This is a genomic window from Hydrogenobaculum sp. Y04AAS1 (genome assembly GCF_000020785.1).
Lineage (GTDB): Bacteria > Aquificota > Aquificia > Aquificales > Aquificaceae > Hydrogenobaculum.
Genome location: NC_011126.1, coordinates 1,308,803 through 1,366,473, shown reverse-complemented (window position 1 = coordinate 1,366,473; position 57,671 = coordinate 1,308,803). Strand labels below are relative to the sequence as shown.

47 protein-coding genes, 3 tRNA genes and 1 pseudogene (2 of these 51 running past the window's edge) are annotated in these 57,671 nt (G+C 35.0%); 21 read left to right on the top strand and 30 right to left on the bottom strand.

Translation table 11 applies throughout. The features are described 5' to 3' along the window. The 17 genes from HY04AAS1_RS07295 to HY04AAS1_RS07215 form a co-directional block, all read right to left on the bottom strand. Positions 1–481: the 5' end (the start) of a TonB-dependent receptor plug domain-containing protein gene (locus HY04AAS1_RS07295; RefSeq protein ID WP_012514485.1), read on the bottom strand. 1,448 nt of this gene lie to the left of the window's left edge; only the first 481 of its 1,929 coding nucleotides appear in the window; its start codon is at positions 479–481; its stop codon lies beyond the left edge, outside the window. Beyond that, positions 453–1,556 carry a GGDEF domain-containing protein gene (locus HY04AAS1_RS07290; protein WP_041308094.1) on the bottom strand — a complete coding sequence of 368 codons (1,104 nt, stop codon included), beginning with the start codon at positions 1,554–1,556 and terminating at the stop codon, positions 453–455. Before HY04AAS1_RS07290 ends, HY04AAS1_RS07295 begins: the two co-directional genes overlap by 29 nt. A gap of 158 nt (positions 1,557–1,714) precedes the next feature. Beyond that, entirely contained in the window at positions 1,715–2,788 is a 1,074-nt protein-coding gene (locus HY04AAS1_RS07285; RefSeq protein WP_012514483.1) for an NADH:flavin oxidoreductase/NADH oxidase, read from the bottom strand. A gap of 93 nt (positions 2,789–2,881) precedes the next feature. After that, positions 2,882–2,953 (bottom strand) — tRNA-Ile (locus HY04AAS1_RS07280). Between the two features lie 14 nt (positions 2,954–2,967). Then, a tRNA-Asp gene (locus tag HY04AAS1_RS07275) sits at positions 2,968–3,045 on the bottom strand. Between the two features lie 18 nt (positions 3,046–3,063). Then, complete coding sequence (locus HY04AAS1_RS07270) at positions 3,064–5,529, bottom strand: CBS domain-containing protein (protein ID WP_012514482.1); 2,466 nt, start codon at positions 5,527–5,529, stop codon at positions 3,064–3,066. After that, on the bottom strand, positions 5,510–7,240 hold the full coding sequence (polX, locus tag HY04AAS1_RS07265) for a DNA polymerase/3'-5' exonuclease PolX (protein ID WP_012514481.1): 1,731 nt from the start codon (positions 7,238–7,240) through the stop codon (positions 5,510–5,512). The genes HY04AAS1_RS07270 and polX overlap by 20 nt, the downstream gene beginning before the upstream one ends. Positions 7,241–7,264: 24 nt before the next feature. Next, a complete protein-coding gene (locus HY04AAS1_RS07260; RefSeq protein WP_012514480.1) occupies positions 7,265–7,828 on the bottom strand; it encodes a DUF4337 domain-containing protein in 564 nt (187 codons plus the stop codon). Beyond that, positions 7,828–8,436 (bottom strand): pentapeptide repeat-containing protein, encoded by a 609-nt coding sequence (locus tag HY04AAS1_RS07255; protein ID WP_012514479.1) that lies wholly within the window; start codon positions 8,434–8,436, stop codon positions 7,828–7,830. The genes HY04AAS1_RS07260 and HY04AAS1_RS07255 overlap by 1 nt, the downstream gene beginning before the upstream one ends. Next, a complete protein-coding gene (locus tag HY04AAS1_RS07250) occupies positions 8,433–9,332 on the bottom strand; it encodes a 2-oxoacid:ferredoxin oxidoreductase subunit beta (protein WP_012514478.1) in 900 nt (299 codons plus the stop codon). Before HY04AAS1_RS07250 ends, HY04AAS1_RS07255 begins: the two co-directional genes overlap by 4 nt. Before the next feature lie 10 nt (positions 9,333–9,342). Beyond that, the gene (locus tag HY04AAS1_RS07245) at positions 9,343–11,166 is read right to left on the bottom strand and encodes a 2-oxoacid:acceptor oxidoreductase subunit alpha (protein WP_012514477.1); all 1,824 of its coding nucleotides are present in this window, start codon (positions 11,164–11,166) and stop codon (positions 9,343–9,345) included. A 133-nt stretch (positions 11,167–11,299) separates the two neighbouring features. Further along, entirely contained in the window at positions 11,300–13,216 is a 1,917-nt protein-coding gene (locus HY04AAS1_RS07240) for a pyruvate/oxaloacetate carboxyltransferase (RefSeq protein WP_012514476.1), read from the bottom strand. Positions 13,217–13,228: 12 nt separating this feature from the next. Then, positions 13,229–14,647, bottom strand: coding sequence for an acetyl-CoA carboxylase biotin carboxylase subunit (accC, locus tag HY04AAS1_RS07235; protein ID WP_012514475.1), 1,419 nt, complete (start codon positions 14,645–14,647; stop codon positions 13,229–13,231). 4 nt (positions 14,648–14,651) lie between these two features. Further along, positions 14,652–15,068: an OsmC family protein gene (locus HY04AAS1_RS07230; RefSeq protein ID WP_012514474.1), complete on the bottom strand. Its 417-nt coding sequence runs from the start codon at positions 15,066–15,068 to the stop codon at positions 14,652–14,654. 15 nt (positions 15,069–15,083) lie between these two features. Next, on the bottom strand, positions 15,084–16,349 hold the full coding sequence (locus HY04AAS1_RS07225; protein ID WP_012514473.1) for an NADP-dependent isocitrate dehydrogenase: 1,266 nt from the start codon (positions 16,347–16,349) through the stop codon (positions 15,084–15,086). A 62-nt stretch (positions 16,350–16,411) separates the two neighbouring features. Next, on the bottom strand, positions 16,412–17,104 hold the full coding sequence (locus HY04AAS1_RS07220) for a biliverdin-producing heme oxygenase (RefSeq protein WP_012514472.1): 693 nt from the start codon (positions 17,102–17,104) through the stop codon (positions 16,412–16,414). Between the two features lie 3 nt (positions 17,105–17,107). After that, entirely contained in the window at positions 17,108–17,383 is a 276-nt protein-coding gene (locus HY04AAS1_RS07215; protein ID WP_012514471.1) for a hypothetical protein, read from the bottom strand. A gap of 217 nt (positions 17,384–17,600) precedes the next feature. Between HY04AAS1_RS07215 and HY04AAS1_RS07210 the strand changes: the two genes are divergently transcribed. Next, a tRNA-Thr gene (locus tag HY04AAS1_RS07210) sits at positions 17,601–17,673 on the top strand. Positions 17,674–17,777: 104 nt separating this feature from the next. Here HY04AAS1_RS07210 and feoB read toward each other — a convergent pair. Next, positions 17,778–19,871, bottom strand: a complete 2,094-nt coding sequence (gene feoB / locus HY04AAS1_RS07205; RefSeq protein WP_012514470.1) for a ferrous iron transport protein B — start codon at positions 19,869–19,871, stop codon at positions 17,778–17,780. Between the two features lie 23 nt (positions 19,872–19,894). After that, entirely contained in the window at positions 19,895–20,122 is a 228-nt protein-coding gene (locus HY04AAS1_RS07200; RefSeq protein ID WP_012514469.1) for a FeoA family protein, read from the bottom strand. 95 nt (positions 20,123–20,217) lie between these two features. On the opposite strand from HY04AAS1_RS07200, the gene HY04AAS1_RS07195 reads away from it, so the two are divergent. From HY04AAS1_RS07195 to HY04AAS1_RS07175, 4 genes are all read left to right on the top strand, one after another. Next, positions 20,218–20,490: a hypothetical protein gene (locus tag HY04AAS1_RS07195; protein ID WP_012514468.1), complete on the top strand. Its 273-nt coding sequence runs from the start codon at positions 20,218–20,220 to the stop codon at positions 20,488–20,490. A 34-nt stretch (positions 20,491–20,524) separates the two neighbouring features. Next, on the top strand, positions 20,525–21,487 hold the full coding sequence (locus HY04AAS1_RS07190; RefSeq protein ID WP_012514467.1) for a hydrogenase small subunit: 963 nt from the start codon (positions 20,525–20,527) through the stop codon (positions 21,485–21,487). 25 nt (positions 21,488–21,512) lie between these two features. After that, positions 21,513–24,668, top strand: a complete 3,156-nt coding sequence (locus tag HY04AAS1_RS07185; RefSeq protein ID WP_012514466.1) for a helicase-related protein — start codon at positions 21,513–21,515, stop codon at positions 24,666–24,668. A 230-nt stretch (positions 24,669–24,898) separates the two neighbouring features. Next, on the top strand, positions 24,899–28,432 hold the full coding sequence (locus HY04AAS1_RS07175; protein ID WP_012514464.1) for a TaqI-like C-terminal specificity domain-containing protein: 3,534 nt from the start codon (positions 24,899–24,901) through the stop codon (positions 28,430–28,432). A gap of 4 nt (positions 28,433–28,436) precedes the next feature. Here HY04AAS1_RS07175 and HY04AAS1_RS07170 read toward each other — a convergent pair. Beyond that, positions 28,437–28,922: pseudogene (locus HY04AAS1_RS07170) on the bottom strand (hypothetical protein); the annotation flags it as partial. A gap of 77 nt (positions 28,923–28,999) precedes the next feature. Here HY04AAS1_RS07170 and HY04AAS1_RS07165 point away from each other — a divergent pair. Genes HY04AAS1_RS07165 through HY04AAS1_RS07145 form a run of 5 tightly spaced genes read left to right on the top strand, consistent with a single transcriptional unit; the run spans position 29,000 to position 33,218 of the window. Then, on the top strand, positions 29,000–29,863 hold the full coding sequence (locus HY04AAS1_RS07165; RefSeq protein ID WP_012514462.1) for an ROK family protein: 864 nt from the start codon (positions 29,000–29,002) through the stop codon (positions 29,861–29,863). Continuing rightward, complete coding sequence (locus tag HY04AAS1_RS07160; RefSeq protein WP_012514461.1) at positions 29,860–30,765, top strand: glycosyltransferase family 9 protein; 906 nt, start codon at positions 29,860–29,862, stop codon at positions 30,763–30,765. Before HY04AAS1_RS07165 ends, HY04AAS1_RS07160 begins: the two co-directional genes overlap by 4 nt. Beyond that, positions 30,762–31,040, top strand: a complete 279-nt coding sequence (locus tag HY04AAS1_RS07155) for a SemiSWEET family transporter (RefSeq protein ID WP_012514460.1) — start codon at positions 30,762–30,764, stop codon at positions 31,038–31,040. The genes HY04AAS1_RS07160 and HY04AAS1_RS07155 overlap by 4 nt, the downstream gene beginning before the upstream one ends. A 50-nt stretch (positions 31,041–31,090) precedes the next feature. Then, a complete protein-coding gene (locus tag HY04AAS1_RS07150; RefSeq protein ID WP_012514459.1) occupies positions 31,091–32,029 on the top strand; it encodes a TIGR01212 family radical SAM protein in 939 nt (312 codons plus the stop codon). Between the two features lie 34 nt (positions 32,030–32,063). Further along, positions 32,064–33,218: a cation diffusion facilitator family transporter gene (locus HY04AAS1_RS07145; RefSeq protein WP_012514458.1), complete on the top strand. Its 1,155-nt coding sequence runs from the start codon at positions 32,064–32,066 to the stop codon at positions 33,216–33,218. 39 nt (positions 33,219–33,257) lie between these two features. Here HY04AAS1_RS07145 and ybeY read toward each other — a convergent pair whose 3' ends face one another. From ybeY to HY04AAS1_RS07130, 3 genes are read right to left on the bottom strand one after another with little or no spacing between them, the layout of a single operon-like run. Beyond that, positions 33,258–33,692, bottom strand: coding sequence for an rRNA maturation RNase YbeY (ybeY, locus tag HY04AAS1_RS07140; protein WP_012514457.1), 435 nt, complete (start codon positions 33,690–33,692; stop codon positions 33,258–33,260). Next, the gene (locus tag HY04AAS1_RS07135) at positions 33,655–34,653 is read right to left on the bottom strand and encodes a PhoH family protein (RefSeq protein ID WP_012514456.1); all 999 of its coding nucleotides are present in this window, start codon (positions 34,651–34,653) and stop codon (positions 33,655–33,657) included. The genes ybeY and HY04AAS1_RS07135 overlap by 38 nt, the downstream gene beginning before the upstream one ends. Next, the gene (locus tag HY04AAS1_RS07130) at positions 34,638–35,492 is read right to left on the bottom strand and encodes a 4-(cytidine 5'-diphospho)-2-C-methyl-D-erythritol kinase (RefSeq protein WP_012514455.1); all 855 of its coding nucleotides are present in this window, start codon (positions 35,490–35,492) and stop codon (positions 34,638–34,640) included. Before HY04AAS1_RS07130 ends, HY04AAS1_RS07135 begins: the two co-directional genes overlap by 16 nt. A 53-nt stretch (positions 35,493–35,545) precedes the next feature. Between HY04AAS1_RS07130 and HY04AAS1_RS07125 the strand changes: the two genes are divergently transcribed. The 5 genes from HY04AAS1_RS07125 to HY04AAS1_RS07105 all read left to right on the top strand — a co-directional run bounded on the left by HY04AAS1_RS07125 (position 35,546) and on the right by HY04AAS1_RS07105 (position 41,835). Continuing rightward, positions 35,546–36,829: a homoserine dehydrogenase gene (locus tag HY04AAS1_RS07125; protein WP_012514454.1), complete on the top strand. Its 1,284-nt coding sequence runs from the start codon at positions 35,546–35,548 to the stop codon at positions 36,827–36,829. Positions 36,830–36,905: 76 nt separating this feature from the next. Beyond that, positions 36,906–38,150, top strand: coding sequence for a cell division protein FtsA (gene ftsA, locus HY04AAS1_RS07120; RefSeq protein WP_012514453.1), 1,245 nt, complete (start codon positions 36,906–36,908; stop codon positions 38,148–38,150). Then, positions 38,147–38,689: a TlpA disulfide reductase family protein gene (locus HY04AAS1_RS07115; protein WP_012514452.1), complete on the top strand. Its 543-nt coding sequence runs from the start codon at positions 38,147–38,149 to the stop codon at positions 38,687–38,689. Before ftsA ends, HY04AAS1_RS07115 begins: the two co-directional genes overlap by 4 nt. Next, positions 38,676–40,169, top strand: coding sequence for a GGDEF domain-containing protein (locus HY04AAS1_RS07110; RefSeq protein WP_012514451.1), 1,494 nt, complete (start codon positions 38,676–38,678; stop codon positions 40,167–40,169). Before HY04AAS1_RS07115 ends, HY04AAS1_RS07110 begins: the two co-directional genes overlap by 14 nt. Beyond that, positions 40,150–41,835, top strand: a complete 1,686-nt coding sequence (locus HY04AAS1_RS07105; RefSeq protein WP_012514450.1) for an NAD+ synthase — start codon at positions 40,150–40,152, stop codon at positions 41,833–41,835. The genes HY04AAS1_RS07110 and HY04AAS1_RS07105 overlap by 20 nt, the downstream gene beginning before the upstream one ends. Here HY04AAS1_RS07105 and HY04AAS1_RS07100 read toward each other — a convergent pair. Then, positions 41,832–42,173, bottom strand: coding sequence for a hypothetical protein (locus HY04AAS1_RS07100; RefSeq protein ID WP_012514449.1), 342 nt, complete (start codon positions 42,171–42,173; stop codon positions 41,832–41,834). The genes HY04AAS1_RS07105 and HY04AAS1_RS07100 overlap by 4 nt on opposite strands. A gap of 109 nt (positions 42,174–42,282) precedes the next feature. On the opposite strand from HY04AAS1_RS07100, the gene mqnC reads away from it, so the two are divergent. Continuing rightward, complete coding sequence (mqnC, locus tag HY04AAS1_RS07095) at positions 42,283–43,341, top strand: cyclic dehypoxanthinyl futalosine synthase (RefSeq protein ID WP_012514448.1); 1,059 nt, start codon at positions 42,283–42,285, stop codon at positions 43,339–43,341. Positions 43,342–43,351: 10 nt separating this feature from the next. Next, positions 43,352–43,819 carry a thioredoxin-dependent thiol peroxidase gene (gene bcp, locus HY04AAS1_RS07090; RefSeq protein WP_012514447.1) on the top strand — a complete coding sequence of 156 codons (468 nt, stop codon included), beginning with the start codon at positions 43,352–43,354 and terminating at the stop codon, positions 43,817–43,819. On the opposite strand, the gene HY04AAS1_RS07085 is transcribed toward bcp, so the two are convergent. Beyond that, positions 43,816–47,184 (bottom strand): EAL domain-containing protein, encoded by a 3,369-nt coding sequence (locus tag HY04AAS1_RS07085; protein WP_012514446.1) that lies wholly within the window; start codon positions 47,182–47,184, stop codon positions 43,816–43,818. The two genes, bcp and HY04AAS1_RS07085, sit on opposite strands and share 4 nt — an antisense overlap. 265 nt (positions 47,185–47,449) lie before the next feature. Between HY04AAS1_RS07085 and dnaK the strand changes: the two genes are divergently transcribed. Next, complete coding sequence (gene dnaK, locus HY04AAS1_RS07080) at positions 47,450–49,327, top strand: molecular chaperone DnaK (protein WP_012514444.1); 1,878 nt, start codon at positions 47,450–47,452, stop codon at positions 49,325–49,327. A gap of 39 nt (positions 49,328–49,366) precedes the next feature. Here dnaK and HY04AAS1_RS08305 read toward each other — a convergent pair whose 3' ends face one another. The 5 genes from HY04AAS1_RS08305 to HY04AAS1_RS07055 all read right to left on the bottom strand — a co-directional run bounded on the left by HY04AAS1_RS08305 (position 49,367) and on the right by HY04AAS1_RS07055 (position 55,183). Continuing rightward, on the bottom strand, positions 49,367–50,071 hold the full coding sequence (locus HY04AAS1_RS08305) for an anaerobic ribonucleoside-triphosphate reductase activating protein (protein WP_012514443.1): 705 nt from the start codon (positions 50,069–50,071) through the stop codon (positions 49,367–49,369). A gap of 84 nt (positions 50,072–50,155) precedes the next feature. After that, positions 50,156–52,288 carry a ribonucleoside triphosphate reductase gene (locus HY04AAS1_RS07070; RefSeq protein WP_012514442.1) on the bottom strand — a complete coding sequence of 711 codons (2,133 nt, stop codon included), beginning with the start codon at positions 52,286–52,288 and terminating at the stop codon, positions 50,156–50,158. Between the two features lie 110 nt (positions 52,289–52,398). Then, positions 52,399–53,718: a nickel-dependent hydrogenase large subunit gene (locus HY04AAS1_RS07065; protein ID WP_012514441.1), complete on the bottom strand. Its 1,320-nt coding sequence runs from the start codon at positions 53,716–53,718 to the stop codon at positions 52,399–52,401. Beyond that, positions 53,715–54,599 carry a Ni/Fe hydrogenase gene (locus tag HY04AAS1_RS07060; protein WP_012514440.1) on the bottom strand — a complete coding sequence of 295 codons (885 nt, stop codon included), beginning with the start codon at positions 54,597–54,599 and terminating at the stop codon, positions 53,715–53,717. The genes HY04AAS1_RS07065 and HY04AAS1_RS07060 overlap by 4 nt, the downstream gene beginning before the upstream one ends. Next, complete coding sequence (locus HY04AAS1_RS07055; protein WP_012514439.1) at positions 54,596–55,183, bottom strand: TetR/AcrR family transcriptional regulator; 588 nt, start codon at positions 55,181–55,183, stop codon at positions 54,596–54,598. Before HY04AAS1_RS07055 ends, HY04AAS1_RS07060 begins: the two co-directional genes overlap by 4 nt. Before the next feature lie 14 nt (positions 55,184–55,197). Here HY04AAS1_RS07055 and nikR point away from each other — a divergent pair, with 14 nt between their 5' ends. From nikR to HY04AAS1_RS07040, 3 genes are all read left to right on the top strand, one after another. After that, positions 55,198–55,617 (top strand): nickel-responsive transcriptional regulator NikR, encoded by a 420-nt coding sequence (gene nikR / locus HY04AAS1_RS07050; protein ID WP_012514438.1) that lies wholly within the window; start codon positions 55,198–55,200, stop codon positions 55,615–55,617. A 66-nt stretch (positions 55,618–55,683) separates the two neighbouring features. Then, positions 55,684–56,706, top strand: a complete 1,023-nt coding sequence (locus tag HY04AAS1_RS07045; RefSeq protein WP_012514437.1) for a HoxN/HupN/NixA family nickel/cobalt transporter — start codon at positions 55,684–55,686, stop codon at positions 56,704–56,706. Between the two features lie 44 nt (positions 56,707–56,750). Then, positions 56,751–57,671 carry the 5' portion of a carbohydrate porin gene (locus tag HY04AAS1_RS07040; RefSeq protein WP_012514436.1) on the top strand. It continues 495 nt past the right edge of the window, so only the first 921 of its 1,416 coding nucleotides appear in the window; its start codon is at positions 56,751–56,753; its stop codon lies beyond the right edge, outside the window.

Here is a 57,671-nt window from a genome sequence, read left to right as displayed (position 1 = left end):
ATGGTTTTTTAGTGTATATCTTAATAATAACAAGTTTCGGCACATTGCCAAGAATGACAGAAGCTGGGCCAATGTATATTTCTATATGATCAACGTCGTTTAAAGGATAATCTGCATACAGATCGAAATCTCCGTTAAAACCAGAGTTTACAAGATGATCATTTATATAAATAGCAAATTGGTTGTAATAATCGTAAGAAAACCCACCTAGCGTTAGAGAGTAGTTCCCGCTTTCATTTGGCCCATAGTTAAATATTGGAATTGATTTCAGCACATCTTCAAGGGTATATGCTTGCATGCGCCGTAAATCTTGCCTTGTTATGATAATCCAGTGTCCTAAACTCTCTTTTCTTGTCTGATAAGATAAATCAGATTTGTTGTTGTACATAGACAAAAGCTTACTTATGTTTTGACTAAAACCTAAAGAGACGATAAATTCAACACAAAACAAACTAAAAAGTAATAGCTTTTTTATCGTCATAAATCTCTATTCTATCCCTGCCGCTTCTTTTTGCCTTATAAAGAGCTTCATCGGCTTTTTTAATACCTTCATCCAAGTTTTTAGCTTTTAAACATATCCCTATAGATACGCTAAGTTTTATATTGTAATTGTTGATATTAATATCAATAGATTTTATTTTTATCCTCAATCGCTCTAAAGTCTTTAAACAAGCCTCATGGTGTTTGCATTTTAAAAGTATCAAAAACTCTTCGCCGCCCCATCTTAAAACAATATCATCTTCTCTTATGGAGCTTTTTATAGCTTGAGCTACCTCTTTTAGAACTATGTCCCCAGCATCGTGTCCATACGTATCGTTTATTCTCTTAAAAAAGTCAATATCTAACATAGCAACTACGTAATCTTCTTGACGGTTTTTTATATTTTTAAGTAGTTTTCTATTTGGTAAACCTGTAAGTTCATCTATATAAGATTCTATTTTGTAAGCTCTTGTTTTGAAAAGCAAAAATATTATAGTCAGCAAAAACAACAACGACATTATATCGATAAGTATTATGCCTATTTTTATCCTCGCTAAGGTATCTTTTAGACTATTTAACGTGCTTAGTTTATAATCTATTATTATCAATGCTTTATAGGGTTTATCGTGTATCAAGACGTTTAGTGGGTAGTAAAGAGAAAAACCCACGTTTTCTATAGTATCATGGTATTTTACATAAGGTATATCAGTTTTTATAGCTTTTAATATAACATATTTTTCATCTGTAGTTGGCATAAAAACCCGTGGGTAGCTAATACCATGTTTTGGTAAGTCCTCTACGCTGTATAAAATACCGTTTTTATAGGCAAGCACAAAAACTCTCTGTATATCTTTTGAAAGCAATAGCGGAAGATAGTTGTCAAGCTCCTTGTAAGATTTGTTGTTTACTTTTAAAGCTATATTGGAAACTGTAGCTTGGGTTTGGTTATAAACGATATTTATTATAGACTTAGAAAGTTTAACTTCAATTTCATGAAGCTGATAAGATATAAAAAGAAAAACCAAAGTTATAACAAATATATAAAAACGTTCTAACCCCTCTCTTTTTAATGGCATAGATAATATTTTAACATATATTAACATAATAATATATATAGATCAAGATAGGATAGGAATACAGAGTAGTAAAAACACTTTTCAGACAAGCAAGTTTGCCACGGTTTACAAGTATGCCACGGTTTATGTGTTCAAGATGTATATTTTAGAAAATTATATCAAACATCCAAATAATATCCTCTTTGATACTGATTTGGAATATCTATCTTGATGTTTCTTGACATAGCCCACTTTATAGGAAGGTATGGCTCTTGCAAGAAAAGACGACCTATAGCCACAAGATCTGCTCTTTTGTTTTTTATAATCTCGTTTGCCATATCAAAGGATGTGATACCACCCACTGCCATCGTTTTTATGCCCACTTCTTTTTTGATGGTTTCTGAAAACACTATCTGATGGGCTCTGTAATAATCGTTTGGCGGTGCTCCAAAAGCTATCCCACCAGAAGAGCAGTCTATCACATCAACGCCTTTGGTTTTTAGGATTTTAGAAAGTGCGATAGAATCTTCCAAATCCCATCCACCATCCACATGATCCACTGCCGATATCCTGACAAAAAGTGGCATCTCACCGGGTACGATGCTTCTTATAGCTTCTGTTATCTCTATTAAAAGCCTGATACGGTTTTCAAAAGTCCCACCGTATTCATCTGATCGTTTATTTGTAACAGGTGATAAAAACTCGTTTAAAAGATATCCGTGGGCCGCATGAATTTCTATCACATCAAAACCAGCTTTTAAAGCTCTTTGGGTAGCTTTCACAAATTTTTCTACGATATTTTTTATATCTTCTTTGGTCATCTCTTTGGGAGTTTTCCAATTAGGACCAAAGGCTACCTGGCTTGGCGCTATTAAATCAAGCTCATCATAACCAAACCTCTGAAGATTATCCCAGGGTCTTCCTCCAAAAGCTTTTCTACCAGCGTGAGCTAGCTGTATACCTACTTTTGCTCCAAAGCCATGACATATATCTACTATACGCTTTAAACCTTCTATATGCTCATCTTTGTATATACCAAGGTCTTGTTTTGATATAACACCCTCAGGAGATACGGCACAAGCTTCTGTAAAAATAAGACCAGTGCCCCCAGCTGCTCTTGAACCATAATGAGCTATATGAAAATCGTTTACAAAGCCATCTTCTGAAGAGTACATGCACATAGGGGACATAACAATACAATTTCTTAAAACCAAAGACCTAAGCTCTAATGGAGTAAATAGATTTTCTTTCATATTTTTAAGTTTACCATCTTAAAAGTCAAATGAAAAGGACGAAAGCTACAAAAATAAGATGAAATTGTCAGTTAGATAATATGAGAAAAAGCATGGGCCTGGAAGGACTCGAACCTCCAACCGGACGGTTATGAGCCGTCTGCTCTGCCTTTGAGCTACAGGCCCTACGTTAATTAAGATGGCGGAGCAGACGGGATTCGAACCCGCGACCTCCGACGTGACAGGCCGGCGTTCTGGGCCGGCTGAACTACTGCTCCAGCCATCTAAATATTATATCATAGACTATAAATTTTGTCCATCTCAATTAATTTTGATTCTTCAATAACTTTAGAACGATCCGCTGGTGGTATAGAACTTATATCTATATTTGGTTTTAGGTTTTTAAGATGAGAAAGATATTTTACTATACGGTTCATAACATCTACGTTTCCTTCGGTGGCAAAAAGAGCTAATTCCTCCAGACTAAAGGGTTTTAAAATAATGTACAATTCCGATGGTTTTTTGGCCTTTAAAATCTCTGATATAATGTGTTTGATGTTGATCTCAACAAATTTGTAAACAAAAGCCGGGGCGCTTATACCTTTTAAAATCTCTTCTAAAGAAGGAGCGTTTTTTACTAAAAGCCAAAAAAATATCCAAGAGGCCTCTTTAAAAGGGGTTTTGTACTCTAATAAATACCAATCAGAAAACATTTTGAGGTTTTTAGATTTTTCTTCTATATAAATATAATCTGGTTTGTATTCAAACAAAGATTCTATGATGCCGTATTTTTTGTAAGTTTCAAAAATGTTTTCAAACTCTTTTTCTTGAAGGGCTATTTTTAGCTCATTGAATATTCTACCTTTTGGAGCATATTTTAGCATACCTTTTTGTAAAGTCTCTTCTAAAAGTCTTTTGGTGTCTTTTGAAAGTTTGAAGTTTAGTTTGGCCTCAAATCTTATAGCTCTTAATATTCTAACTGGATCTTCTATAAAACTAAGTGGGTGTAAAACTCTTATAATCTTATTTTTTATGTCGTTTAAAGCTCCAAAATAATCTATCACAGTACCAAAATCCTCTTCATCAAGAGAAAGAAGAAGCGTATTTATAGTAAAATCTCTTCTAAACAAATCCTCTTTTAAAGAGGCTTTTGACACCACTGGATAAGCGCCGGCCATTTCGTAATACTCTCTTCTAGTGCTTGAGATTTCTATCTTAAAACCTTTGTATTTAAAATGAACGCTGTTAAAACCAAGAAATCTATGGGTTTTTATACCATGAGATTTTAAGCTTTGCTCTAATAGATCTATATCCCCTTCAAAAACAAAATCAATATCGTAAGAAGGCCTATTTAAAATGATATCCCTTACCACACCCCCCACTAAATAAAGCTTTTCGCCTTTTGGTATAACGCTTTTGATATCCATAATAATATCCATCATATATGATGGGGTGTTTATACGCTTAGTGGAAATCTTTTGCTCCTCATCTCCGGTAATATGTCTTATAAGATCTGATTTTGTTATTATACCCACTAACTTTCCTTCTTTGTCCAATACCCCTATCATAGGTACCAAAGGATTTTCTAAAAACACTTTCTCGGCCTCCCAAATAAAATCATCCTCTTTTAAAAGCGGTATACTTACTAAAAGCTCTTGTACTTTGCTTTTTTTTGAAATATCCAAAGCCTTTGCCGATACCTTTTTGGTAATAGCACCCATTACATGTTCATTCTCATCTAAAACCGGGGCTTTTGAGATTTTGAAGTTTGAAAGCGTATAAAAAGCCTCTTCCACACTCATATCTTTTTTTAGGGTAAGTGGGTGTTTTGTCATGATATCTTTTAAGGTTATCTTTGGGTTTTCTTCTTTTAAAAGCTCCAAAATGATACTTTTTAATTTTTTAGAAGATACAAAGTTTAGTTTTAAACCAGAGGCAAGCGTATGACCACCCCCTCCTAATTTTGATAAAATGCTTTCTACATCTATAGTTTTTGAGCGTGCTACCACATAGGTATTTATAGAAGAGGACATAATGATAAAATAAGCATCGAGATCTTCAAGCTCCTTTAGATCTTTTAAATTATCAATTATACTTTCTTGAGTAGTGTCAAGCACTATAAAACCTATCTTTTTGCCATTTATATTTAAAATCTCCAAACTCTTTAGATATTCTTCTACATGAATCAAATCTTTTAGGCTTATGTAAGATTTTACATATTTGTTTACAAATTCTATATCAGCACCCTTTTTTATAAGATAAGAAGCCGCTTCAAAATCCCTTGGGCTTATATCTTTTATGGAAAAATAGTTTGTATCGTCGTATATACCGCATAATAATATTGAAGCATCTTCTTTTGATATGGGGATTTGTTTTTTGATGATATACTCTATTATAAGCGTAGTACAAGCCCCAAGAGTTTCATCTATGTAAGCTTCCACAAGTGGTTCTTTTTCTATGTGTCTTATGTGATGATCAAACAGCGTTATTTTTTTAATCTTTTCTTTTTTTAAAAGCCCAAAAACAAAATCTATAGATGAATAATCCACTGTAAAAATATGTATATTTTCTAGCCCCTCTAAAGATTTTAAAATATTAAATCTATCTTTTATATCTTCAAAGAGTTTTTTGGCTTTTGGACTAAAAGATGTGTAAAAAAGTTTTGCGTCTTTTTCTAAAAGCGATAAACCATACAAAGAACTCAAAGCATCTAAATCGGCGTTTGGCGGGGCAAGAAGTATCTTAGCGCTTTTTTCGGACAAAAGCTCTCACCTCTTCTAAGGGCTTTGTGTTTAAAACGCGTTCTTTCAAAGCCCAACCTCTTCTTGCAAGCCCAACCCCTACTTTCATAAACCGAAGATAAGAAGAAGAATGAGAATCTGTAACAATACTTATTATTACCCCTCTTTCTACTGCAAGCCTTATGTTGTCTGGTGATAAATCTGCTCTTGGAATGTTTAGCTCTAACGCCGTGTTGGTATCAAGGGCTGCTTTTATAACCTCTTCCATATTTAGTATGTATCCATCTCTATAGCCGTAATTTTTACCAGTGGGATGGCCTATCTGATTTACGTATTTATTGTGACAAGCTTTTAAAACGCGCTTTGTGTTATCAGTGCTCGGTGACATGTGAGAGTGTATAGAAGCTATTACATAGTCAAACTCCTCTAAAAAGCTATCTGGCAAATCCAAAGACCCATCTTCTAATATATCCACCTCACAGCCCCTTAGTAAAGTCATATCTTTGTATTCTTTTTGGACTTGCTCTATCTCTTTCCATTGATTTCTAAAGCCCTCTTCATCTAAACCGCCTGCTACTCTTAGAGATTTGGTATGATCTGATATTACGATATACCTATACCCAAGCTCGTAGCATGCTTGTACCATCTGCCTTAAAGAGGCTTTACCATCTGAGTATGTGGTATGCATATGAAAATCCCCTTTTATATCATCATAACCCACTAACTCTGGTACTATGCCTTGCATGGCAAGTTCAATCTCACCTTTATCTTCTCTTATCTCAGGCGGGGGCATCACCATATCCAAAATCTTATAAATATCTTCTTCTTTTTCACCACCAAGCCTTTTACCAGAAGATATTTCAAAAATACCGTATTCGCTTATTTTGTAACCTTTTTCTTTTGCGATATCCCTTATCTTTATATTGTGTTCTTTAGAGCCTGTAAAGTACTGAAGGCCTGAACCCCATTCTTCTTCTTTTAAAACCCTTAAATCCACTTGTTTTGAGTTTTTAAGAAGAATAGATGTCTTTGTTTCACCGCTTCCAATGACTTGTTCCATATCTTTATAAGCTTTAAAATACTCATGAACCTTTGGAAAATCTTCTTTTTTGGTAGACACTAGTATATCTATATCCCCTATGGTTTCTTTCATGCGCCTTAAAGAACCAGCCACCGATATGTTTATTATCTCTTTACAGCCTTTCATGTAGCTAAGTATGTCTTGAGCCAAAGAATAGGCTTCTGTTATAAACATCCTCTCTTTTGATTGTTCAAAAAGAGCTATACCTCTTTTTATGTTTTCTATCTTTTTAGGACCAAAGCCTTTTATGGTTTTTATACGTGGGTCGTCTAAAGCTTTTAAAAGTTCTTCCTTGTTTTTTATGCCAAAAACATCATAAAGGGTCTTAAGAGTCTTGGGCCCAATACCTGGAGCATCCATTATATCAAGAAGTTCTTTTGGGACTTTTTGCAAAAACTCATAATGTTTTTTTATACGGCCAGTTTTTAGATACTCTTCTATCTTTTCTAAAGAAGATTCCCCTATACCGTGTATTTGGTTTGTGGTAAGATACTCTTTTAGCTCATCTACGCTTTTTATATCTTTATCTATTTCAAAAAGAATGTCTGCTACCTTTTGATAAGCCAACACTCTAAATTTGTTCTCCCCCAGAAACTCCGCCGCCAGAGCCATCTCTTTAAAGAGTTTTGCTATATCTTTAGTGGATGCCATAAAATGTATTATACAACGTTTTTACTAAAAAGCTATGTTGTATACAAAAAGCGCAAAACCTATAAAAGCGGATATCAAAGAAATGTAGAAAAACTCTTTTCTTCTGGTAAGGGCTGAAACTGAAGCCACCGCAATACCTATTTGTAAAAGAAGTTGTACTATCATAAACATATGATGCTTTTCATAATAATGTTCACTTTGAATGGTCTTTTGCTCAACTTGTTTTTCTAAATCTTTAGCTTTTTTCATTATTTCTATTTTTTGATTTTTGTATTTTTTTATATATTCCTCAAACTTTGGATTTTCTCTTATATAGTTTGCTATGGTATACATATGATATCTCATGTCTTTAGCTTGATAGTAGTTCCAAAGGTCTGTGGCTTTGTTCTGCAAAAGTACCGCATCGTTTTTTGCCACTATGGTCTTTGTAACGTATATTTCAGATTGCATACTAACAAGACCGCTTAACACGGCCATTATTGTAGTGGCTAAAGATACCCACAAGAGCCATTTCTCTTTGACTTTTTCCTCTTTTATAGTCTCTTCTATCAGTTCTTTGGCATGCTCTTCAATGGGACTTTCTTCCATCAATCCACTCCTTCTGAGTTGTATTCGTCTAGTGGATGATTTTCTGATGATACACCACCCCAAGGTTTTTTGCCGTAAAATTTTGCCTCTACATCTTTTATATTCTCTAGTGTTGAGCTTTTAAAATTAACACTCCTTAAATCTGTGTTTATAAAATCTATATCTTCTAATGAGCTTTCTTGAAAGTGAGAACCCTTTAATATAGCATCTTTAAAATTCACATTTTTTAAATGTGTACGTACAAAAGCACCATCAAGTATTTGAGCATTTTCCATGCTGGAGTTCATTATATCACAATTTATAAACTTTACCAGACCCATAAAGGTATATCTAAAAGAGCAGTTTTCAAAACAGCATTTTGTAAAAGTGGTCCTTTGAAAATTTGCCCTCTCAAAGTTGCAGTTTATAAACTTACAGTTTACAAAATCAGCTTCTGGTATAAAGCACTCGGTAAAGTCTACATCTTTGAAAGTTACAGCCTTAAAACTAGCGCAGGTAAAGGTAGAAAAACAAAGGCTTAAGCCCTCAAGGCTTAAGCCCTCTAATACCTCATTTGAAAAGTCGCACTCCGTCAAATCTTTTGCTTTTATCCTATCTAAAAATTTCATACAGGCAGCACTTTACACTGATCTATGAAAATCTGAGGGTTTATATCCTTTGAAGCTTTGTATCTTGCTTTTATCTCATTTTCTCTATCGTGATAAGTGGGTTCTTCTTTTTTGTAGAAAATACCTATTGGCACTTTAGCAGATTCGTTGTAATAGTGCTCTAAGTCCCTTGTGGCAAGCTCTAAAGCCTTTTGGAGATTTTGGATATCATTGTGGCCTTGTTCGTTTATATCTATAGTCTTGTCCTTGTAGTATTTGAAAGTGTCTACCTTGTTGTATGTAGGACATGGAGATATGATGTTTACAAAACTAAAACCTCTATGGGATATAGCCTTTTTGATAACATCGCTCATGTGCTTGAGGTTACCAGCGTAAGTTTGAGCCACAAAGGTAGCGCCAAAAGTAAGCATGTAGGATATAGGATTTATTGGCTTATCTATAGAACCATAAGGCGTTAAAGAGCCGTAAAGTCCTTCTCTTGAAGTGGGTGATATTTGATTTTTAGTAAGACCATACACTTGGTTGTCCATACAAAGTACCGTGATATCTATGTTTCTTCTAGCCGCATGTGGGTTATGGCCAGAACCTATAGAAAATAAATCCCCGTCTCCAGCTTCCACTAAGACAGTAAGATTTGGGTTTGCAAGCTTTACACCTATAGCGGTGGGTATAGCTCTACCATGAAGTACATGCATACTGTAGTTTTTCAAAAACAAAGGTGCTCTAGAGGAGCATCCTATACCAGATACAGATACTACGTTTTCTGGTCTTATTTTAAGCTCTGAAAGAGCTTTTGTAATGGCGCTTATAACACCAAAATCCCCACATCCTGGACACCATGTGGGTTCTATATCGCTTCTATAATCCGCTGGTTGAAGCTCCAACTCTTGTTCCATAAAACCTCCTTTAAATTAAACCGTAAGCTTTTTTACCGTAAATATGCTCAGGAGTAAACCTTCCTTCTGTTATCTCCTGATTTTCCATCAAAAAGTCCACTATATCTTCTATTTCTTTTGGTATAAAAGGCTCTCCTCTATAAATGTTGTATGATATGGGTCTTATATGGGTTCTATCTTTGATGACAGTGGCAAGTTGCCCATAGTAGTTGGTTTCTGGTATCAATATGCGTTTTGAGCTTTTAGCAAAAGCATCAAAAACCTCTTCTTTTACTGGCCATAAAAGCCTTGGATACATGGCATTTATCTTTAGACCTCTGCTTCTTAACCTATGTACTGCTTCTTTTGTGATGGATGCTGTAAGACCCCAAGTGATGATACCTATATCGGCATCTTTGTAAGGAGCATCTATTTCTATAAACCTATCGTAGTCCTCTTCCAAGAGTTTCTCAAGTTTTTTGAAACGTTTATTCATCTGATAGGTTCTTATGTCTGGTCTGTTTCTTGGATCCGAATTTTCTTGTCTTTCAAGACCTGTTATAGCGTGTATGGCGTTTGGGTCTCCTGGTATACCCATAGGTGTGATACCATCTTCGGTAAAAAGAGCATACCTTAAAAATCTTCCATGTCTTATAAACTTTTGCTCTTTGTCTTCTTCTGAGTTATAGAAAAGTCTATTTACTATGTTCAATTTGGATAAGTCTGGGGTTGGGAAAGCCTCAGCCCTTAAGCTCATAGCCGCATCTGTAAGCATGATAACTGGCATTTGATATTTTTCTGCCAAGTTAAAAGCCTCAACAGACATATAAAAGCTATCTTCCACGGATATTGGAGCTAGAACAGCCCTTGGTATCTCACCGTGAGAACCATACACAGCGTGGTATAGATCCCCTTGTTCATGCTTTGTGGGCATACCTGTAGCCGGACCTACCCTTTGTACATCTACTATTACCACAGGAGTCTCTGTCATACCAGCATAACCTATAAGTTCTGACATGAGTGAAAGACCAGGACCAGAAGTGGCTGTCATGGCTTTTACACCAGCGAAAGAAGCACCTATAGCCATAGCCAAAGACGCTATTTCATCCTCCGCTTGATAAAGCCAGCCATCTTTTCTTATTAGATCTTCCACTATATAGTTTCCAACGGACGTAGCGGGTGTTATAGGGTAAGCTGCGTAAAACTGACATCCAGCAGCCACGCAACCCTTAGCTACAGATTGATTACCCTCCATTATCACCACATCTTTTAAGCCTACAGCAGGTGGGAACTCAAAGCCATCTTTTTTAACAAGGTTTTCTTTTATATAGTTTATACCAGCCTCTAAAGCTTGATAGTTCATAGAAACTATCTTCTCACCCTTTCTTGAAAATTTTGCTTTTATAGAGTCTTTTAAAGATTCAACAGGCAAATTAAACAAGCCAGTGAGAGCCCCAAGAGCTACTATGTTTTTTGTAATATAAGCCTTGATCTGATTTTTTGCTATATCAGAAAGAGGCACCGGGTACATAATCACACCTTCGTGCTCTTCTGGTTCAAAATCCGAAGAATCATAAACAAGCACGGTTCCAGGTTTCAGATGCTTTTTGTTGTAAGCATAGGCCTCTGCATTAAAACAACAAACGATATCAAATCCATCGCCTGTACTATAGAGTTTCTCATCTGATATTCTCACAGTGGAATTTGCATAACCGCCTTTAATTTCAGCGGGAAAGCTCTTGAAATTCACCACATGATAACCGGATCTCACCGCAGCTTCCGTTAAAAAATCCCCAGCAGAGATCACACCTTCTCCGCCTTCTCCACCGATCTTGATAACAAGACTAAAAGCCATAAATACCTCCTAAATTAGTTAGCACTTAAAAACAATCAATACATACTTGATAAACTAAATATATAATTACGATTCATTTTAAAAATATTAGTAATCATAAAACGCGCCATATGCTATGGCGCGCCGAACAATATTAAGCTGGTTCTATCCTTACAATAACTTCATCAGGAGTAATATTCTCACCAGGTTGAGCATATATTCCCTTTACTATACCGCTTATAGGAGCATGTATTTCGTTTTCCATCTTCATAGCTTCTACTATAGCCACCGTTTGTCCTTTTTCTACCTTATCACCTTCTTTTACCAAAATCTTTGAAACTTTACCTGGCATAGGTGGTACTGCATCGCCTTCTTTTTCTGGTCTTGGTCTTGCACTACCAGACGCTTGGGCAGCTCCACCTTGTTTAGCCTGACCAGAAACAAGAGCTTCTGCTATAGGATAAAGCTGTATCTCTTCAAGCTTTCCGTTCACTCTTATGTAATATTTTTTAGGTTTTCCAGGCTCTTGACTTGGAGCCACACCCTCTACTTTTACTTTAAATTTATCACCGTGATATGTAATATCAAACTCCACTGGAGCTGCATTTTCAACGGTGCCTGGTTTCGTTTCCACTATATCTGCAGTATCTATAGCTATATCTGGGGTAAGTTCTCCGTTTTCTCTGGCTTTTAAGAACTCCATAGCCTGCATTGGGAAAAGCACGTAAAGAAGTATATCTTCTTCAGACTTTGCCAAAGGCCCAGACTCTTGCACAGCCTTATCCCAGTCATTTGGGTCCGCCAAATCACCAGCCCTTATATCAAATTTTGGTTCTTTTCCAGGACCTAATATCTTTTCTACGAGTTCTTTTGATATTGGACCTGGTGGTCTTCCGTACTTGCCTTCTACATAATCTCTCACTTCTTTTGTGATGGTTTTGTATCTTTCACCGGTGATGACGTTTAAAACTGCTTGCACACCTACTATTTGAGAAGATGGAGTAAGAAGTGGTGGATAACCAAGATCTGCTTCTACGTGAGGTACTTCTTCCAAAGCCTCTTCCATCTTATCTGCAGCGTTTGCTTCTATTAGCTGGGCCACCATATTTGATATCATGCCACCAGGTATTTTATGTATAAGCACTTTTGCATTTACACCTGCGTACTCGGTTTCGTATTTTCTATACTTTCTCTTTATTTGTCTTGTGAGTTCTGCAAGTTCATCCAATATCTTTAGATCTATACCAGTATCATAAGGTGTGTCTTGTAAAGCTGCCACCACACTTTCGGTAGCTGGGTGAGAAGAACCAAAAGCCAAAGGTGATAAAACAGTATCAAGCATATCAACACCAGCCAACACTGCCATTATATGGTTCATGATAGCTGTACCACTCATATCGTGGTTATGAAGAAGTACTTTTATCTTATCACCGACTTTTTTCTTTATACCTCTTATAATGTTGTAGGTATCCAAAGGCATCAATATACCTGTAGCATCTTTGAAAGATATCCAATCTGGAGCTAAATCTATTAGCTCATCAGCGTAAGCCATCCATTTTTCAAGCGTATGTACTGGGCTTTTGGTGTAGCTAATTTCAGCATGCACCTCGCCACCAAACTCTTTTATAGCCTTGCAAGCCACTTCGATGTTTCTGTTGTCGTTTAATGAGTCAAACACCCTAAACACAGTTATGCCGTTTTTTATGGCTTTTTCTACAAACTTTTTGACAACTTTATCGGATTTTGGTTTATAGCCTACTATGTTTTGACCTCTAAAAAGCATCTGAAGTTTTGTATTGGGCATCACCTCTTTTATGCGTCTTAACCTTTCCCACGGATCTTCTTTCAGATATCTAAGACAAACGTCGTAAGTGGCGCCTCCCCATACTTCTACAGCGTAAAAACCAGCTTTATCCATCTTTTCACAAAGAGGAAGCAAATCATCGGTCCTTACCCTTGTGGCAAGTTTACACTGCTGACCGTCTCTTGGAGTAAGGTCTGTAATGAGCATTTTCTTTGGTGGTGCCACTTCAAGATTTTGTTCTTGCAACATTTGTTCAATAAGTTTCATAGTTTAACCTCCTTATAACCCGTGATATGAAGCTATGACTGCGCTTATAAAAGCTACAAAATCTTCTTTGTCCTTTGGCTCTTCGTAATCAAACACCTCTTGGTGCTCTTCCAAATACTTGGTAGTAAAGTATCCGTTTCTAAAATCTTTTTCTCCTACAATTTTCTTAATAAGAGGTATTGTAGTTTTAACACCTTTTATCTCATAAGTATCCAAAGCTGCTTTTGTCCTTGAGAGTGCCTCTTCCCAAGTTCTACCCCAGCATATAAGCTTTGCTATCAAAGAGTCGTAATAAGGGGTTACTTCGTAACCTACAGAAGCTGCACTTTCTATCCTTATACCAAATCCCCCAGGCACATAATAACGCTCTATGGTACCTATGCTTGGAGCAAAATTTTTCTTTGGATCTTCTGCATTTATACGACATTCTATGGCGTATCCGTTAAACTTGACATCCTCTTGTTTTATCTCAAGCTTATGGCCTACCGCTATCTTTATTTGCTCTTTTACTATATCAACACCGGTAACTCTTTCTGTTACAGGGTGTTCTACCTGAATACGGGTGTTCATCTCTATAAAGTATATATTGCCTTCTAAGTCAGATACAAATTCCATGGTCCCAGCGCTGTAATACCCTATTTCTTTTGCAGCTTTTGCCACTATTTCACCGTAGTGCTTTCTCTTTGCTTCGTTTAATACCAAAGAAGGAGCTATTTCTATAAGCTTTTGATTTCTTCTTTGGACAGAACAATCCCTTTCCCCAAGGTGTATCACGTTTCCATATTTATCACCTAACACCTGAAACTCTATGTGTTTTGGATTTTGAATGTATTTTTCTAAAAGCAAATCACCTCTTCCAAAGGCTTTTTGGGCCTCAGAGTAAGCGGCTTCGTAGTTTCTTTTAAGCTCTTCTTCGTCTTTACATATTCTAATACCTCTACCACCGCCCCCAGCAGATGCTTTTAAAAGCACCGGATACCCTATTTCTTTTGCTATTTCAACAGCCTCTTCTACAGATTTTAGTATTCCATCGCTTCCTGGCACCGTGGGGACACCTGCTTTTTTCATCACTTCTTTGGACCTTGCCTTATCGCCCATGAGGGCTATTACTTCAGCAGAAGGCCCTATAAAAGTTATACCGTTTTTTTCGCAAAGCTCTGCAAACCCTTCATTTTCTGCCAAAAACCCGTATCCTGGATGTATGGCATCTGCCCCCACAGACTTTGCTAAGTCCACTATCAATTGGGCATTTAGGTATGTGTCAAGAGGATTTGCACCTATCATGTAAGCTTCATCTGCCATCTTCACATGCCTAGCAGTGGGCTCTACATCGGAGTATATGGCTACTGTGGGTATATCAAGCTCCTTTGCAGCCCTTATAATTCTACAAGCTATTTCACCTCTGTTTGCCACCAATATCTTTTTAAACATAGGTTTACCCCTTCTCTATTTTGAATGTATAAGATATAGGTGCTACTTGGTTTATCATATAAGCTATGCTGCAGGTTTTGTTAAGAGCCGTCTCTATAGCCTCTTTTACATCTTGCTCTGAGAGGTCTTTACCTTTTATTGTAAAATCCAAATAAATCTTAGTAAAGACTTTTGGATATGTGTCTTTTCTTTCGCTGTCTGTGTTTACAACAATATCTTCCACGTGTTTCCCAGCTTTATGAAGGGCCTCATATACATGAATACCCATACAACCAGCTATAGAAAGAAACAAAAGTTCAGGCGGTCTTACACCCCTTCCTTTACCACCTACATAACCAGCGGCATCTATGGGGACTTCTATACCAGATTCCCCTTTACCCACAAAATGAAAATCTTCCTTTTGCCTTACGGTAAGTTTCATCTATCACCTCTCAAATCAAAGTTTATCAATCTCATCAATAATAGCATCACCAAACTGAGATGCAGTTAAAGATATAGCTTCTACGCCCATCTTTTTAAAACCTGAAGCTATGTCTGGTGTGCCTTTTCTTTGGTTTATTACGCTTTTAATAGCCTTATAAATAAGACCAGCAGCTTCATAAAAGCCCAAATACTCAAGCATCATAGCACCAGAAAGCGTTATAGAAAGTGGGTTTGCCATGCCTTTACCAGCTATATCGTAAGCAGTTCCGTGGGTGCTTTCAAAAAGCGCATATCCATCGCCTATATTTCCGCTTGGCACATAACCAGGACCACCCACCAAAGCAGAAGCCAAATCAGATATATAATCTCCGTTTAGGTTTTGCGTGATGATTACATCGTAATAATCTGGGTTTAATACAAGCTGCATGAGCATCTGGTCTGTGATAACTTTGTAGAGTTTGGCTTGACCTTCTTTTGGCTCTCCTTCTGTGATTATTTTACCTTCAAACTCTGGTTCTTTTGCCACTTCAAAAGCCCAGTTCATAAACATACCTTCGGTGGCTTTCATAATGTTTCCTTTGCCTGCCACCGCTATATGCTTTTTGCCGTTTTGAAGAGCGTATCTAAAAGCTTTTCTTACGTGTCTTTTGGTTTTGAACTCTGACATTGGCTTTACCGTAATACCCGCATCTTCTGGTATAGCATCTTCTGATACACTCATTTCTTTTACAAAAAACTCCCTTACTTTTTTAAAAGCATCTGTTTTTGGCATATACTCTATAGCCATGTATACATCGTCGGAGTTTTCTCTAAACACTGCCACATTTACCCTTTGAGGGTTTGGTATGGGAGAGGGTTGACCCATCCAGTAAACGGGTCTTATGGCAGAATAAAAATCCATAGATTGACGCAAGATTGCATTCAAAGATTTTCCACCTTTTCCCACCGGCGTACCAAGAGGACCTTTTATACTTACGATACTTTGTTTTAAAAGCTCCAAAGTCTCCTTTGGCATCCTTTCAAGGCCTTTTTGCTCTGCCATATCTCCAGCCAACACCTCTACCCAGTATATCACTTTAGAGCCGTTATAGGCTTTTGACATAGCTTTGTTGATTACTTTTATCATCTGAGGTGTTATTTCAGGGCCTATACCGTCCCCTTGGATAAAAGGTATGATGGGGTTATTTGGTACTTCCAACGTTTTATCAGCTTTTAATTTGATAAAAGAACCCTCTTTGGGTATACTAATCTTAGAATCGTACCAGCATACGTTTTCCATCAAACGCTCCTTAAAAAGTTGTCATAAAATATTAAATAATCTTATAAAAAAAGTCAAGTATTTTATACGAATTTTATCTTTTCGTAAGCCCTTACAAGATAAGGCTTCTCTATTTCATCCGGGTAAGGAACTGGTCTATTCACCTCTCTAAAGAAGTTTACGTTGTACAAGAATGCTATGTTAGCCTCTCCTATGATAGCTTTTATCTGCTCATCTGTCAAGTCTAACGTGTCCAAAGAAGCTCTGTAATTTCTTTTAAACTCTATGATATCTTTTATTTTATCAAACTCATAAAACCTTGTGCCCTCACTGTTTTGCAAGTTTAAAGCGTTTCTTATCATATCTTTTATCATCTGCCCACCAGAAAGATCCCCCATATACCTAACATAAGCATGGGCTATAAGAAGCATGGGTTCATGCTTTGCTACATACCTTATCCTTGATATGTATAAGAGTATAGCTACCGTTGGGTACATTTGCTCAATATAGTTCTCTCCAAAGTAAAACTTCAAATCTTCTACAATGTGCTCTCTTCTGAAAAGCTCCGGATAATATATTTTTGACACGTAAGGGTTGTCTTTGTTTTGTTCTATGGCATCTTCTAGTGTGTTGTATATATAGTAAAGACCTGCGGTTATCTTTTTCATATCCTCAAACGTGGTTCGTGATTCTTGCATGTCTTGGGCTACGGTAGAGCTATCCGCCATACTATGTATATCCCAAATTCCTTCTCTTAAAAGCTTAGAAAATCCCATATATCACACCTCGTCTTTATAAATTTCTACCAAAAGCTGGTCTTTTAACTCTTGTACTACTATGATATGTGTATTGTAAATCAAAGGTTCCTTGCTTATGGCATCGAGCTTTTTGTTGGCATAATAAACAATAGCCCCTTCTGGGACGGCACCTTTAAACTCTTTCATAGGGTATGTTTTTACTATACCCGGTTTGCCTTTAAAACCATAAGCAAGCCCCATTATAAAGCTTGCAACCTTAGACATTTTATCTTTTGGACCCATTGGAGGTATCATCATAAAATCTCCTACAATTGAATATTTTAATTATATAACATTTTTTAAAGTTTGCCACCTCTCGTAAAAGCCTGAAAATTTATATGAAATCTACAAAGCAATTACAAGTCTACCACGGTCTACAAGTCTACCACGGTTTACACAGTATTGTTATTTATGAACATATTTTACAAGATATTGACAAGATTGTTTTTATTTGATATAATTTAGCTTTAATTTAGCTAGCGTAGCTCAGTCGGCAGAGCACGTGATTTGTAATCACGAGGTCGTGGGTTCGACCCCCACCGCTAGCTTTTTGATTTTTTAGTGGCATTTATCGCATTTTTTAGCCTTTGATTTTCGGCTTTTGATAAGATAAAAAATACCAAAAGTTAAAAGAAGTATTACAAAAGCCCAATCAAAAAACATGTAGCACCATACTTACCCTATATATTACTAAGGCTACCGCCCAGCCTAACACAAAGCTGTATAGCAAAAAAAGCATACCAAATTTTGTTCCAAACTCTGATTTTAAAATAGACACCGTAGCTATACAAGAGGTATACAAAAGAACAAACACCATAAAAGATAAAGCTCCGTAAGGGCTTAAGCTATCTCTTATAGCTTTTATGGTAGAAGAATCGGTACTTTCTTTTGTAAAAACATTTGAAAACCCAGGAGAAACAAAAGAAAGCACCGTATTTTTTAAAGCCTGTTCAAGGGATATCATTTGTTCTTTGAAAGACTTTTCTATATTAAAATTTGAATAATCTTCTTTGGTGGAAGCTGAGTATATAGCACCCATAGAACTTATTATGATCTCTCTTGCCAAAAAAGCTGGTACCAGCGATGTGGTGGCTCTCCAGTCTTCTATACCTATTGGTTTAAACACATATACCAAAGCACCACCTATTTTTCCAGCCACAGTATCTTTTACATTTGTGTTTGGGGGTATATGTAGAAAAGCCCAAACCACTACCGTGGAGGCAAATATAAAAGTACCTGCTCTTTTTAAAAATCGTTTTAATTCTACAAAGGCTATGTTTAAGACTATCTTTAAAGGCGGTTTTCTATAAGGAGGAAGCTCCAGTATCATAGGTAAGCTTTCTGTTTTTGGTAAAACCTTGTTCATAACTATAGCCGTTAGTATGCTAAAAAATATACCAAGTAAATATAAAAATAAGATTATAGGAGCAGGGTTTTTGAAAAATATTGCTCCAAAAAAAGCAAACACCACAAACCTCGCTGGGCAACTGGTAAATGGTATCATAGCAGCCACTATGAGCTTTGAGCGCTTATCTTCTAATACCTTAAGGGCCATAATGGCTGGGACATTGCAACCAAAGCCAAGCATAAAAGGAAGTATGCCTCTTCCATCTATCCCAAACTTAGATACAAACCTATCAAAAATAATGGGTACTCTTGGAAGATATCCAGACAACTCCAACACAGAAAGTCCAACAAACAAAGCCCCCACAAGGGGTGCAAAGCTTATCACAAAACCAACACCATCTAGTACTGCACCAGCTACAAAACTTTTTACTATGTATGGGGCTTTTGGAAAAAGTTTATAAACCAAAGGATGTAAAAACGAGCTTTCAAAATCTCCTATCCAGTTTGATATAGGATAGCTCACATCAAAAGATAGTTTAAACATTAGATACATCACCACTACAAATATCAAAAGCCCAAGAAAAGGATGGAGGGCAAACTTATCAAGGATTTCCGTTAGTTCTATCTCATCTTTGAAGCTTCTTTTTACAACGCTTGAACTTATAAAGTGAGCAACGCCGTACATATCTTTTTTAAGTATATCGTAGATATTTTCTTTCAAATCGTTTTCAAGTTTTAATATGATTTCATTGCAACAATCACATGGGATTATACGCTCGAGCATCTTCATGGCAAAAAATCTAGGCGGTATATTTTTATTAGGTGGTACGGCACAGAAAGATAAGATATCGTTTATGGCTTTTTCTGTGATATCTGAGTATCTTAGGTCTTTTGGTATTTTCTTTTGTTCATAAGTAGATATTATACTCTCTAAAAGTCTGTCTTTTAAATCCTCCTTAGTACCTATGGCACTTATCACATCAACGCCTATTAGTTCTGAGAGCTTTTTTATATTTATATCTACCCCAAGTTTTAAAGCTTCATCCCACATATTTAGAACTATCACCATAGGTATTTTTAGCTCTATCAACTCAGCGGTCAATATTAAAGAACGTTCCAAGTTTGTAGCTTCTATGATATTTACTATTATATCTGGAGGGGAATTTATCAAAAAATCTGTGGTGACAGCTACATCTTCTGATATATAATCAAGCGAATAAGCACCGGGTAGGTCTATTGCATGCACTTCGTAGTCTTTGTATGTAAGAAAAGCTTCTGTCTTCCTTACGGTGACGCCCGGCCAATTGCCAACTTTTAATGAGGTTTTTGCTATGTTGTTTATTATGGTGGATTTTCCAACGTTTGGATTGCCAACAAAAGCCATCTCTATTTTTTTCATTCTACTTCACCTCTATTTTTTTTTCATTCTACTTCAACCTTTTCTGCAAGATAGTTGCATATGGATATTCTTGAATTGTAGACTTTTAAAATTGTGTTTCTGTCATCTTTTCTAAGTATTTTTACAGTAATCCCAGGCACTATCCCCATGCTTATGAGCTTTCTTTTCCAGCCTGGATTTTCACTCTTTCCGCTTATCACATAGCCTTTTATATAAGCTTCCTTGTCTTGAGGCACTTCTATAAGTTTCATAGATTTTAATATGAAATCTCAATTTTAATTAGGCAATGATAAGTATCATACCACTAAAAGCCAAAAACAATATCCTTAATATAAGGAGGTGTAAAATGAATGTATTAAATGCGGCCTTAAACGTTGGAGTTTTACAAAATGCACAGACCAACCAACCAAAAGCCCAGCAAGCGGGTATGGTAGATGGTGTACTACCCTTTGGCCTTTTTATGGGTGAGCCAGTATCGCCTGCTGAAAAATCCAAACAAGAAAACCAGCAAGCTACCACTGGAATAAACTCTTTTGAATCAGCCCTTTACAATTTCATGAACAACATGATAACCCAAAGCGTTCAAAATACCCAAAACAGCAGTTTAAACAGCTTTTAATATAGCTTTAAAAATTTAGTGTTTTAAGCTTTTTATGGAAACGTACTATGATTTTTTAGCGGGAAGAGGGGTTAGGTATAGAGAATTCATAAGTTTTTCTACAAAAATATGCGGGCTTCTTGGTATAAACCCAAATGAAATAAACGACATAATAAACGCTCTAAAACAAAAGCCAAGGATACCGGTTTTGTGGTTTCATGGACTTGAATGCACGTGCTGTTCTGAGTCTTTGATGAGAAGCTCATCGCCGGTGTTTAGCGATATGGTGTCGTTGATATCTTTAGAATACGATGATTTGATATCTGCTTCTTGTGGTGAAAATCTATTAAACTATAAAAAGAAAATAATAGAACAATACAAAGGAAACTACATACTTGCCATAGAAGGAAGCATTACAGAGTTTGAAGACGGGGCTTGCTGCATGGTGGGAGGAAGATCCTTCAACGAAGAGCTTTTGGAAGCTGCCGAAGGTGCAAAAGCTATTATAGCTTGGGGCTCGTGTGCTTCTTTTGGCTGTGTACAAGTGGCTTATCCAAACCCTACAAAATCATCTTCAGTAGATACTATCATCAAAAATAAACCCATCGTGAAAGTGCCAGGATGTCCTCCTATACCAGAGGTAATGGCAAGTGTGATCGTTTATATGCTTTTAAAAGACGAACTACCTCCTCTTGATAGCAAGTTAAGACCAAAGATGTTTTATGGTATGACAATCCACGACACTTGCTATAGGAAGAACTTTTACAACGCCAACAAGTTTGCCGAACGCTTTGACGATGAAGGCTCAAAAGCCGGTCATTGCCTTTATAAACTTGGATGCAAAGGTCCAAGCACCTACAACGCCTGCAGTTCCATCGGCTGGTACAACGGCCTATCTTTCCCCATAAAATCAGGTCATGGTTGCATCGGTTGCTCCCAAGAAGGCTTTTGGGACAAAACCATGTACAAAGAAGAAGCCCCTATAACACCTCAGAATTTCGATATATTTAGCTTTTAAGATATAATAATCGTAGGGTTTATAAATGAGCTATACTGATATTACTTTTATTACAAATCAAGAAGGGCAGACTTTAAAAGATAGGTTTAACGAACTTATCAAAGATGTAAAATTTTTTGACGTTTTAGTTGGCTATTTTTTTGCAAGTGGTTTTTATGCTATTTATAAATCTTTAGAGAGTACAGATAAAATAAGAATTCTAATAGGGATTTCTACTGATAAATTTACTTATGATTCTATTCAGAAGGGCTCTATTGCTTTGTCTGAGAAAGAAATAAAAGAATCAATAGAAGAAGGCATAATTAAAGATCTTGAGGATTCAGAAGATAATAAAGAAACAGAGGAAGGTATCAGAAAATTTATAGAATGGATAAGTACAAAAAAGCTGGAGATAAGGGCTCATAAAGAAGGGGGCTTGCATGCTAAACTTTACATAATGACATTTAAAGAGGGGGATAGAGATGTTGGAAGAGTGATAACAGGCTCAAGCAATTTTACCCAAAAAGGATTGGTGGAAAATCTGGAGTTTAACGTAGAGCTTAAAAATAGAAGCGATTACGAGTATGCAAAGCAAAGGTTTGAAGAGCTTTGGAGAAATTCTGTTGATGTAAGCGAGAAGTTTGTGAATACCATTAATAAGTTCATAAATGATGCTATAAAACCTTATGAACTTTATCTTAAATTTTTGTATGAATATTTCAAAGACGAACTAAGCAATGTTGATGATTTATACAGCAACAAATTTCCAGATAATTTTAAAGAACTTGAATACCAAAAACAAGCTGTTTTAAACGCTAAGAAAATTGTAGAAGAGTATGGTGGTGTTTTTATATCTGATGTTGTGGGTCTTGGAAAGACTTATATGACTGCCATGTTAGTTTCTCAACTTGGTGGTAGAACTATGGTGATAGCTCCTCCGGCTTTACTAAGCAGCAGTAATCCTGGTTCTTGGGAGAATGTTTTAAGAGATTTTCATATACCATTTAAAGCTGTATCTGTGGGTAAGCTTGATGAAGCTATAGAAGAAATTGAACGCAGAAAATACGATAATATTATCATAGATGAATCTCATAGATTTAGAAACGAATCAAACACCACTTATGAAAAATTGGCAGAGATATGTAGAGGCAAAAGGGTTATACTGGTTTCTGCAACTCCTTATAACAATTCTCCAAAGGATATTTTGTCTCAGATAAAGTTATTTCAAAGCCCAAAAAAAAGCAATATACCTGGTATTAAAAATTTAGAAAGTTTTTTTAAAAAGCTTGAAACCAGGTTACAAAACGCTAAAAAGAGCAAGAATCAAGAAAAATTTATAAAAGAATCAAGAGACGTAGCCAAAGAAATAAGGAATAAGGTTTTGAGGTATATAATGATAAGAAGAACTAGGAAAGATATTGAAACATATTTTAAGGAGGATCTTAAGAAAAATGGCTTGAAATTCCCTCAGGTAGATGCCCCTATTCCAATATTGTATCAATTAAACGACGAAGAAGACAAAGCTTTTATGGAAACGATTAATCTCATAACTAAAAACTTAACTTATACAAGGTATACACCGCTTTTGTATCTGAAATCAAAAATTGATGCTTTAGAACAGCAATCCCAGGAAAACATGGCTTCTTTCATGAAAGTTCTTCTCGTAAAGCGTTTAGAGAGTAGTTTCTATGCTTTTAGAAAGACGTTGGATAGATTTATAAAATCTTACGATGGGATGTTAAATACCATAAAAAATAAGAAAAAAGTATATATTAGCAAGAAGTATTCAAATAAAATTTTAGAGCTTTTAGAAAATGATAATGACGAAGAAATAGAAAGACTAATAAACGAAGGTAAAGCACAAGAATACGACATAAAAGATTTTAAAGAAGATTTTATAAATAATTTAAACAGAGATAAGGAAATTTTGGAAAGAATAAGAGATTTATGGCAGGATATTAAAAGAGATCCCAAGTTAGATGTTTTGATAAAAGAGTTAAAAGAAAACCAAATTTTGAAAGATCAAAAAATCATAATTTTTACTGAGTCCAGAGAAACCGCAGAATACATAACACAAAAATTAGATGAAGTGTTTGGCAATCAAGCTATCTTATTTCACGGTAGTTCTCCTGAAGAGATAAAGGATAAGATTGTTGAGAACTTTGATGATAGCTCAAAGATAAAGAAAGATGATTATAGAATCCTTGTATCTACGGATGTGTTATCCGAAGGGGTTAATCTTCATAGGTCAAATATCATTATAAATTACGACATACCGTGGAATCCAACTAAAATAATTCAGAGAGTGGGAAGGGTAAATAGATTGGATACCAAGTTTGACAAGATCTATGTCTTCAACTTTTTTCCAACCACTCAAGTAGAAGATCAAATACAATTACAACAAATAGCTAGATCAAAGGTAGAAGCTTTTCTAAATCTGCTCGGTGGAGATGCTGCAATCTTAACAGAAGGAGAGCCGATAGGTTCTCATGAGTTGTTTGATAAACTTATATCAAAAGATATTTTGAATGAAGAAGAGTTTGAAGAAAGTGAATTAAAATACTATAAAATTATAGAAAAAATAAAGAAAAACAACCCAGATTTATTTGAAAAGATAAAGCAAATTCCCAAAAAAGCTCGTTCTGGTAAGATTTATGAAGTAGATACAGATATGCTTTTGACATTTTTTAGAAAAGGTAAATTGATGAAGTTTTATATATCCGACAAAAACGAAACCCGGGAGCTTGATTTCTTGTCCGCTGCAAAATTATTTGAGTGTGATGAAAGCCAACCGAGGATAAATATTCCTTTAGAAAAATTCTACAATCTTCTTGATAAAAACAAAGAAGCTTTTATTTATGATACGTTAGAGGAGGAAATAGATAATCAAAGATCAGGTAGAGATAACTCTCAAAAGTTGTTTAAACATATTAAAGCTATATTTAGAGATAAAAGAAATCTAACAGAGGACCAAGAAGAGTTTTTGGATGCTGTCATCGAAAGATTAAAAGAGGGTGCTTTACCAAAAAAGACAGTTCAGAGGGTTTTAAAGTATATAGAAAATGTTGAAGATCCAACGAAAGCCCTATCCATATTAAAAAATGAAATTCCAAAAAACTTTATTGATAAAAAATACTCGGATATAATAGATAATAGGACTCATAAAAGAGAGGTTATATTATCTTTATACTTAGAGCGATGAAATCGCATTTTATTTATGACGTGGCATACTTGTGGATCGTGGCATACTTGTGGATCGTGGTAGACTTGTGGATCGTGGTAGACTTGTCGGGAGTTGACGAGGTAATAGGCACTGGTAGTGTAATAAATGCAATGCATACTAGAACGGCAATGACGGGTTTCAGCATTAGTAAAAAGGCAAACCGATTAAGAACTTAGAAAGATGCTTAAACCATGTTATAGGAGTTTAAGATGGACGAGGAAAGAGCAAAAAATCTTGTAAAAGATGTGTTTGAAAGCAAATTTGATGAAAGGAAATTTGAGGGATTTATAGCTAATTTGCTAAAGAAGTACGATAGAAGCAAGTTTCTAAAGAAAAGAAGCGGATCACAAGTAGTAAGAGAAAAATATTTAGATTTCATAGGTTCTTGGGAAAGATTGGGAAGGTATATAGATTCAGAAAAAAATGTGATAGATATTCTTATAGTTTATCTCAAAAAAGGACAATCTTTATATAGATCAAGAGTAGCCCAAAGAAACTTTGTAGCTGATTATTTAAGTGGGAAAGTTGGAACGGATTCATTAAAAGACGCTGCGCTTGTTGCATTCGTATCTCCTAGACCGTGGCAGACTTGTATGGAGGAAGATTGGAGATTCTCTCTTGTTAAATTAGAGTATAAAAAAGAAGGAGGAAAATTAATAGATGAGCTATCACCAGCTAAAAGATGGTCTTTTTTAGTTGGTAAAAACGAAAAAAGTCATACAGCTCAATCAAGATTCTTAGGGCTTTTAAAATCAGATGAAGAACCTACTTTAAAAGAAATTCAAAAAGCTTTTGATATAGAAACCATCACAGATGAATTTTTTGAAAAATACAGAGATTTATTTATAAAAACCAAGATTGAACTTGACAATATTGTCAAAAAAGACGAAAAGCTTAGGAAAGAATTTAAAAATAAGAATATTAGCACTGTTGATTTTGCTAAAAAGCTTCTTGGTCAGATAGTGTTTTTATACTTTTTGCAGAAAAAAGGATGGTTTGGCGTAGAGAAAGGCAAAGATTTTGGAACAGGTCCAAAAGATTTTATTAGAAAGCTTTTTAATGGTGAGTATATAAGCTATAAAAATTTTTATAACGATGTTCTTGAGCCGTTATTTTATAAAGCTTTAAGAGATGGTAGAAGTTCTGACGACCATTACTACGATAAGCTTAAATGTAAAATTCCATTTTTAAATGGTGGGCTCTTTGATCCACCAAATGATTTTGACTGGGTTAAGGTAGATATCCCACTGCCAAATGATCTTTTTTCAAACAATCATAAAACAGATGAAGGTGATATAGGGGATGGGATACTTGATGTGTTTGACAGATACAACTTTACTGTAAACGAAGAAGAACCGCTTGAAAAAGAAGTTGCACTTGATCCAGAGCTACTTGGTAAGATTTATGAGAAACTAAATGCAATTAGAGAGGATAATTTTGATGAGTATTTAAAAGCTTTAAAGTCTTCCAGAAGAAGCAAAGAGTCTAAATTTAATAAAGAATATGGAGTTTATTATACGCCTAGAGAGATCGTTCATTATATGTGTCAAGAAAGCCTCCTTTATTATCTTGAATCTCAATTAGAGGAGCAAGTATACCACGGTTCTAAAATTGGAAGAGAAGATTTAGAAAAGTTTATCAAGTATGCTGATTTGCTTGTTGAAAATGAAAAAGTAGCTCAAGAAAAAGTTGAAAATAATGTTAAAGCTTCAAAATACAAATACGAAATTCCTGAAAGTATAGTAAAAAACGCTAAAGAAATAGATAAACTACTCAATGATCTAAAAATCTGCGATCCTGCGGTTGGTTCTGGAGCTTTCCTTGTTGGCATGTTACATGAGATTGTAAAGCTGAGACAGCTTCTTTCTGTATATACAAAAAACAACCTTAGTAATTATGATTTAAAAAGACATACAATAGAGAATTCTCTATACGGCGTTGATATTGATCCGGGGGCTGTTGAGGTTTGTAAGTTAAGATTTTGGTTATCTTTGATAGTCGACGAAGATTCCTTCAATGATATAAAACCGCTTCCAAACTTAGATTATAAAATAGTTAGGGGAAATTCCTTGATTGGATTTCCTAACAATTGGAGAAGTGATATAGCAGATAAAATAGAAAAATTAGAGGATAAGCTGTTTTCAGAAACGCATCCAGAAAGAAAAAAGGAAATAAAAAAAGAACTTGATGCCTTGATTTTAAAAAGACTTGAAAATTCTAAGGAAATTTTTGGATACAAAGTTGATTTTGACTTTAAACTCTTTTTCCCACAAGTATACCACAACCAAAAAGTGTTCAAAGAAAAATCTGGTTTTGATATCGTGATTGGAAACCCGCCATATGTAAGACATGAAAAAATAAGAGCCATTAAACCGATCCTTGAAAGACAAAACTACGAAGTTTTCACATCAACGGCAGATTTGTATGTATATTTTTATGAAAAAGGCTATCAGCTTTTAAAAGATCAAGGGATCTTGGCATATATAACAAGCAACAAATGGATGAGGGCAAAGTACGGAGAGAAGTTAAGAAAGTTTTTAAAAGAAAAAACAGCTATTTTAGAGATAATTGATTTTAGTGGTTATAGCGTCTTTGAGCAAACGGTGGATACTAATATTTTGATCTTTAGAAAAGAAAATGATCGTGGCAGACTTGTGCCAAGGAAAGAGCATATTTTTAGATTTTTAGAGGTTAAAGGTGGTATTGAAGATATTGAAGAGTATTTGAGAAGAAAAGGCAAACCCAAGTTGATTGGGCAAGCTACTGAGAAAAAAGTTGAGCATTTAGATAGTTGGCCTCAGGTAGATACATGGCAAGAACTTAGAACATGGCAAACTATGTATCAAAGTAAGCTTTCTGATAACGCTTGGACGCTTGGAGATGAAAGTGTTTTGAGCTTAAAAGATAAGATTGAAAAAGCAGGAAAACCTTTAAAAGATTGGGATGTAAAGATTTATTATGGAATAAAAACAGGATTTAATGAGGCTTTTATTATCGATAGTGAGAAGAGAGATGAGATTTTAAGAAATTGTAAAACCGAAGAAGAGAGAAAAAGAACAGAGGAAATTATAAAGCCAGTTTTAAGAGGTAGAGATATTGATAAATATATGTATAAGTGGGCTGGATTGTGGATAATTGGAACTTTTCCAGCAAAAAATCTTAATATTGACAATTATCCAGCTTTGAAAGAGTATTTAGGAAGCTTTGGAGATAGGTTATTACAAGACGGGAAACCAGGTCATCGTAAAAGGACATCAAATAAATGGTTTGAGACACAAGATAATATAGCATATTATCCAGAATTTGAAAAAGAAAAGATAGTGTGGCAAGAGATGAGCCTTGAACCTTCTTTTGCTTATGATGATAAAAAGTTTTATACAAATCAAACAGCTTATATAATGACTGGCAAAAATTTAAAATTCATCTTAGGACTACTGAATTCTAAAATTTCAAAATGGTATATGCAAAGCTTAGCTTATTCACTATCCGAGGGAGCCCAAAGATGGATAAAACAGTATGTTGAACTTATCCCCCTTCCCCCAATCACAAAAGAAAATAAGCCCCTCGTAGACCAAGTAATCCAAAAAGTAGACCAAATCCTCACGCTTACCCAATCTAAAGATTACGATACAAATCAAGAAAAGCAAGAGCATGTAAAAAGGCTTCAGCATGAGATAGATAAGCTAGTTTACAAGCTTTACGGATTAACGGAAGAGGAGATAAAAATAATAGAGGGAAGTTGATCTCTTACAAAATCTCTTCAATCTTGCCGGCCAGTATAACCTTCTTAAACATCTCATCTAAAGCTTTTATATCATCTGTGGTTTCTATCTTCTCTTCAAGCTCTTTTGGTAGTACTCCAAACTTGATAAGGATGGCGCTCTTGACATCATCTTTTTTGGTTTTAAGAGATCCTTCTTGCAATCCTTCTTGCTTACCTTTTTCTAATCCTTCTTGCAATCCTTCTTGCTTACCTTTTTCTAATCCTTTTTGCAATCCTTCCATCATCCACTTTTCTGTTAGTGTCATAACCTTCTTATCACCTCCTGTTAATTCTTTTAAAATACTCTCAACCTCTTCAGGGTTATTCTTCACAGATACAATATAATCAAGCGTTAAAAATATGCAATGAGATTTTTCTATATGCTCATGGCTTTTTATATAATCGGCTATAAGCTCAAGTACTTTTATAAAGCCTTTTATGCTATCAAATATATGCTTCATTGTAAGCATGGTAAGGCTGGGAAGTTACACCTTTTAGCTTTAAGAGTTTTCCATGTATTTGGTATAATATCTGTAGGGACTATAACATGATACTCTCTTTAGATGTAGGGGCTACTCATATAAAATCTGGGATAGTAGAAGATGGTAGTATAAAAAATAGGCTTGATTTTGAAACACCAAAAGATTTTGAAGAGTTTTTGAGGCTTTTAGAAAAAATAATATCTCATTATAAGGATATAGATACACTTTCTATAGCAATAGCTGGTCAAGTGGATATGAAAAAAGGTATTTTAAAACACGCACCAAACTTAGGCTGGAAAGATATAAATTTTGTAGAGCTTGTGCAAAATAGATTAAAAAAAAGGACTATCCTAATAAACGACGTTAGGGCTATCACGTACGGAGAATACATATACGGCGGGTTAAAAGATGTAGAAAACGGAGCTTGTGTTTTTGTAGGTACAGGTATAGGTGGTGGGCTTATCATAGATAAAGAGCTTAGGTTTGGCTGTGATTCAAACTTAGGTGAGATAGGGCATATGAAACTAAAACCAAATGGGCTAAAATGCACCTGCGGTAAAAGGGGCTGTTTTGAAGCTTACGCTGGGGGGCTTTCTTTGGAGAGATATTTAAAAAAATTAGGTTATAATAAAAGCTTAAAAGATTTGGTTAGTGAAAAAGACTCAAAAGTTGCAAAAAAGGTTTTTGATAGGTTTGTTTTGTATATGTCTTATGGGCTTGCTAGTTTGATAAATATGTTAAATCCATGTAAGATAGTGCTTGGGGGTGGTGTTATGATGGGTTTTAGCTTTTTGTTTGAAGAGATAAAAAATAAAGCTATTTCACTATCTATAGACCCAAGCGTTGAGCATATAGATATCACACTTTCAGAGCTTGGAAACGATGCTGGGATACTGGGAGCTCACGCTTTTGCTATGAAGCATATATGAGGGTTTTGGTTTTATCCCTTCATAGGGGTTATGGGGATCTTCTTTACAACGCTTTGCTATTTAAAGCTATAAAAACCCACCAAAAAGATGCAATCGTAGAGGTTTTTACCACAAAACAAGGTTTAGAGCTTTTTGAAAAAAACCCTTACATAGATTTTATGGATGATAAATTTGGCTCTTTTGAAGGCTCTTACGATTTTTTAGTAGATACTTCCTTTAAAGGTATTTCTTATATTTATAGTTTTCTCTTAAAAGCCAAATACAAAGTAGCTTTGTATAAAAAAGAAAAAGAAAAGTTTCTATCTTTTATATACAACAAACTCACTCCTTTTAGTCCAAAAGATAATGAGATAAAAAATACCCTTCAGATACTAAGCCCTGTTTTTGGTAAAGAGGTTGATGTAGAGCCTTATTTTTGGATTTTCAAAGAAAACCCTCTAAAGGGTAAAACCTATGTAGTAATATCTCCTACAGCACCTGTACCCACAAAAGTCCCAAGTATAGATATATTTAACGAAGTGGCAAAGTTTATACATGCTAAAGGCTACGATGTGGTGTTTGCTTATCCAAAATCTGAAGCGTTTTATATCACAAAAAAGCTTGATTTTGCCACATACATATCTACAGATATACATACTTACGCAAGCATTTTAAAAGATGCAAAAGCGCTTGTTTCTTGTGAGACATTTAGCTATCATCTTGCTACGTTTTTGAATGTGCCTTCTTTGGTGCTTTTGGGAGCATACCCCATATGGAAAGTAAGCCCTTTACAGCATTATGTAAGTCTTAATCTTGAATGTCAATACTGCGGGTCTAAAACCTGCAAAAGAGGCGAAGACGATGTGCCTTGTTTAAATATAGATTATAAAGATGTAATAAAAGAGTTTCAAAAGCTTTTATGAAAGAAAATTTTGTAGAGCTAATAGGTCTTGTGGCGGGGGTGCTTACTACATCTGGTTATATTCCCCAAATTTATTCTGTGATAAAACAAAATAGTGCCGAAGGGTTATCTGGTCTTTTCTTAATTATAATGACGATTGGTATAAGCTTGTGGCTTTTGTACGGGATTATACAAAACTCGCTGGCTCTTATTTTTGCAAACGCTTTTAGTTTGTTTTGTCTTCTTGTATTGGGCTTTTATAAAATTAAAGATTATTATCGTAAAAACCAGCAATAATGTGTTTTTTATTAGTGAAAAAATAGAAAAAATATATATATTTTTATCCTATGTTAGCGACATCATCAAGGATTTACACGTTAAAAGATTATCTTAAGCAAAAGTATGGAAGAAGGGTGCAAAAGATAACGGTAGCCCTTCCCTTTACATGTCCAAACATAGACGGCACAAAAGCCACTGGTGGATGTACCTATTGTCTTACTGGCACAAGGCCAGCCCACATATCACCTTTGATGGATTTAAGAGAGCAAATATCTTCAGGCATAGCCCAAGCCAAAAGAAGATACGGTGATAACATATATTTTTACATATACTACCAGTCTTATTCAAACACATACGGAGATTCAGATTTTCTAAAATCTGTATACGATGTGGCGCTGGAGTTTGAAAACGTTGTGGGTATAGATATTGGCACAAGACCAGATTGCGTACCAGAAGACGTATTGGAGCTTATACAAACCTATACAGACAAATTGGATGTATGGATAGAATATGGCCTTCAAAGCTCTCACTTTAGTACGTTAAGGTGGATAAATAGAGCCCATGGAGCATCTGATTTTGTAGATGCTGTTTTAAGAACAAGGAAATACAAAGGTATAAACATATGCGCTCACCTTATAGTGGGTTTCCCCCAAGAAGACTTGGAAGACAACTTAGAAACCGCAAAGCTAATAGTCGCTTTAAACGTAAATGGTGTCAAAATACATCCACTTCACATCATCAAAAATACAAAAATGGCAAAAGACTATCTGGAGAACCCTTTCAAGCTTTTAACATTAGAAGAGTATGCATATAGAGCCGCCAGGATAATAGAGATACTTCCACAGACGATGGTCATACACAGACTAACCGGCGAGGTAGAACCAGACAGATTGATAGCCCCAGATTATTGTACTTTCTCAAGAAAGTTAGAGGTAAGGGAAAAAATAGAGCAAGAGCTTGAAAAGATGGACTCTTACCAAGGAAAAGTGTGTCCATTTAATAGATAAGATAAGCTTTTAAAAATTTAGTAAAATTAAATAGATGAAAAAGTATCACTGGAGTATAATATCAATCTTTTTGATGCTACTACTGGCTATTATAAAGCTGGGAGTGGGTTTTTTGTCTAAAAGCGTAGCACTTAAAGCAGAAGGTATACACTCTTTATCGGATAGCTTAGCTTCTTTCATAGGCTTTATTTCTATATACATGTCTGAAAAAAAGCATGAGAAGTTTCCCTATGGACTTTACAAACTGGAAAATATAGGTGCAATGTTTATATCGTTTTTTCTATTTTTCGCCGCCTATGATATGTTTATGGATGTGCTCTTTGGTCACTATAAAATAGATAGACAATATATATCATGGGGCTTAGGTGTAGGTATCATATCAATGGTTATAACCTTTGGCTTTTCAGTATTAGAAAGAATAGCCGCCAAGAAGCACAACTCCCCAGCTTTAATGGCAGATAGCGAGCATATGTTGGTGGATGGGTTTGGATCTTTTGTTATAACGTTAAACTTTTTATCGCTGGAGTTTAATATAAACTTGGATAAGGTATTTGCAAGCGTTATAATACTTATTATAATCTATACAGGTTTTCATATATTGAAAGAGCAAATCTTTGTAATATTGGATGCTTCGGTGGATTCAAAAATGATAGAACATATAAAAGACATAATACTGCAAGATCCAAGGGTAAAATCCGTCAAAAGGCTTTTGGTGAGAAAATCTGGTGATAAGATATTTATAGATGCTGCTATTTCAATCAAATCTCACAACTTCAACCAATCCCACACCGTTGTCGATAGCATAGAAGAGGCAATATCAAGGGCTTTTCCCCAAACGGAGATGGTTTTTATTCACTACGAGCCGGAGGATGGTCCGGAAAGTTCAAGGATAGCCGTTTTAACAAAAGATAACGCCGTTTCAGATTTTCAAAATGTAGATATGATACATATTTACGATAATTTTGTATTAACCTTTGTATTAAAAGCTAAAGACGATAAAGAAAAAAAAGAAGACATAACCGCCACAGATATAGCTCAAGTAAAATCAGACTTTGTTATAGCCACAAACCATCCAAAAAGCAACCGCGCCAAATGGATATTTCACAAATACGGGGTTTTCATATGGGAAACAGAAAACAAAGACATTCAAAAAGCCCTTGATGAGATAAAAGCTTTTTCAAAAGATTAATTATTCCGATTAATTATTCCTTAGTTCAGAAAATGCGATTTAATTAAACATAGCTAAAGCACTCTCTTGTTTTTCAAAGAATATTTTTTCATCTTCTAAAGAAGTTTCATGATCGTGTCCCATCAAATGTACAATACCATGCACAAGAAGCCTTGTTAGCTCTTGATCCAAAGAAACACCGTACTCTATAGCTTGTTTTAAAGCGGTATCGTAAGATATTACTATTTCACCAAGGTAATAAACATTTCCGACATTTTCATTTATATTAAAAGACAAAACATCTGTGGGCTTATCTTTTTGCCTATAAGCAGAGTTTAAATGCTTTATCTCTTCATCATTTGTAATATAAATGTCCAGCATTGAGTTTTTAAAACCAAAAAACTTTAGCGTATAGCTTGCTCTTTTTTTCAAAAGATATTTTAACTCTTTTGGTATTTCAAGCTTCTTGTAGGTCTTTAGATTGATTTTGTTCATAAACTTCATAGGCTTTGACAATTTTTTGGACTATAGGGTGTCTTACCACATCTTTCTCATCAAAAAACACAAAATCTATACCCTTTATATTCTTAAGCACATGAATTGCTTCTTTTAGCCCCGATTGTTCCTTCTTTGGCAAATCCACCTGCGTCATATCTCCGGTTATCACAACTTTTGACCCAAAGCCAATCCTTGTAAGAAACATCTTCATCTGCTCTTTTGTGGAGTTCTGGGCTTCATCAAGTATTATAAAAGCATCATTTAGGGTTCTACCCCTCATAAAAGCAAGAGGTGCAATCTCTATGACATTCTTTTCCAACAAATAAGCAGATTTCTCGTAATCTATCATATCAAAAAGGGCATCGTAAAGAGGTCTAAGATAAGGGTCTACCTTTTCAGCTATTGACCCTGGCAAAAACCCAAGCTTTTCTCCGGCTTCTACGGCTGGTCTTGTAAGAATTATTTTGTTTATCTTTTGGGCTTTTAGATAGGATACAGCCATCGCCATGGCAAGATAAGTTTTACCAGTACCAGCAGGACCTATCCCAAATACAATATCGTTTTGTTTTATGGAGTTTACATACAAATATTGATTTCTCGTCTTTGGAGTTATGGCCTTTTTGCGATGTGTAATCAGTATTGTCTCATATTCTTCTTTGGATTCTTTTTCATCTTCGTCTTCTTCTTTATGAGTGTAAGATATAGCCATATTTAGAACATCTTTAGAAGATAGAGGGGATTTGGCATACTCTTTTGTTATATAGTTTAGAAACTCTATAAAGTTTTCAACCTTCGAAGGTTCACCTTTTATATGTAGTTCTTGGCCTCTTGCCACTATCTTTATTTCAAAAAGCTCCACAAACTTTTTAAGGTTTTCATCTGCCCTTCCTACTATGGCATAAAATCTTTCGTCTATATCCCCTATATCAAATATTTCTTCTATTATATGGTTTTGCATTCGTATACGTACCAACCCCTCGACTCTAAAGCCATTTTAATCTTATCGCTTAGCTTACCAAACACATAAACGCTTGAACCGCTCCCAGACATATACGGCTTGTATCCGACGCTTTCCAAAAATCTTATGAGTTCTCCTATTTCTTTGTATATTTCAATAGCGGTTTCTTGTAAGTGATTTTCGATAATATTTTCTATATCGTTTTCTTCTAAAAGCCTTAAAATATCTTCCAACAACAAAACTTCTTCAGTTTGTTTTGTAAAAGCACCGTAAACTTTAGAAGTAGAAGCTTCTATATTCGGATATACTACTGTTATTTCTCTGGAAATAGGCTCTAAAACTTTTACTTGGTCACCGGTGCCGTAGACCAAAGCGCATCCACCTTTTAAGAAAAATGGCGCATCCTTGCTAAAAGAAGATAGAAAATCTGTAAGCTCCTGTTCTTTCATAGGGTTTTCAAGCTCTTCGTTTAAATAGCTTATCACAGCTGCCAAATCGGAACTAGCACCACCTAAACCAGCACCCACAGGTATATTTTTTTCAATTACTATTTTATAATCAAAATTTTTACCAGTTAGTCTTGAAAATGCTAAAACTCCTTCATAGACTATGTTGTCTTTTAGATTTTTAGAAAAAGGGCCAACACTAAGCACTTCTAGAGTGTAATGGAGCTCTATGTATATTCTATCGTACAAATCTATCGTGTGGATTATGCTAAATATATCGTGATAGCCATCTGGCCTCTTGCCTTTTATCCAAAGTCCAAAATTTACCTTTGCTGGCGCTAAAATAACCTTTACACCATCTTCTAAAACAAGCAGATTATTTTTTTTATTCATCCTTATAAATATTATAATCTAAAATTAAAAATTTTACATGATATAATGTATGTATGTATAGAGTAGGTATAGCAGGTTATGGTACCGTTGGTACCGGTGTTGCAGAACTTCTTATCACCCATAAAAATCTCATCAAAGAAAAAACAGGCTTGGAACTTGAGTTAAGCGCTATTTTAGATAAAGATTGGCAAAGGGAAAGACCTTTCAATATAGATGATTCTTTAAAAGTAAGCTCGTTGAAAGAGCTTTTGGATAGGTCAGACATAGTCGTAGAATTAATAGGTGGGGTTGGCTTTGCAAAAGAGCTTATAGAAAAAGCCATAGAGAATAAAAAACACGTTGTAAGCGCCAACAAACATCTTATAGCTATACATGGAAAAGAAATCTTTGAAAAAGCCAAAGAGCACAACGTAAGCATAGAATTTGAAGCATCTGTTGGTGGGGGAATACCTATTATAAAAGCTTTAAAAGAAGGCTTAGTGGCTAACAAAATAAATTATATACACGGTATATTAAACGGCACTACAAACTACATTTTAACAAGCATGCTAGACTGGGGTAAAAGCTTTGAAGAAGCCCTCAAGGAAGCTAAAACGCTAGGGTATGCAGAACAAGACCCGACCTTCGATATAGAAGGTATAGATGCAGCTCACAAGATAGCGATCCTTAGCTCTATTGCCTACGGTGGTTATATAGACTTTAACGATATATACATAGAGGGCATATCAAACATAGATCTTCTTGATGTGGAGCTCGGTAAAGAGCTGGGATATGCTATAAAACTTTTGGCTATTGCAAAAGCTATAGACGGTGAGCTTGAGGTAAGGGTGCATCCAACTTTTATAAACCATCAAGAGCAACTGGCCAAAGTATCCGGTGTATACAATGCAATCTTAATAGATGGTGATTTTGTAGGTAAAAGCATGCTGTATGGAAAAGGTGCCGGCTCAAAGCCAACAGCTTCTGCAGTAGTATCAGATATCATAGATATAGCAAAAAATACAGAAAAACGTTTTCAAGCTTTTAATACCGATAAAAGCCTTAAACTAAACAAAAATTTTAACACAAGATACTATATTAGGTTTGAAGTGGAAGACAAAATAGGTGTGTTGGCATCTATTGCAAACGTATTTGCAAAATACGGCATAAGCATAGCATCTGTGTTGCAAAAGGAGATGGTGTGCAAAGTGGCAAAAAAAGAAAACAGCTTGGTAGTCCCACTTGTAATACTGACTCACAAAGCATATGAAAAAGATATAAAAACAGCTTTAAACGATATAGAAGAACTTTCTGTGGTAAAAGAAAAACCTATTTTAATAAGACTTGAAGAAGAATGAGAAAATGTTTTACAAATTACAATTTTTTTTATATAATATTTGATATGGAAAGAAAAATATTTAAGAGGATAAAAACGTGAAATCTATAGTTGGGTTAGATATAGGTACAAGCAAAGTAGTAGCTCTGGTGGCGGAGATAGACAACTACGGAGATACGCATATAGTGGGGATAGGCGAGGCTAAATCTCAGGGTATAGACAAAGGTTCTGTAACAAAGCTTGATTCTGCTTCAAAAGCTATACAAAAAGCCTTAAAAGAAGCGGAAGAGATGTCGGGGCATAGGATAGATGGTGTTTTTATATCGATATCGGGAGTGCATATTAAAAGTCAAAACGAGAAAGATACCATAAGCATATCACCGCAGCCTTCTGATGTAGATGAACAAATAGTTGAGAGGCTTTTAGAAAGGGCTGTGGCAAAAGCCAAAGAAGAATCTTACGATATATTACATACAATACCAAGAAATTTTATACTAGATGATCAAGAGGGTATATTAGATCCAATAGGCCTTGCCGGTTCTAGATTAGAATGTGATGTGCATATTATAAAAGCAGGTGTATCGCTTTTAAGAAACGTAGAAAGAACTGTAAGCGTTGCTGGGTATAAACTTTTTGGTAAAGTATTCGCTGGGTTAGCATCTGCAGAATCTTCTCTTACAGAAGAGGAAAAGTTAGAGGGTGTCTTACTTATAGATATAGGGCATTCTGTAACAAACTTTGTTTTATACCACAACGGTCAACCGGCGGTATCAGGTACAGTACCTATCGGAGGATACAACATTACAAGGGATTTGGCTCATTTTCTTAAAATATCTACAGAAGAAGCTGAACGTATAAAACTAGAAAGCGGTGTAGCTTTTATAGAGCTTGTGGATGAGATAGAAAAGGTAAAGATAAAACCGCGCGGAGAAGATAAAGAGGCGATGGTCCCAAGAAAACAGTTAGCAGAAGTTATACAAATAAGGTTAGAAGAGTTGATGGATAAAATAGTAGAAAAAATAAACAGCTCAAGCATAAAGCTTGAGAATATAAATGCAGGTGCTGTCATAACAGGGGGTACAGCAAAGCTAAATGGTATAAAGGATTTTACAGAGCACTATCTTGATATGGCGGTAAGAATAGGATATCCTCTGAATATAACTGGCCTAAAAGAAAAACTACAAGATCCTTCTTACGCGTGTGTATGCGGTATAATAAAGCTAGCTCAAAATATGAAAGATATAAGCTATACAGCACCGCAAAGGCCCACACAAAGGCAGATCCAATCAAGAAACACCAGCCTTTTGCAAAAGATTATGAATTTCTTTAAAGATTTAATATGAAGAAAAATATAGCATATATATTGGCACTTGTTCTTTTTATAGTGGCAGCTTATTACGGATTTTACGACAACGATTCAGCTCAAGCGATATCTTATCAAAAACCAAGCCCTATACTTCATTTTAGCGTAAGGTTAGTATACGAAAATGGTATGCCCGCAAACAAGGTGGTAAACATAAATAACTTCAAAGGACATTATACGTTGGTGAACTTCTTTGCTTCTTGGTGTCCACCTTGTAAAGCAGAACTACCTTTGTTTGAACAAGCCTATCAAAAATTCTCCCCCTATGGATTTAGAATTCTTGCCATAAGCATGGATGACAACGAAAACGCTTTAATGTCTTTTTTAAAAGACAAGCACTATACATTTGATATAGCAATACACAGTCCTGGGCTTGGTTCAAAGTTCAACATAACAGGTCTTCCGACTTCTTATCTTTTAGACCCTCAAGGTAATATAATAAAAGTTGTATACGGAGAATACAACACTATAAACCAAGACCTTTCCAACATATACTTTAACCTTAATGAGCCTCGTTAGAAAAATCACCTTGTACATAAGCGTTATATCGCTGATTTCATATATAACTGTAGTAATAGGTAACAAAGTCATAACAAAAAAAGAAATAGACGCCAGAGTCATGAAAGAGTATTACGATACATACAAAATATATAAAGCTGCAGTGGACGAGTACAAAGATATGCTAAAAAATGGTATTTTTACCTCAGATATTGTATTAAAAGCTAAGAACCCAGATTATTGCAAACAAGATAATTCCGATGTAATATTGGGGAAGTACCTCTCTTTAGGTATTTATAAATACATAGGAGACACCTGTGATTATATAGGTATATACGCTTACAAGCCCCTTGACTACCTATCTAAGTTAGAAAATATAAGCTGGGTTGTGGTGCTTCATACAAAGGTTATAAAAAAACTATATAACCAACAGAGCTTTTGGGACAACTACGTAGGCGGAAAGATCATTACCAAAAAATACATAGTAGATTCTTATAAAGATAACAACGCCCTTAGCATATTTTTATACTCTAAGAAATCAAAAATAATATCTTATAAGGTGGAGAACATAGGAGAAGATTATTACCTTATAATGGAAATCCCCATAATAAATGTATCTGGTATAGAACTTGGCAACGTATACCTTATAAAAAACATATCTTGGATATACAAACAAGAACATAGGCAATTTTTAGTTCTAACTATATATGGAATAACATTTACATCTATTCTTCTTATTATCATTATATTTATAGTATCGCAGATTATAAAAGATATAAACAACCTCTTAAGTGTGGCTTTAAAACTAAAAGAAAAGGATTTTCTTCACTTAGACGAAGTTGAAAAAGATCCAATACTAGAAAAAGATATATCAAAACTAAATGAAATTTCTAAGCTGAAAAAAATAACTTATATGATGGCTATAGAGATAAAAAAACTTGTTAGCGAACTTCAAAAAGATAAAGAGAAGTTTCAAGATATGGCTTACAAAGATGCACTCACAGGAATTTACAACAGAAGATTCTTTTTTGAAGAAATAAATATATCGATAGAACAAGCTAAAAGAGCAAATGTACCAATCTGCATTGTGATGTATGATATAGATAACTTCAAAAAGGTAAACGATACCTATGGGCACGATATGGGAGATGTTGTTTTGAAAGACTTTGCAAACGTTATAGTAAGCTCTATAAGAAAATCGGATATACCAGCAAGGCTTGGTGGAGAAGAGTTTGCAGCGTACTTATACAATACGGATATAGAAAATGGGTTTAGGGTAGCAAACAATATAAGGCAAAACTTTGAAAACTCCACCCATACGCTAAATGGAACCACGATAAAATGCACCTGTAGCGGTGGTATTTACCAAATACAACAAGAAGATGGCATAGATAGCGCTCTTAAAAAAGTGGACGAAGCCCTTTACGTGGCAAAGCGAACCACAAAAAATAGAGTTGTAATATATAAAGAGGGTATTGAAGATGAGCTCAAAAATTCTTAATGTAAGTCTTTGCCAGATAAACACCACAGTGGGGACTTTTGAAAAAAACCTTGAAAAGACATGTGATTTTATATCAAAAGCCAAAAACTCACATATAATAGTTTTTCCAGAGCTATCTTTGTGTGGTTATATGCCTCAGGATATTATCTATAGTTCAAAGTTTTTAGATTTAAACAAACTTTACTTTGAAAAGCTAAAAGAACATTCAAAAAGTATAGACAGCGTTATCGTGGTTGGTTTTGTAAGAGAGGAAAAAGCCGTTTACAATTCCTTAGGGGTTTTGTTTAAAGGTGAGGTATTGGGCTTTTACGATAAAAGGTTTTTACCAAATTACAACGTGTTTGATGAAAAAAGATATTTTAAAAGTGGTGAAAAAGATCTTCTTTTAGATATAAACGATATAAGGTGTGGTTTTTCTATATGTGAAGACATATGGTATCCAGATGGCACAGAAAGACAAGATGCTTTAAAAGGAGCAGAAGTGCTTATAAATATAAATGCCTCTCCATACGCTTTAAAAAAGCAGACTTTTAAGGAAAATTTTTTAAAAGCAAGGGCTTCTGATAACCTTTGTTTTTTGGTTTATGTAAACTTGGTAGGAGCCAACGACGAGCTTGTTTTCAATGGAGAGAGCCTTGTCATCGGTCCTAAGGGGGATACAATAGCAAAGGCAAAAGCTTTTGAAGAAGATATTTTACATGTAAGCTTAGATATAAAAGAGGTTTTTACAAAAAGACGTACAGATTTAAGATGGCAAGAGGTTTGCAAACCTATTAACTCCAATATAAGTATTAATATATCAAAAAATCAAAGATATGATAATACTATACATCTTAGTCTTCCGAAGGAAGAAGAGCTAATAAAAGCGATAACACTTTCTATAAAAGATTATTTTAAAAAGCAGGGTTTTTCTAAGGCGATACTAGGGCTATCTGGTGGGATAGACTCTGCCTTGGTGCTTTATCTAGCGGTGTTAGCCCTTGGAAAAGAGAGTGTAAAGGCTGTTTATATGCCAACCGTGTTTAACAAAGAAGAGTCTTATAAAGACGCAAAAGCCCTTTGTGAAAATTTGGATGTGGATCTTGAAGTTATACCAATAGAAAACATAAGAACTGCCTACGAACAAATATTTTCCTACCACAACTTTGATATAGCCGATGAAAACCTCCAAGCAAGAATCAGGGCAAACATACTTTTTTACATATCAAACAAAGAAAATAGGATAGTGCTATCTACTTCAAACAAATCAGAGTCAGCAGTGGGCTATACAACCATATATGGAGATATGGCAGGTGGATTTTCACCTATAAAAGATTTGTATAAAACAGAAGTCTACGAGATAGCTTACTTTATCAACAAAGACAAAGAGATAATACCAAAAAATACAATAAATAAACCACCCTCGGCAGAACTAAGGCCCAATCAAAAAGACCAAGATACTTTACCACCTTACGATGTTTTAGATAAAATTTTATGGCTTTTAATAGAAGAGTATAAAGATAAAGAAGATATAACAGAGTTTGACAGAGAAGTTGTAGAAAAAGTTTATGATATGCTTTTAAAAGCCGAATACAAAAGAAAACAAGCCCCCATAGGGCCTAAACTTCACGAAAGAGCTTTCGGGATAGGCTGGAGGTACCCTATTGTAAGAGATAAAAATATTTAACGCATTCTACCAGGTGGGCCACCAACTTCAGAATGAGATCCATGTTCAAATCTTTCGTTTCCCATTGGATTGCTGGCTGGTTGACAGTTTTCCCTCAAACCCTTTTTAGCAAGTCCAGGTGGCATACCGTTTACAAAACCTACTTTTCTACCTCTTTGCCATCCAGGTGGTACGTTGCATTGGTTGTAATTATTATAAGTATTTGAATAAGCGCCACCGCCATTTAACGCGTTTCCAAGGTTTGATATGGTGTTTCCTATATTTTGAAGCTCATCACCGAGGGTAAAACCAAAGCTTACGTTTGCTAAAAGCGCCAAAACACCTATATATATCAGCATATAAACCTCCTTTTAATATGTAAAATATAACAGTTTTACATGAAAATTGGATGAATAATAGCTGATAAAAATCTTCTTTACAAAAAAGATAAGATAATATATTTAAAATATGAAAATTTTGGATATTGGGAAAAGGATAGACGAGCAAACAACCAAAGAGCTCTTTGAAGAACTTGATTTAAATACGCTTGGTTTTTTAGCGGATAAAAAAAGAAGAGAGTTTCATGAAGACAACATAGTAACATTTGTCATAGATAGAAACGTAAATTATTCAAATGCCTGTGTAGCGTCATGCAAGTTTTGTGCTTTTTATAGAAAACCAAAAGACGAAGAAGCTTACGTATTACCGAAAGACGAAATATTGAAAAAGGTAAGAGAACTAAAAGAAAGAGGTGGGACTACACTTCTTATGCAAGGTGGATTAAATCCTGATCTTGGCTTTGATTATTTTAAAGACCTTATAAGCTCAATACACCAAGAGTTTCCAGATATAGATATACATTCTTTATCAGCTCCTGAGATAGTTTACCTTGCCAAGATTGAGAAGATGAGTATAAAAGATGTAATAAGAGAATTAAAAGAAGCAGGATTAAAATCAATACCCGGTGGTGGTGCAGAGGTACTATCTCCAAACGTAAGATCTGTTATAAGTAAAGGCAAATGCACTACAGAGGAGTGGATAGAGGTGCACAAAAGCGCCCACGAGCTTGGAATGAGCACTACAGCTACAATGATGTTTGGTCATATAGAAACCATAGAGGATATACTGAATCATCTTTCTCTTATAAGGGATTTGCAAGATAAAACCGGTGGTTTTACAGCCTTTATACCTTGGACATTTCAAAAAGGCAACACTGAACTTGACTACGTAGAACCAGCTTCAAGCGTATATTATCTAAAGGTTTTGGCAATAAGCAGGTTGTTTTTAGATAACTTTAAGAATATACAAGCCTCTCATGTAACCCAAACCATGCAAATAGGTACCGTAGCTCTTCACTATGGGGCCAACGACCTTGGTAGTGTGATGCTTGAAGAAAACGTAATATCTTCCACAGAATTTAAAGTAAGGATACCAGCTGTTGAAGATATGATAAAAAATATTAAAAAAGCAGGTTTTATACCGGCAAAAAGAGATACGTATTACAATATATTAGAAATATACAACTAAAGGAGGTATTATGGAAAAAGCACCAGATTTTTGCTTGCAAGGTATCGATGAAAAGGGCAATGAAAAAGAGTTTTGTTTAAGGGATTTTAAAGGTAAAAAGATAGTGCTTTATTTTTATCCAAAAGACGATACGCCTGGATGCACGAAAGAGGCTTGCGGATTTCAAGAAAATTTAAATCCCATAAAAGCAATGGGCATAGAAGTGATAGGAGTGAGTCCAGACAGTATAGCTTCTCATAAAAAGTTTAAAGAAAAATACGGTTTAAACTTCATACTATTATCAGACCCAGATAAGAAGGTGGCCGAGTCCTACGGAGCTTATGGTGAGAAAAAGATGTATGGCAAAGTAACAAAAGGCATTATAAGATCAACGTTTGTAATAAACGAAAACGGCGAGATAGAAAAAACTTGGAAAAATGTAAAAGTAGATGGGCATGTTCAAACAGTTATAGATTATCTTAAAAGCCAAAAAACTTAGATTATATATTTTACAGCCTCTTCTATAGGCATAGGTTTTGCAAAAAGATACCCTTGAGCTATATCGCAACCTGCCTCTTTAAGAAGGTTATACTGCTCTTCTTTTTCTACACCCTCTGCTATTGTTTTAATGTCTAATGCTTTGGCAAGATTTATTATGGCTTTTACCACCGCCAAACTTCTTTTATCAAAAACTATATCCTTTATAAAAGATATATCTATCTTTATAATATCAAGCTCAACATTTTTAACATAGGAAAGGGAAGAGTAATAAGTGCCAAAGTCATCCAAAGCAACTTTACTACCAACTGATCTTATATTTCTCAAGATTTCTTTTGCCTTTTCAAAATCTGATAGCAACATCCTTTCTGTAATCTCTATTACAAGCTTATCCTCAAACTTATGACAAAGGCCTATAAGCTTTGACATGAAAATATCATCTTTGAAGCTGTTTGCAGATATGTTGAAAGCAGAGCTAAAATGTGATTTAGCTTTTGAAATAAACGTATTCATATCGCTTTCAACCATCTTTAAAAATACCTCTTGAAATCTATTTAAAAAATACGAAGAAGATTCGAGGTAATCTATAAACTTGTAAGGAGATATTATACTACCATCTTCATCTATTATTCTTATGAGGGCTTCAAAACCTACAAAGTCTTTTGTCTTAATGTCAAAGTAAGGCTGATAGAAAAATTTAAACAACCCTTTGTCCAGAGCTCTTTCTACAAGCTCTTGAGCTTCCACATATCTTTTCACCACTATATCTATATCTTTAGAGAAAAACCTATATTTACCTTCTCCGTCCTTTTTAGCTTCTTGTAGCGCTAAACTAGCTCTTTCATAAAGCTTTTCAAAACTATCACCATCTTCATCGTATAAGGAAATCCCCATATTTATATGCAGCTTATCTAGTTTTCTAAAATTATCTAGTTCTATCTCTATACCACTTGCAAAGATGTCGTTTATTTTATCAACAAATGCAAATAAATCTTCTTCTTTCTCTATATCTTTAAAGATACCAAACTCATCTGGACCGATTTTTGCGATTATAACATCTTCTGGCTCTAAAAGCTCTTTTAGCATATTTGCTACTTTTTTTACAATTTCATCTGCTTTGTTGAAACCGTATATTTGATTTAATATAGAAAATCCATATATATCAAGTAGTATCAAAGCTCCCTTTTTAGATTGATTTTTTAAATACTCCAATCTATCGTTTATAGCTTTTGAAAAGCCGTTTATATTTAAAAGACCTGTAGCAGAATCCATAAAACTAAAACGCTCTAGCTTTTTTTCAAGCTCTACTTCTTGGGTTATATCTTTTGCTATAGTAATATATCTTATAGTACCGTCTTTTAATGTGACAGGAATAATAGACTCCTCTAAAATAAAGATTTCTCCGTTTTTCTTTTTATTGTAGAAAATACTTTCAAAAGTACCGCCAGATTTTATTGTCCGCCATAATCTTTTATAAAAATCGTTATCGTGATAACCAGATTTAAATATATTTGGTTTTCTACCTATTACCTCTTCGCAAGAGTACAAAGATATTTCACATACCATTTGATTTGCATATAGGATATAACCTTCTTCATCCGTTATAAGCACCCAGCCTTTAGAGTTTTCTAAGGCTTTTCTTAATATGAGGCTATTTTGCTCTTCCAAGATTTTTTTCAGAGCAAAAGATATGTCTTTCTCAAGCTCTTCAAGTATGCTAACAATATGATAATTATCAAAGAATTGAAATTCTTTTTTATATATGCTAATAATATAAACAACTTCATTTTCATTGTGAGAAAGTATTGGTATAGATGCCTTAGAATACGTAGGTTTAGATTGTAAAGTGATAGATTTGCTAAGCAAAGCTCTTTTTTCCTCTTCTAAGCTGATATCTTCAATAGGTGTTCCAGATTTTAACATAAGTTCAAGATTGTCTTTTTGTTTTACTTTAAATATCTCAACGCAGTCAAAATCAAACATTATAATGGTCTCTGCTATGCCGTTTAATAGTTCGCTCTCTAGTTCCACACTTATCAGTATAGTGTTTACCTCTTTTAACATATCAAAAAGTTTAGCCAACAATACTTTCTCAGAAATATCAAATACGGTATATAAGATGTATGTTTTATTTTCCATACTTAGCTTGTTTACATAAACTTCTACGTTTATCTTTTTGCCGCTTTTAGCAACATGAATAAATTCAAAACTTTTTAAATCACCATGTATTATATTTCTTAACAACCTTTCCGATTCCTCTTTTGGCACTCCTTCAAGTTCATATAAATACATATTTTTAATCTCTTCTTTAGAATAGCCGTACAGCTTTAACGCTGGTTCATTTACCTTTAAAATCTTTCCATCTTCGTCTATAAGGAGTAACGGAAGAGAATATTTATCAAACAACACCTCATAAAAGTATCTTTCCTGATTCAAAAGATATTCATTTTTGGTCTTCTTGATTATAAAAGCTATAAAACCAAGTATGATAACGCCAAATATAAACCAGGGCAAAAAGACGGCTCTTAAATTGGTGTAATAACCTTTTAACACAAAAGGAAGAGAAGCGGATACATAAGGATATATAACTTTACCAGCCACAAGATCAAGTCTTGTGATAGCTGCAAGTTTTGGCTCACCATCTATAGGAGATTTGTATCTTACAAGGGCGAAACCTAGGTTTTTATAAGATGTTATAAAATCATAAAGAGGTTTGTGTATTTGGCTTTTAGACAAAATAGGTATATGAGCGTTTATGACACCGTTTGGAAGCAAAACCCCGTAAGAAAAACCTGTTGTAGAAGAAGCGTATATGTAAAGAGGAGGTTTGTGTATTTGAAGAAGATATGAAGTCTTGTTTATGGGTAAGATGGTAAATATGAAGTAATCTTCGCCCACATTGAAAGCTGTCGTAAAACAGTATTTATTAGATAAAACACAGTTATAAACGGCGTTTTTTATTCTTTTATTAGAAAGCGCTTTTTGATATATGGATATTTCATTTGGTGTATATCTATGTCCGATGGGATTGAGATTTTTATCTATTACAAAAAACAATCTATTCTTGCTGTCAAAGTTCCTCTGAATAATATGTATAGCTTTATCGATACCAAATTTATTTATTATATACTTGATATTTTGCATAAAGTAATACTCTAATCTATTTTCATTGATTATGTGATTTTTTAACGTATATAGATTATTTCTTAAGTCAACTTTTGCTTCTTTGATAGTGTTTTCTTTGTATTTGTTTATATAAAACAAATTTAAACCTAAGCTAAAAAATATAAATGCAAAAGCCAGAAAAAACCATAGAGCTATATTTTTGTATTTAAATATATCGTTTAATATCTTATTATTATTCATTTATAGCATCTTTACCAACGTATATAGTGCTTAGATCTGGGTTAGCTTTTTCCTGCCCTTTGATCTCTTCCTTATCGAAATTTTCTTGCATAACTTTTATTATAACTTTTTTCTAAAAAGCTGATAAAACAAATACTTAAGATAATATTTACTTTCTGTTTTAAAGTATTTGGCTTTTAGCATATTATAAACATACTAAAAAAACTTGACAAAATTATACTTAAGTTTTATTATAATAGTATATTAAAGCAGGAGGTAAAAACGTATGGCAGAAAAAGTATTAGGTATAGACCTTGGAACTACAAACTCTGTTGTGGCTATAATGATAGGTGGTGAGCCGGTGGTTATAGCAAACCAAGAAGGAGCTAGGTTGACTCCTTCAATAGTTTCATACACAAAAGAAAAGGAAGTTTTGGTAGGTGATCCAGCCAAAAGAAGAGCAGTATTAGACCCAGAAAACACTATATACGAATCTAAAAGATTTATAGGTAGAAAATACGACGAGGTTTTAGATGAGGCGAAAAGGGTATCTTACAAGGTGGTACCAGATGACAAACAAGATGCAGCTTTTGACATACCAAACATAGGAAGAAAGGTAAGACCCGAAGAAATAGGGGCTCAAGTGCTCAAAAAACTAAAAGAAGCAGCCGAGTCCTACCTTGGTGAAAAGATCACAAAAGCGGTTATAACAGTACCAGCTTATTTTAACGAACGCCAACGTCAAGCTACAAAAGACGCCGGAGCTATAGCAGGTTTAGAAGTTCAAAGAATATTAAATGAACCAACAGCGGCAGCTCTGGCCTATGGACTTGATAAACAAGCAGATGTAAAAATATTGGTATATGACTTTGGTGGTGGTACTTTTGACGTATCTATACTAGAAGGTGGAGACGGTGTTATAGAGGTAAAAGCCACAAACGGCGATACGCATTTGGGTGGTGCTAACATAGATGAGCGTATAATGGAATGGCTTATCTCTGAGTTTAAAAAAGAAACCAACATCGATCTTAAAAACGATAAAACAGCACTCCAACGTCTAAAAGAAGCTTCAGAACAAGCTAAAAAAGAGCTTTCTTTCAAGATGGAAACGGAAATAAACCTACCATTTATAACCATAGACCCAGATACCAAACAACCTATGCACCTACAGAAAAAACTCACCAGAGCGAGATTAGAAGAGATGATAAAAGACCTCATAGATAGAACTATGGAGATAGTAAAAAGAGCCTTAGAAGATGCAAAGCTAACTCCAAGAGATATAAACGAAGTAGTCTTAGTAGGTGGTTCTACACGTATACCTCTAGTTCAACAAAAGATAAAAGAATTCTTTGGCAAAGAGCCTCACAAAGGTGTAAATCCAGATGAAGTAGTGGCGGTTGGTGCTGCTATACAAGCTGGTGTTATAACTGGTGAAGTAAAAGACATATTGCTTGTAGACGTAACACCCCTTTCTTTGGGTCTTGAAACGTTGGGTGGCGTAATGACAACCCTTATTCCAAGAAATACGCCAATACCTTACAAAAAATGCGAAGTATTTACCACAGCCTCAGACAATCAAACAGAGGTAGAGATACATGTGCTACAAGGTGAAAGACCAATGGCCAAAGACAACAAATCCCTTGGAAGATTTACTCTAACAGGTATACCACCAGCACCAAGAGGAGTACCACAAATAGAAGTATGCTTTGATATAGACGTTGATGGTATACTTCATGTGACCGCCAAAGACAAAGCTACTGGCAAAGAACAATCTATAAAAATCCAAGCCGCCGGTGGACTTTCCAAAGAAGACATAGAAAAGATGGTAAGAGAAGCGGAAATGCATGCTGAAGAAGATAGAAAGAACAAGGAGCTTATAGAAGCAAGAAATAGATTAGACTCACTTATTTACAACCTTGAGAAGCTTTTAAACGAACATAAAGACAAGATACCTCAAGATCTTGCCCAAGAAGCGGAAACTGAGATATCAAAAGGCAAACAAGCACTAAATTCCGCCGATAAGAATGTTATAGAAGAAGCTTACAGCAAGATAACAGATATATCCAACAAGATAGCTACAAGCTTATACTCTTCTGGCCAAACCCCACCGCCAGGCGACCAAAACCCACCACCAGATGATGGTTTTAACGCAAGACCAGTATAATCAAACAACCTAAAGCCCTTTTTTGGGCTTTTATAAAAATTAAAAGTGAATATGTATATCTTGCGGTATCTCTATATCTTTTAGCAAATTTTTGATATATTCGCTTGTGGTAGATGCATAGGCTTTGGCTTTTTCTTCTAAAACATTTTTGTTATCAAAAGCATTAAAAAACCAATCTATATTTTTTATGTTAAGATTTTTAAAAACATCAAGCATATACCTTATGAAATATTCTCCCACAAAAGGAGGATAAAGAGTAGTCCTCAACAAAAATGGTTTGTCTATTCTTGATAAATAGCACAACGTATCTATTAGTTTAAAAAAACCGTCGCTGCTATTGCATAGCTTATAGTTTATCGTTTTTACATCTAGGGCGACATAATCCACAAACTCGCACACATCTTTTATCACCAACGGTTTTGTACCATTTGTATCCAGCTTTATTTTAAAACCAGCTGTTTTTAGGTTTTTAACAAAATCTACAAGCTTGTCCTCGTATATGGTAGGCTCTCCACCAGATATACATACCCATTCTATTAGATGTTTTCTAGATATTAAAAGCTCAAAAACTTCGTCAGTATCAAGGGGTTCTGTATTTTTTAACACAATATCTTTGTTGTGGCAATAAGGACATCGCAAATTGCAACCACCAAAAAACAAAACAGTGCACAAAGACGGCTGGATACCTCTGCTTGGTACCCCAGAACAATCCACAAACGATGTTTTTTGTATACCGTATATCATATTATTATATATCGTGGCAGACTTGTGTATCGTGGCAGACTTGTAGGCCATGGCATATTGTGGCCGTGGCAGACTTGTAGGACCTCACAACATGTATTCTAACCTATCTTTAAACTCTTCTTTTTTACCAGCGTTCCATCTTTGCACAGGCCTATAGTAACCTACAACTCTTGAGTAAACTTCTGAAGGTGCATTACAAACAGGACAATTAAAATGTTCACCATTTATATACCCGTGGTTTGGACAAACGGAAAACGTTGGTGTTATTGTGAGATAAGGTATGGGATAGGTTTCAAAGGCTTTTCTTATAAATTCAGGTAAAGTATTCTCGTTTGGAGATTCTCCTAAAAACATATGCACTACGGTACCACCAGTGTAAAGCGTTTGCAAATCCTTTTGGTGTTCTAAAACTTCAAAAGGATCTTCGGTATATCCTACTGGTAGTAAAGTAGAATTTGTATAATAAGGTTCGTTTTCCCCAGAGGTTATTATATCGGGAAATCTTTTCTTATCATGCTTAGCTAACCTATAAGATGTCCCCTCAGCTGGCGTGGCTTCTAAATTGTAAAGATGACCAGTTAATTCTTGATAAAGACTCAATCTTTCTCTCATCTTTTGAAGTATCTCTATGGCAAAGGCTTTTCCCTCTTTTGTGTTTATACCTTTACCTAAAAAGTTTAACAAAGACTCGTGCATACCAACGATGCCTATTGTAGAAAAATGATTATCAAAAGAATTGAGATAAGAGGCTGCATAAGGCATTAAACCAGCTTTTAGGTTTCTTTCAACTACGCGTCTTTTTATCTCCAAAGATTCTTTGGCAATATCCATAGCTTCGAAAAGCATTGAAAAATACTCTTCTTTTGTTTTAGCCAAATATCCTATACGGGGTAAATTTATGGTAACAACACCTATGCTACCAGTTTTATCAGCCGCACCAAAAAGTCCACCCATTCTACTCCTTAATTCTCGCAAATCCAACTGCAATCTACAACACATAGACCTAACATCACCGGGTTTTAAACTAGAGCTTACAAAGTTTTGGAAATAAGGTGTGCCGTATTTTGCCGTCATTTTCCAGAGGAGCTTAGCGTTTTCGCCGTAATAATCAAAATCTTTTGTAATATTGTAAGTAGGTATAGGGAAAGAGAAAATCCTACCAGCATAATCGCCTTCGAGCATCACTTCTATAAAAGCTTTGTTTATAACATCCATCTCTTTTTGAAAATCTCCATAATATCCTATGTCTGGTCTTTCCTCACCACCTATTATCACGGGTTTATTTTTCATATCTTCTGGTACTGTCCAATCAAAGGTAAAGTTTATAAAAGGTGGCTGAGAGCCCCATCTTGATGGAACATTCATAGCAAAAACCATTTGTTGAATCAGCTGCTTAACATCTTGATAATCAAGGTTATCAACTCTTACAAAAGGTGCCAAAAATGTATCCACAGAGTTAAAAGCCTGTGCTCCGGCAAACTCCATTTGCATTACACCAAGAAAATTCACCATCTGCCCAGTAAGAGCCGATAAGTGTTTTGCCGGACCAGCTACGATTTGACCATAACCACCTCTAAAACCCTTCCTAAGCAAATCCTCCATAGACCATCCTGCACAATAAGCTACTATGCCATGAGATAGGTCGTGTATATGAATATCGGCACTTTCATGAGCTTTTCTGATATGTTCCGGATAAACGTTTTTAAGGGTATAATTGGCAATCACAGACCCAGCCACATGTAAATATAAACCTGGATAAGAAAAACTTGAGTTTGAATTTTCAAAAGTTCTCCAATCTTCTTGGCTAATGTAATTTTTTACCAATTTGTCTATATCTATAGTTGTATTTTCCAAATTTACCAAACCAGCTTCAGTTTCTCTTACCCGTTCTCTTTCTCTTCTATAAACTATGTAAGCTCTTGCTACTTTTGAAAAGCCATGCGCTATAATCGTTTCTTCCACTATATCTTGGATTTGCTCTATCGTTATAACGCTTAATCCCCTCCTACATATAGCACTTATCACCTCTTTGGCAATATCTTTTATATAAGCGTTATCTATTCCTTTAAACTCCGAAACCGCATCAAAGGCCTTTTCTATAGCCTTTTCTATCCTGTTTACATCAAAATCCACCTCTGTAACGTTGTCTCTTTTTAAAACCCGTGGGAGACTTGTAAACCGTGGGAGACTTGTTTTTACATCAAAAAATAACTCCATAAAAACCTCCTTATAATAAAAATCAATAGTATTATGATAACATTTATTCACTATTTGTATATGATTTATATCGTAATATTATTTAAGTCTTTATAAATATGAAGATTTTGTTAATAACTAACGCAAGAAGCACACACATCAAAGCTTCTAAGGGATAGGTAAGCCTCTACATCGGAAGAAAGCCCAACGATAGATTTTTGGGCAGGGCTCATATCTTCGTCGTAGTTGCCAAGATTCCATAAAGTAGGCGTAACTATTTTATAATCTTTTACAAAACCATTTTCTATATTTATTTCGTGTATAAGAGTGCCCCTTGCCGCTTCTACTATACCTACTCCTTTTCCTGTAAAAGGCTCTTTTATAGGTGGTTTAATATAAGAAGGTTTCCTTATATCTATAGCATCTAAGGCATCTTTTATTAAAAGAGTTAAAGACACTATTTCATCGACTCTTGCCATAACTCTTAAGAACAAAGAATCTCCAAATTCCTCTAAAAGCTCTAAAAACAAAGAATTCGAAGAATTTATCTTTCTTGCCAATGGCCCAGTCTCAAATCGTTTTTTATTGTAAACCGCCCCTGTAATCTCTTTTATCTTCTTAAACTCATGCTCTTTGGTATCTATGTTTTTAACATCAAAAGATTCTTTGATACCGTTTTCAAAAACCGCTGCATCTACATAGCCTTTTATAGATCCACCCGTCAAAAATCTTTTGTAGGCTATGCCTTTATGAAAAAAGTCAAAAGTTGAAGAAAGTCTTATAAAATCCCCAATATCACCTTCTTTGTGGTTTAAAAGTTCATCTTTTGAAAAAGAAAGATATTTATCTATGGATATTCCTATTATATAAGTTTCTATGCTTTTTAAAAGCTCTTTACAAAAGCTTTTTGCTGCATTTAACTCATAATAAGTAAAATCAGACGTTATACCACCTGGTACAGCGTAGGAGTTATGGGGCCATTGACCTCCAAATAAAGCTATTATCTTTATCGGATAGTTGCTTATGGCAATGCCTCTTCTCCACTTTTCACCATCAAATGGAAGATAATCAACCATATTTCTATCAAGTTTTGGAATTTCCGACATAAAATAGGCATAAAACCATCTTATATGGTTTTGAATCATCTCCGATAAAAGCGTTATATACCTTACAAGGGAAGCTTTTGTAGACAAATGAAAATCGCTACACTCATTTTTATAAGCATCCTCTATAGCTTTAACAGAGGCCATAAGATGAGCATGTCCACATATACCACATACTCTTGGAATCAATATTATACTGTCAAGATAGGGTTTTGCTTTAAGAATACTACTAAAATCTCTATTCGAAGTACCAAGAATATGAGCTTTTGCTATCTTGCCTTTAGAGTATTCGAGCTTTAGTTCTACCTCACCCTCCAATCTGTTTAAAATAGTTTTAGTGATTTTCATCGGAGCTTATCCTTAAGCCTATCTGGAGCGAAAGTTTTTGCAATACCTGCAAGAAGTATATATCCCCTTTTTGATACGCCAAGAGGAAGCTCTTTGGGCAATCCCATAGCCTGTTCTGTTTTAAACATATTTTCTCTTGGGAAATCAAACTCAGTACAGCCAACACAAGGAGTACCTACTCTTGTTTTAGAGCTTACACCGTTCCAAAGTATCTTGTTGCACGAGGAATGGGTTAGTGGGCCTCTACAGCCAAGCTCGTAAAATAGACAGCCTTCTTTTGTGCCAAACTCTTTTGATTCTACCTTCCACTCAAAATATTCATTTCTCAAACATCCGTTGTGAGTTAGATACCTAAATATATCCTTTGGCCTATTGAAATCGTCTAACTCTATGTTTTTATCTTCCAACAAAGCGCTTATTACATAATAAACCCATTCTGGATGAGCAGGACACCCAGCTATATTTATAACCGGGTATGAAGATTTTGATAAAAAGGCTTTTCCTAAAAGCCCACCAAACTCTTTAAATCTAAACTGAAGTCCCGTAATATGGGTGCCTGCCTTTGCGTGGATTCCACCAAAAGAGGCGCAATCTCCCAAAGCGATAACGTATTTGGCTTTTGAGGATAGGATCTTCACAATGTTTGAAAAACTATAAGAACAAACATGCCTAATAGACTTACCTATAGCACCCTCTACTATTAAGATATCTAATTCTTTTTCATCTTTTAACAAAAGTCTAGCGCTCTCTTCAAGGGATTTGTCAGATAGAGGATGATAAAGTACTTCTATATTTTCAAACAAATCTGTGTGTTCCATACACAAAAACGACTGAGTATTTGCTCCACAAGAAAGTCCCTGTATCCAAAAAAGCGTTTTCATGCTTTTAAAGCCATATATATGTTTTCTGATATGTAGGGCTCGTAGTAGTCTAAGTCGTTGTCCAAAACACCTTCGTAATATAAAAACACTATGCCCCCTATCGAACCCATCATAGTAGAAAAAGCCGTAAAAAATTCTTGATTTCTAAGCTCTCCTTTTTCAACGCCATCTGAAAGGAGTATCATAGTTTCCGTAACAATATCTTTCACACAGGTAAACCCTTCGCATCCGTTTTTGAAAACTTCTCTATTCACCAAGAAAACCTTTAAAAAATAACTCATAAGCTGAGGCTCGTGTTTTGCAATGTCAAAGAAATTCCTAACAAATAAGCTTATTTTTTCTTTAACGCTTACGTTCAAAGAGTTTATATAAGAGAGTTTTTCACCTACAAGGCTTGATACGGTAAGCATCGTTTCTTTTGCTAGCTCTTCCTTTGACTCAAAATAGTTATAAAGGTTGCCTACACTCATGCCCGAAGCTTTTGCAATATCTGGCATTGTTGTGTTGTAATAACCATTTTTAGCAAAAAGCTCACAAGCTACTTTTATAATCTGGTTTTTCTTCTCATCTTTGCTATTTGGCATAGTAATATAATATAATGAGAAAGATGGATAAAGCAAAGGTTGAAAGGATATGTATAACAATACCAAAAGAGCTTGTAGATTTTATAGACAAAAAAGTAGAACAGTCTTATGCATCAAGGTCTGAGTTTATAAGAGATTTGATAAGAGAGGCCATTGTAGAAGATGAATGGGAAGATGAAAACAATGAGCTTATAGGGGTTTTAGTGATAATATATGATCATCATAAAAGAGAGCTTACACAAAAGTTGCTCGATATACAGCACAACCATTATATAAACATTCTATGTACTACGCATATACATATAGATCATAACAATTGCTTAGAAACCATAATGATAAAAGGTCCTAGTCAAACGATAGTAGAAACTGTAAACATCATAGCAGGTCTCAACGGCGTTAAATTTGCTAAGTTGGTAAAAGCTTCAAAACTATAATATATATTATATTACTTTTTTTAAAAAAATATTATAATAAATGATAATTCATTCAGGAGAAACAGAATGAAAAAAGCAAAATTTATGCTGTTTGGGCTTTTGGTGTTCAACACTCTGGTATGGAGTTTATTCGTAACAAGCTTTTACAATATACCGGGGCTTTTGGCTATAGGAGGTATGGCGTATCTTTTTGGACTAAGACACGCTTTTGATGCAGATCATATAGCAGCCATAGACAACACCACAAGAAAATTGGTTCAGGATGGTAAAAATGCCAACAGCGTAGGTTTTTTCTTCTCGCTTGGGCATTCAAGCGTTGTTATAGGATTGTCGGTGGCTCTTATATTTGCTACAAAGGCCGTAAAAAACTCCATACCCACTTTGCAAAACATGGGAAACATAGTAGGTACTCTCATATCAGCTTTATTTCTAACGCTCATAGGTATTATCAACATATTTATATTTAAAGCCCTATACGATATATATAAAATGTATAGAGAATCTTCTTCTGAATATCAAGAAGAACTAAACAAGATATTTCAAGAGCTTTTAAACAAAAGAGGTTTTATGGGAAGGTTTTTTAGCTTTTTGTATAAAAAAATAGATGCCCCTTACAAAATGTATATAGTAGGATTTTTGTTTGGTCTTGGTTTTGATACGGCTACAGAAATTGCTATACTTGGTATATCTGTGGCTTTGGCAAAAACAAGTATGGATATATGGAGCATACTGTTGTTTCCTCTGCTTTTCACAGCAGGTATGACGTTAATGGATTCTTTTGATTCTTTTATCATGAACAACATATATGCTTGGACCAACAACGACCCTATAAGAAGACTATCTTTTAACCTTGTTATCACTGGTGCTAGTATTTTTATAGCCCTTTTTATAGGCATGCTGGAGTTTCTACAGATTCTAACGAAGCAGTTTATGCCAAAGGCTTACTTTACAAATTTAGTCAATGCTATTCCTCTTGGCAAAGCTGGTATATTTATCGTGCTTTTCATGATATTCACATTTTTAGGAGCGTTTATTTTCTATGGAAAAGCTATAAAACAAAATATATATCATACAAGAAATATAAATTAAAAATATATTGAGACTAAGTATCAAATGGAGGTAAAAAATTTTTTATGAGAAAAACTTTGTTTTTGGCGTTTTTTCCTTGCGCTTTAGCCTTTGGCGAAAACCTTCCCCCTTGGTTTCCTCAATTTTTAGGTATGAGGGCAACATTTGTGGGTCAATACTCTACAAACTTCAACTCCCCTTATGAAGGACCTATGACCTTTGGCAATCCATATAAAAACAACGGTGGTGGAAGATCAGAAGAACTAACCCAGTCTTACGGTTTATACACAGGGGCACAGATTACAAAAGATATCCAAGCTTATCTTGATATACAGCTTTTTAAAGGAAACGGCATAGGTGGTGGTCAAGGAATAGGTGGTTATCCAAACTCCCTTTACATAAGAGCAGGGTCATCTAACCTTGGCAAAAACCCATATATAGCAAGAGCTTATATTATATACACAAAAGCCCTATCTCAATCTTTGGAATATGAAGGAAGAGCTCCAGATCAGCTTCCAGGGTACTATCCAAAAGAATATTTTTATGTAAAGATAGGAAAGTTTTCCATAGCAGATGATTTTGATAACAACCGATATGCTAACTCTCCAAGAACTCAGTTTTTAAACTATGATTTTAACTACAACGTAGCTTGGGATTACGGAGCAGATACAAGAGGATACACAGTAGGTATAGAATCTGGCGTTGTTAAAAAACACTATTCTTTTAAAATAGCTTTAGGGGCAGAACCTACGAAGGCAAACGGCAACACCTACGATCAGTCTGGAGCTTACAGTCTAAACACACAGCTTTCTCTAAGACCAAACGACATAGGAACTGTGATAAGGCTTCTTGGCATGTTAAACTACGGTAGGATGGGAAGCTATACTGAGGCTATGGATAATTTTAGCTATTATTATTCTCCAAATAGCCCTTGTTATTACACAGAATTTGGGCCAAATGGAGCTTTGGCAGGGTATGATTACCCT

What these genes read in the sequence shown, in the direction of transcription:
- HY04AAS1_RS07290 (WP_041308094.1), bottom strand. Translation starts at nt 1,556, where the DNA reads ATGCCATTAAAAAGAGAGGGGTTAGAACGTTTTTATATATTTGTTATA.
- HY04AAS1_RS07285 (WP_012514483.1), bottom strand. Translation starts at nt 2,788, where the DNA reads ATGAAAGAAAATCTATTTACTCCATTAGAGCTTAGGTCTTTGGTTTTA.
- polX (WP_012514481.1), bottom strand. Translation starts at nt 7,240, where the DNA reads ATGGCATCCACTAAAGATATAGCAAAACTCTTTAAAGAGATGGCTCTG.
- HY04AAS1_RS07260 (WP_012514480.1), bottom strand. Translation starts at nt 7,828, where the DNA reads ATGGAAGAAAGTCCCATTGAAGAGCATGCCAAAGAACTGATAGAAGAG.
- HY04AAS1_RS07255 (WP_012514479.1), bottom strand. Translation starts at nt 8,436, where the DNA reads ATGAAATTTTTAGATAGGATAAAAGCAAAAGATTTGACGGAGTGCGAC.
- HY04AAS1_RS07250 (WP_012514478.1), bottom strand. Translation starts at nt 9,332, where the DNA reads ATGGAACAAGAGTTGGAGCTTCAACCAGCGGATTATAGAAGCGATATA.
- HY04AAS1_RS07245 (WP_012514477.1), bottom strand. Translation starts at nt 11,166, where the DNA reads ATGGCTTTTAGTCTTGTTATCAAGATCGGTGGAGAAGGCGGAGAAGGT.
- HY04AAS1_RS07240 (WP_012514476.1), bottom strand. Translation starts at nt 13,216, where the DNA reads ATGAAACTTATTGAACAAATGTTGCAAGAACAAAATCTTGAAGTGGCA.
- accC (WP_012514475.1), bottom strand. Translation starts at nt 14,647, where the DNA reads ATGTTTAAAAAGATATTGGTGGCAAACAGAGGTGAAATAGCTTGTAGA.
- HY04AAS1_RS07230 (WP_012514474.1), bottom strand. Translation starts at nt 15,068, where the DNA reads ATGAAACTTACCGTAAGGCAAAAGGAAGATTTTCATTTTGTGGGTAAA.
- HY04AAS1_RS07225 (WP_012514473.1), bottom strand. Translation starts at nt 16,349, where the DNA reads ATGGAAAACGTATGCTGGTACGATTCTAAGATTAGTATACCCAAAGAG.
- HY04AAS1_RS07220 (WP_012514472.1), bottom strand. Translation starts at nt 17,104, where the DNA reads ATGGGATTTTCTAAGCTTTTAAGAGAAGGAATTTGGGATATACATAGT.
- HY04AAS1_RS07215 (WP_012514471.1), bottom strand. Translation starts at nt 17,383, where the DNA reads ATGATGATACCTCCAATGGGTCCAAAAGATAAAATGTCTAAGGTTGCA.
- feoB (WP_012514470.1), bottom strand. Translation starts at nt 19,871, where the DNA reads ATGAAAAAAATAGAGATGGCTTTTGTTGGCAATCCAAACGTTGGAAAA.
- HY04AAS1_RS07200 (WP_012514469.1), bottom strand. Translation starts at nt 20,122, where the DNA reads ATGAAACTTATAGAAGTGCCTCAAGACAAGGAAGCTTATATAAAAGGC.
- HY04AAS1_RS07195 (WP_012514468.1), top strand. Translation starts at nt 20,218, where the DNA reads ATGAATGTATTAAATGCGGCCTTAAACGTTGGAGTTTTACAAAATGCA.
- HY04AAS1_RS07190 (WP_012514467.1), top strand. Translation starts at nt 20,525, where the DNA reads ATGGAAACGTACTATGATTTTTTAGCGGGAAGAGGGGTTAGGTATAGA.
- HY04AAS1_RS07185 (WP_012514466.1), top strand. Translation starts at nt 21,513, where the DNA reads ATGAGCTATACTGATATTACTTTTATTACAAATCAAGAAGGGCAGACT.
- HY04AAS1_RS07175 (WP_012514464.1), top strand. Translation starts at nt 24,899, where the DNA reads ATGGACGAGGAAAGAGCAAAAAATCTTGTAAAAGATGTGTTTGAAAGC.
- HY04AAS1_RS07165 (WP_012514462.1), top strand. Translation starts at nt 29,000, where the DNA reads ATGATACTCTCTTTAGATGTAGGGGCTACTCATATAAAATCTGGGATA.
- HY04AAS1_RS07160 (WP_012514461.1), top strand. Translation starts at nt 29,860, where the DNA reads ATGAGGGTTTTGGTTTTATCCCTTCATAGGGGTTATGGGGATCTTCTT.
- HY04AAS1_RS07155 (WP_012514460.1), top strand. Translation starts at nt 30,762, where the DNA reads ATGAAAGAAAATTTTGTAGAGCTAATAGGTCTTGTGGCGGGGGTGCTT.
- HY04AAS1_RS07150 (WP_012514459.1), top strand. Translation starts at nt 31,091, where the DNA reads ATGTTAGCGACATCATCAAGGATTTACACGTTAAAAGATTATCTTAAG.
- HY04AAS1_RS07145 (WP_012514458.1), top strand. Translation starts at nt 32,064, where the DNA reads ATGAAAAAGTATCACTGGAGTATAATATCAATCTTTTTGATGCTACTA.
- ybeY (WP_012514457.1), bottom strand. Translation starts at nt 33,692, where the DNA reads ATGAACAAAATCAATCTAAAGACCTACAAGAAGCTTGAAATACCAAAA.
- HY04AAS1_RS07135 (WP_012514456.1), bottom strand. Translation starts at nt 34,653, where the DNA reads ATGCAAAACCATATAATAGAAGAAATATTTGATATAGGGGATATAGAC.
- HY04AAS1_RS07130 (WP_012514455.1), bottom strand. Translation starts at nt 35,492, where the DNA reads ATGAATAAAAAAAATAATCTGCTTGTTTTAGAAGATGGTGTAAAGGTT.
- HY04AAS1_RS07125 (WP_012514454.1), top strand. Translation starts at nt 35,546, where the DNA reads ATGTATAGAGTAGGTATAGCAGGTTATGGTACCGTTGGTACCGGTGTT.
- HY04AAS1_RS07115 (WP_012514452.1), top strand. Translation starts at nt 38,147, where the DNA reads ATGAAGAAAAATATAGCATATATATTGGCACTTGTTCTTTTTATAGTG.
- HY04AAS1_RS07110 (WP_012514451.1), top strand. Translation starts at nt 38,676, where the DNA reads ATGAGCCTCGTTAGAAAAATCACCTTGTACATAAGCGTTATATCGCTG.
- HY04AAS1_RS07105 (WP_012514450.1), top strand. Translation starts at nt 40,150, where the DNA reads ATGAGCTCAAAAATTCTTAATGTAAGTCTTTGCCAGATAAACACCACA.
- HY04AAS1_RS07100 (WP_012514449.1), bottom strand. Translation starts at nt 42,173, where the DNA reads ATGCTGATATATATAGGTGTTTTGGCGCTTTTAGCAAACGTAAGCTTT.
- mqnC (WP_012514448.1), top strand. Translation starts at nt 42,283, where the DNA reads ATGAAAATTTTGGATATTGGGAAAAGGATAGACGAGCAAACAACCAAA.
- bcp (WP_012514447.1), top strand. Translation starts at nt 43,352, where the DNA reads ATGGAAAAAGCACCAGATTTTTGCTTGCAAGGTATCGATGAAAAGGGC.
- HY04AAS1_RS07085 (WP_012514446.1), bottom strand. Translation starts at nt 47,184, where the DNA reads ATGAATAATAATAAGATATTAAACGATATATTTAAATACAAAAATATA.
- dnaK (WP_012514444.1), top strand. Translation starts at nt 47,450, where the DNA reads ATGGCAGAAAAAGTATTAGGTATAGACCTTGGAACTACAAACTCTGTT.
- HY04AAS1_RS08305 (WP_012514443.1), bottom strand. Translation starts at nt 50,071, where the DNA reads ATGATATACGGTATACAAAAAACATCGTTTGTGGATTGTTCTGGGGTA.
- HY04AAS1_RS07070 (WP_012514442.1), bottom strand. Translation starts at nt 52,288, where the DNA reads ATGGAGTTATTTTTTGATGTAAAAACAAGTCTCCCACGGTTTACAAGT.
- HY04AAS1_RS07065 (WP_012514441.1), bottom strand. Translation starts at nt 53,718, where the DNA reads ATGAAAATCACTAAAACTATTTTAAACAGATTGGAGGGTGAGGTAGAA.
- HY04AAS1_RS07060 (WP_012514440.1), bottom strand. Translation starts at nt 54,599, where the DNA reads ATGAAAACGCTTTTTTGGATACAGGGACTTTCTTGTGGAGCAAATACT.
- HY04AAS1_RS07055 (WP_012514439.1), bottom strand. Translation starts at nt 55,183, where the DNA reads ATGCCAAATAGCAAAGATGAGAAGAAAAACCAGATTATAAAAGTAGCT.
- nikR (WP_012514438.1), top strand. Translation starts at nt 55,198, where the DNA reads ATGAGAAAGATGGATAAAGCAAAGGTTGAAAGGATATGTATAACAATA.
- HY04AAS1_RS07045 (WP_012514437.1), top strand. Translation starts at nt 55,684, where the DNA reads ATGAAAAAAGCAAAATTTATGCTGTTTGGGCTTTTGGTGTTCAACACT.